Source organism: Robertkochia solimangrovi (assembly GCF_007279655.1).
GTDB lineage: Bacteria > Bacteroidota > Bacteroidia > Flavobacteriales > Flavobacteriaceae > Robertkochia > Robertkochia solimangrovi.
Genome location: NZ_QKWN01000013.1, coordinates 1 through 57,671 on the forward strand (window position 1 = coordinate 1; position 57,671 = coordinate 57,671).

Genomic DNA, 57,671 nt, shown 5'->3' on the forward strand with positions numbered 1-57,671 from the left:
CCTCGTTTCCTCGGCCGACCCTCGTGGCGTCTTTCGTTCTGAAAGCGGCTGCAAAACTACAACCTTTTTTCATTCCTGCAAATCTTTTTTTGAATTTTTTTTCAACCTCCAATTCGCATCTCAAAACCTCTTCAGAACTTCGCCGCCGCCGTAACTTTCGTTTCAGTAGCGGGGTGCAAAACTACAACCATTTTTTGATCTCGCAAGAACTTTTTGGAAAAAATTTTCAATCCCTTCTCAACCTCTCTGCACCACTCTGTAAATGAACGTCTTTCCTCGTAAATACCGCTCTTAACAAGCGACCTTCAACCCGAAAGCGGCTGCAAATATAGAACTATTTTTTCCATACTTCCAACCCTTTTATCCATCTTTTTTTAAAATAATTCCTAAGCCCTTTATTCCATGCGATTTACCTTTTGAGAAAAATTCAAAACAGGAAACGGAATACAGAAAACAGTGAACGGAATACAGTTTACTGTTTTACTGCTTCACTGCATTACTACGTTACTACTATCACTAAAACCCCTTCCTCGTTTTACCCCGACCCTAAAGGGAGACGAGGATTAGCAGTATGATTACTCAATAGATAGTAGCACCCCATACATTAAAACTCAATTTTCAATTCTCAATTCTCAATGAGATCGACGCCAGAAGTTCGAATACAGTGAACGGAATACAGTTTACTGTATTACTGCATAACTGCTTTACTATATTACCGCGTTATTACTATCACTAAACACCCCTTCCTCGTTTTACCCCGACCCTAAAGGGAGACGAGGAAAAGCAGTATGATTACTCAATATATAGTAGCACCCCACACATTATAGCTCAATTTTCAATTCTCAATTCTCAATTAGATCAACGCCAGAAGTTAGAATACAGTGAACGGAATACGGAATACAGAAAACGGAAAACAGTTTACTGCATTACTGTGTTACTGTGTTACTGCTTCACACTATATTAATATAATACTATTGTACGCATCACTACTTCCTCTTATCTTTGCAATCCTTAAATACATTTAAAATGATAAAGATTACATTACCCGACGGTTCTGTCAGGGAGTATGAAGACAACAGCACTCCAATGGACGTGGCTAACAGTATTAGTGCCGGACTCGCCCGTAACGTTATTTCAGCAAATTTTAACGGAACAAAGGTTGAAACCACCACCCCACTGACCACCGACGGTAATCTTACATTATATACATGGAATGATGATGAAGGGAAAAAGGCTTTCTGGCATTCCACATCTCACATCATGGCTCAGGCTATCGAAGAGCTCTACCCGGGAGTTAAGTTAACTATTGGTCCGGCTATCGACAACGGATTCTATTACGATGTTGATTTCGGAGACCAATCTATCTCGGAGAAAGACTTCCCTGCCATCGAAGCAAAAATGCTGGAGATCGCCCGAGGGAAGCATGATTTCAAAATGAGATCTGTAAGCAAAAGTGATGCTTTAAAATTCTATAAAGATCAGAATAACCCTTTCAAGGTTGAACTTATCGAGAATCTGGAAGATGGAACCATCACCTTTTGTGATCATGATACCTTTACCGACCTTTGCCGAGGCGGACATATCCCGAACACCAGTATTGTTAAGGCGGTAAAACTATTATCCGCTGCCGGTGCTTACTGGCGTGGTGATGAGAATAAGCCACAGCTTACCCGTATTTATGGTATCTCCTTCCCAAAACAAAAGGATCTTAAGGAGTATCTTGAACTTCTTGAAGAAGCCAAGAAACGCGATCACCGTAAACTCGGAAAGGAACTTGAACTCTTTACCTTCTCCCCAAAAGTAGGTCAAGGTTTACCGTTATGGCTGCCTAAAGGTGCTGCCCTTCGTGAACGCCTGGAGTCTTTCCTGAAGAAAGCTCAGAAGAAAGCAGGATACGAACAAGTAGTAACTCCCCATATCGGACAGAAAGAACTCTATGTTACCTCCGGGCACTATGCTAAATATGGAGAAGACAGTTTTAAACCGATTCATACGCCTAAGGAAGATGAAGAATTCCTTTTGAAACCTATGAACTGTCCGCACCACTGTGAAATCTACAATTCACGGCCATGGAGTTATAAGGAACTACCGAAACGTTATGCCGAATTCGGTACTGTATACCGTTATGAGCAAAGTGGAGAATTACATGGACTTACCAGAGTTCGTGGATTTACTCAAGATGATGCACACATATTCTGTACTCCGGATCAGCTTGATGAGGAATTTAAAAATGTAATCGATCTGGTACTCTATGTATTCGGTTCGCTGGGTTTTGAAAACTTCACAACACAGGTTTCACTCAGAGACCCTGAAAATCCGGATAAATACATAGGAAGTGATGACGTTTGGGAAAAAGCCGAAGCCGCGATCCTGAAAGCAACACAGGAAAAAGGACTTGATTATGTTATCGAAACCGGCGAAGCTGCCTTCTACGGCCCTAAACTGGACTTTATGGTTAAGGATGCACTGGGAAGAAGCTGGCAGTTAGGTACCATCCAGGTAGACTATAACCTACCCGAGCGTTTTGACCTATATTATAAAGGAAGTGATGATAAATTACACCGTCCGGTAATGATCCACCGTGCACCATTCGGAAGTATGGAACGATTTGTTGCGATCCTTCTGGAGCACACCGGGGGTAACTTCCCGCTGTGGTTGATGCCAGATCAGGCTATCATATTGTCTATCAGTGAGAAATATGAAAAATATGCCGAAAAAGTTTTAAATTTATTAGAAAATAACGAAATTCGCGCCCTCGTTGACAACAGAAATGAGACGATCGGTAAAAAAATCCGTGATGCGGAGATGAAAAAGATCCCTTATATGTTGATTGTAGGGGAGAATGAAGAGCAAGAAAGTACCATTTCAGTTCGTCAGCACGGCAAGGGTGATATCGGAACCATAACCGTCGAAGAATTCAGCGATTTGATAAATTCAGAAATCAATCGTACATTAAAGACGTTTTAAAAGAAAGTATAATTAAAATCGAATAGCCATAGCAATTAAAAGATTTAACAGAAACGTTCAAAGAAGAGAGAACAAGAACCCACATCGAATCAATTCAGAAATCCGTGTACCGGAAGTCCGTTTAGTGGGGGATAATGTAGAAATGGGAGTTTATCCTACAAGAACAGCTCTAACTAAAGCTGAAGAACTAAACTTAGATTTAGTTGAGATTTCACCCAACGCTGCACCTCCTGTTTGTAAGATTATGGACTATAAAAAGTTCCTTTACGAACAGAAGAAAAGAGACAAAGCCCTAAAGGCTAAAGCCTCAAAAGTTACCGTGAAGGAAATTCGTTTCGGTCCTAACACGGATGATCACGATTACGATTTTAAAAAGAAACATGCAGAGAAGTTCCTTAAAGAAGGAGCGAAATTAAAAGCATATGTTTTCTTCAAAGGTCGTTCGATCGTCTATAAAGATAAAGGTGAGATCCTGCTTCTTAAACTTGCTTCAGAACTGGAAGATCTGGGGAAAGTGGAGCAAATGCCGAAACTTGAAGGTAAGCGTATGACCATGTTCATCGCTCCTAAGAAAACAAAATAAGACTGCAAAGCAGTTAAAAATACTAAGCGAGATAATTATAAATATTAGGAACTATGCCTAAAATGAAAACCAAATCCAGTGCTAAAAAGCGTTTTAAGCTTACAGGTACCGGTAAAATTAAAAGAAAGCACGCTTATAAGAGTCACATTCTTACTAAGAAATCTAAAAAGCGTAAGCTAGCGCTGACTCATGCCACTCTTGTTGACAAGGCGGATGAGAACAGCATCAAAGAACAATTACGACTTAAGTAATCGTTCGACGGTTAAAACAATTGTATAACCCTGGAGACAGGCTCAACAAAAGTGGCCTTTAATGGTCCGCCTGCTACAAAACATTTAAAATTATGCCAAGATCAGTAAATTCAGTAGCTTCAAGAGCACGTAGAAAAAAAGTGTTGAAGCAAGCTAAAGGCTACTACGGTAGACGTAAAAACGTTTGGACAGTTGCCAAGAATGCGGTTGATAAAGCAATGCTTTATTCTTACAGAGACCGTAGAAATAAGAAAAGAACTTTCAGAGCACTTTGGATCACCCGTATTAACGCTGGTGCCAGACTGCACGGAATGTCTTACTCTCAATTCATGGGACAAATCAAAGCAAATGATATCGAATTGAACCGTAAGGTTCTTGCCGACCTTGCTATGAACCACCCTGAAGCATTCAAAGCAATCGTTGAGAAAATAAAGTAAACGTTTAACAATATATTATCCGCTTAGAAAAGCCTGACCTAAACGTCAGGCTTTTGTTTTTCCTTAAATAACAAACCATTAACTTAAAACTCACGGTTAAATCTTAAATTTGCCTCTTATTTCATTTATATGGATCTATCTAAAGTAAAACTGGTGGTCTCCGATATGGACGGCACCCTTCTAAATACAAACGGCAAAGTAAGTGATGATTTCTTTGAACTCTTTGAATCACTGAAATCCCATAACATTCATTTCGTAGCGGCAAGTGGAAGACAATACGATAGTATTACCAATAAACTGGCACGTATAAAAGATGAAATCACCATTATCGCAGAAAATGGTGGCGTCGCAAAACAAGGTGAAAAGGAACTTCTGTTTACGAAACTTCCCGAAAATTATATCATAAGCATTATCGAACAACTCCGTAAACTGGATCATGTTCACACCGTACTTTGTGGCAAGGATGAAGCGTATATCGAATCAACCGATCCGGATTTTATCAAAATGTTCAGCGAATATTATAAGAGCTTTCAATCTGTTGAAGACCTGACTAAGGTTGACTTCAGTAACCTTTTAAAGATCGCCGTTTTTCATCCGGAAAGTTCGGAGGAATTTATCTACCCTACAGTGAAACATCTGGAATCAGAATTACAGGTTAAGGTATCCGGAAAAAACTGGCTGGACCTTTCTCACCCAAATGCAAACAAAGGTTATGCGCTGAAATTGCTTCAGGAACAACTCGGAATCCAAAGGGAAGAAACCATGGTTTTTGGTGATTATAATAATGACCTGGAAATGCTTGACCTCGCCTATTTCAGTTATGCCATGGAAAACGCACATCCTAATGTCGTTAAGGCTGCGAAATTTCAAACAAGAAGTAATGATAATGGAGGGGTAGAATACATCCTGAACCAATTGTTAGCCGCTAAAAAGGTTTGATCCCTGATGAAACCTGACTGATCGTAAGCTTTGCTTAAACTCCGTATAGCGTCAACACAATCTTACGGCTACCTCCATGGTCTCTGTGTTCACACAAATAGACCCCCTGCCAGATACCGAGGTTCAGTCGGCCATTGGTAACGGGAACCTGAACTGAAGCACCCAATAAAGAAGACTTAATATGGGCCGGCATATCATCCGGCCCTTCATAAGTATGAATAAAATACGGTGTATCCTCCGGCACCAGTTCATTAAAATGACTTTCAAAATCAACTCTCACCGTGGGATCTGCATTTTCATTTATAGTAAGTGATGCTGAAGTATGTTTAATAAAGATCTGAAGCAATCCGGCCTGTATCCCACGAATCTCCGGAATTTCCCGCATCACTTCTTCAGTGATCAGATGAAATCCTCTTTTACGCGGTCTCAGACTAAATTCCTTTTGTATAATCTTCATTTAAGAACTTTAACTTTTATTCTGCTTCCGTTTGTGCTGCGTCGGTGGCCACATCCTCTGAACGTACCGGATAATCGGCATAATTATACCCTTTTCTCTTCAGCAATTCAAAGAAATCCGGCAGACGTTCTGTAAAATTCTGATAGTCTCTGTCGGCTTCCTTACTCCATACAACTTCCGACAAAGCTGACATTCTTGGCAAAACCATATATTCTACATACGATTCCTCAGTCATATATTCCGTCCATACATTTCCTTGTGCTCCCAGAATATATGCATCCTTATCTTGTTCAAGGGCATCAGGAGTAGGTTGTAACCCGTATACTTTCTCAGCCGTCAGCAAACCTCCGATATTTTTAACACCGCTTAAACCCTCTTCCTGATGATAATCAAAATAACAATGAGAAGTAGGAGTCATAATCACATCATGATCCTGGTTCGCAGCGGTGATTCCACCTTCCATACCACGCCAGGACATAACGGTAGCATTCGGAGCAAGTCCTCCTTCCAGGATCTCATCCCAACCAATGATCTTTTTTCCTTTTGTATTCAGGTATTTTTCGATTCGCTGAACGAAATAACTCTGCAATTCATGCTCATCAGCAAGTCCTTCCTCCTTCATACGTTGCTGGCAAAGCGGACACCGCTTCCAGTTTCCTTTCGGACATTCATCTCCTCCTATATGGATATATTCAGAAGGAAACAGTTCAACTACTTCATCCAGTACGGTTTCTAAAAAGGTAAATGTCTCTTCTTTTCCTCCACAATAAACATCATCCATGACTCCCCATACTTCCTGAACGACCTTAGGGTGCCCTTCAGCCTGCTGAATCTGACTTTGCTGTGAAAAAACACCGCCATACGTCAGTGAAGGTTCTTCTGGAAAACAACTCAGGTTAGGGTAAGCCGCGATCGCTGCACTGCTATGTCCCGGTAATTCGATCTCCGGAATTACTGTTATATGTCTTGAAGCAGCATAAGCCACCACATCTTTTATCTCTTCCTGTGTATAAAATCCACCATGTTTGGTGTTATCATTCTCGGCCCAGGGTCTTGTTCCGACTACGGTTCCATTTCGGTAAGCTCCAACTTTTGTAAGCTCAGGCAATGCTTTAATCTCGATTCTCCATCCCTGGTCCTCGGTTAAATGCCAATGAAAAGTATTCATCTTATGAAGTGCGATAAGATCGATATATTTCTTCACGAAAGAGACCGGAAAGAAATGACGTGCCACATCCAGATGCATTCCCCGGTATGTATATCTGGGATAATCTTCAAGATTGACCGCAGGAATAGTTGTACCTGATAGTTGATTTTCAGGATCTCCTTCGAATTTCAACAGTTGCTGTAATGACTGAATGCCATAAAAAACACCTTTAGCGGATTTTGCACTAATCTTAATCTGCTGACGGTCGACAAGCAGACGATAACCTTCATCATTTTTAACGCCTTCATCATTCACTAAAAATATAACATTGGAACTGGCAGAGGCCGCAGGATCGAATTCTACCTGTAAACCACTGAATTCATTTAGCAGATCACGAAGATAGACGGCTTCATTTTCAAAGTTGGCTTCTGCTATGATAACGGTATTTTCATCCAGTTTAAAACGTCCCGTTTCTTTATTCAATGTAACGGGTTGGGGAATTATTGCATAGTCATCTGCAGAATTCTGATAATCGCTGAGCGGATCATTGCAGGATACTCCTAATGCAACAAGAAACAAATAACAAAGTTTTCTTATCATGGTTGGTTAAAATATTGGTGTTTGTAAAGTTTAATGGTGTTTGATAAATATAGAAAGTATTTAAGTTTTTTGCTTTTTCTTCCTGGCAGCCGGAAACAGGACATTATTGAGAATCAGACGATATCCCGGAGAGGTGGGATGCAATTCTAATTCGGTTTTCGGATCTCCTACCCTGTGCTGATAATCTTCCGGGTCATGCCCTCCATAGAATGTAAAAAAACCTTTCCCTTTAATACCATGGATATAACGCGCTTCCCCATTTACCTTATTCGTTGCCATTATGAGTACTGTTGGCTTGATGGTATTCGGATCATAAGCTGTTGTTTGTCCCATGAACCCTTTGATAATCGCCGTATGGTTTTGACAAAGCATCGTGGGAACCGGATCCCATTTAGCGGAGAATTCCATAAGTGTAAAGTAATCTGTATCTCTGGACACTACAGATCTTTTGGAAGTCATATCGATACTGGAGAATTCATAGATCATCGGATTTCTTTCCAACATATAATCGGTAAAGGCAAAGGTGTTACTAAAGTCGATCCGTGATTGATAGGCTGCATCGGAAGGGTCTCCATCAAACATCGGCTCACAAATATCTACACCATCAGCAGAAAGAGCGATATCGAAACTATCGGTAGCGGAGCACATAGCGAACATAAAACCACCACCAACTACGTAATCCCGTATCTTTCTGGCTACGGCCAGTTTTTCCTGAGACACTTTCTCATATCCGAGTTTCGCAGCCATCGCCTCAGCGTCCTGTTTTTCACGAATATACCAGGGCGTTGCCCGGTAAGCACCATAGAACTTACCATACTGACCGGTAAAATCTTCATGATGAAGATGAAGCCAATCGTACAGCAAGAGTTCATCACTGAGAACTTCTTCATCATAAACAGTTTCATAAGGAATTTCAGCATAGGTAAGCACCATGGTCACTGCATCATCCCAGGGTTGATTTCCCTTTGGAGAATAAACGGCAATCTTAGGTGCTTTTTCTAGTATGACCGCATCCTGATTTCTTGAAGGACTTTCGATTTCCGCCAGGATACTTTCGCTCTTTGCATCGGATAAAACTTCAAATGAAACGCCTCTGATCTGGCATTCTCTTCGTACCTCCTCAGTATCGGGCATTAAAAATGCTCCTCCCCTGTAATTCAACAACCATTTAACCTTTAATTCCTTTTCGAGAACCCAGTAGGTCAACCCATATGCTTTGAGATGATTTTCCTGAGTTTCTGCATCCATCGGGATCAGAATATAAGAGGCCATACAAAAATTAAGGCTGAGCAGCACAAGGAAAGTTGTGACTGTCAGCCTTAATTTTACGGTACTAATTTTATATTTAGAACGGTACGTCGTCGTCATCTGGGTTAAAATCGTTGTTCAGCGAACTGCCGAAAGCTTCATCGGCACTTGGCAGATCACGCGTGATAAATGGATTATCATCACCTGAATTCATCTTCGATTGGAATTCAAAAGGTGAATCGAAATCATCTAAGTTATCAAATTTACCGAGCTGACCAATGAATTTTAACCTAATATTTTCAAGTCCACCGTTACGGTGTTTCGCAACGATGAATTCTGCCTGTCCCTGAGTCGGACTTCTCTCTTCATCATCCCATTCTTCGATTTTATAATATTCGGGACGGTAGATGAAGGAAACAATATCCGCATCCTGCTCGATCGCTCCCGATTCCCTAAGGTCGGAAAGCAATGGTCGTTTACTTCCACCACGGGTTTCTACCGCACGGGATAACTGTGAAAGTGCGATCACCGGTACATCGAGTTCCTTAGCCAGTGCCTTAAGGTTTCGTGAGATCGTCGAGATCTCCTGTTCACGGTTTCCTCCTCCTTTTTGAGTACCTCCCGCCGTCATCAACTGAAGGTAGTCAATGATAATCATACGGATTCCGTGCTGAGAAGCGAGTCGTCTCGCCTTTGCCCTAAGGTCAAAAATTGAAAGCGACGGTGTATCATCTATGAATAAAGGTGCAGATTCAAGGTTCTTGACCTTAACATTCAACTGTTCCCATTCATGTTTTTCCAGTTTTCCGGTTCTAAGTTTCTCTGATGACAAACCTGTTTCAGATGAAATAAGACGCGTAATAAGCTGTACAGAAGACATCTCCAGTGAGAAGAACGCTACCGGAATATTAGAGTTAACCGCAATGTTTCTCGCCATCGATAAGGTAAGAGCCGTCTTACCCATACCCGGACGTGCTGCAACGATGATAAGGTCACTGGGTTGCCAACCAGAGGTTAGTTTATCGAGCTTATCGAATCCGGAAGGAATACCTGACAGACCTTCTTTGTTAGAGATCTCTTCAATCTTTTTCTTCGCCTGCATCACAAGACTTTGAGCAGATTCGGAAGATTTCTTGATATTCCCCTGGGTTACTTCATATAATTTGGCTTCGGCACTGTCCAGCAGATCGAAAACATCCGTTGTTTCATCATAGGCCTCTTCGATGATCTCACTGGAAATCTTGATAAGGCTTCGCTGGATGAATTTCTGAAGTATGATTCGTGCATGGAACTCAATATGCGCTGAAGACGATATTTTTTTTGTGAGTTGGATCAAATAAAAGTCACCTCCCACCTGATCCAATCTTCCGTTCTTGCGGAGCTGAGAGGAAACTGTTAATAAATCTATCGGTTCTGAAGATTCGAATAACTGTACAACTGCCTCAAAAATCGATTTATGTGCTTCTTTATAGAAGGCATCCGGGTGTAAAATATCGATCACCTCATCCACACCCTTCTTGTCGATCATCATCGCACCAAGCACAGCCTCCTCTAAATCAAGGGCCTGCGGCGGCACTTTGCCTTTTTCAAGCTGTATAATATTCGATTTATCGATTCTTACTCCGGGTATTGGATTGACTTTCTCCATAACTGCGAATGTAATTAAATAAGCAGAACAACCTAAAAATTATAACCCTTCGGTTGTTCACCTGTCATCAACAATATAACTGTTAATAACTTGATTTTGTTGTTAATAAAGGTAAAAAAAACCGAAGCGCGAACTTCGGTCTTAACAATAAGGTAACAAATACAAGGTCTTAGCCGTTGAAGACACCCATATTTGAATATTTATCCATTCTTTGCTTTACAAGATCCTCTGGGGATAACTTTTTCAAGGCATTATATGCTTTGGTAATTTCCTTTTCCACAGTCTTAAAAGTGGTTTCTCTGTCAGAATGTGCTCCTCCAAGAGGCTCCTTGATGATATCATCAACAAGGTGTAGTTTTTTCATATCCTTAGCGGTAAGCTTTAAGGCTTCTGCCGCTTGTTCTTTATATTCCCAACTTCTCCAGAGAATAGAAGAACATGATTCTGGTGAGATCACCGAATACCAGGTATTTTCCAGCATCATTACTCTATCGCCCACTCCTATTCCAAGCGCACCTCCAGAAGCTCCTTCACCAATGATAATCACGATGATCGGTACCTTAAGCCTGGTCATTTCCAGGATATTTCTTGCGATCGCTTCTCCTTGTCCGCGTTCTTCAGCTTCGATACCCGGATAGGCTCCCGGAGTATCGATCAGGGAAACAACGGGTAACCCGAACTTCTCGGCCATTTTCATAAGACGAAGTGCCTTACGGTATCCTTCAGGATTAGCCATACCGAAGTTGCGATACTGCCTGGTCTTGGTATTATAACCTTTTTGTTGTCCGATGAACATAAAAGACTGATTTCCGACTTTCCCAAGTCCGCCGATCATGGCTTTATCATCTTTGACGTTACGGTCTCCGTGGAGCTCGAGAAAAGTATCTCCGCAAATCGCTTTTATATAATCGAGAGTATATGGTCTTGAAGGATGTCTTGACAACTGAACGCGTTGCCAGTCGGTAAGATTCTTGTAAATCTCCTTTTTAGTCTTCTCAAGTTTCTGCTCGATCTGTGTACAAGTATCGGTAACATCAACGTCACTTTCCTTTCCAAGTACTTTACACTTACCTAATTGCTCTTCCAGCTCTTTAATCGGTAACTCAAAATCTAAATACTCCATGAGTCTAAATTAGTTTTTTGTAAGGCTACAAATATAAAACATTCTGTTATTCGACCCTTTTAATCGGGACTTTTCTTTTAAGTGTATTCTTCAATACGCCATTTGCTACAACAGTGGCTAAAATAATCAGTGCTCCAAAATAAAATGCAGGGCGCATTTTCTCGCTGTCTCCCAGTATCATAAAGGCCAGCATGGTACCATAAACAGGTTCCAGATTAATTGTCAGCATTACGGTATATGGACTTATGAAACGCATAACTTTAACCGAGGCGAAGAACGCATACGCGGTACAGATGCTGGCAAGTATCAATAAATACATCCAGTCTGTTGGCGACAATCTGAAAAACTCTGCTGTAAATGAACCATTGAATAATAGGTATAGTGTTATAAAGCCAACTCCACTTCCCAACTCATAGAAAGAGATCACACCAGCCTCATGATTTTGAGCCAGTTTACCGTTGATCAAAGAGAATAGTGCTGAAAGCAAAGCAGAGATGAGCGCTATGATGATTCCTTCCTTATATTGAACTTCCACATTGAAGATCACCAGAAGACCTCCGATCACAATCAGGCCAAACATGATCTCATACCAGATCACCTTTCTGCGGTAAAACAATGGCTCCAGCAGTGCTGTAAAGAAAGCACCGGTGGAAATCGTCGCAAGTGTCACCGAAACATTGGAAACCTTGATCGCCTTAAAAAAAGTAATCCAGTGCAAGGCGATCACCAGTCCGGCAAAGACCATGGCCAATAGCGTCTTTCGCTGCACACGCAGATCGAACTTTCTATAACGCACATAACCATAAACAAAGATCACAGCGATCAACATTCTGTACCATACCAGCGGGATTGCATCGATCTTGATCAAGGCACCCAAAACAGCAGTAAACCCCCAAATGAACACTATCAGGTGCAGATGGAGATAGTTCTTTAATTTATCGTTTAGCATTTCTCAACAGGAAGAACGCGATGAAGGCGAAAATAATGTTAGGTAAAGCTACGGCGAGTAGCGGAGAAAAGTCGGACTGTTCAGCCAGGATTGCAAAAACCTTATCAAAGAAGATAAAGATAAATGCCAGGGATATTCCCAATGCCAGGTTTACTCCCATCCCTCCGCGTCGTTTCATAGAAGATACGGCTACCGCGATCAAAGTCAGGATAAAAGCTGATACCGGTAAACTCCAGCGTTTGTATTTCACCACCAGATAACGGCTGACATTCGGAGATCCTTTTTTACGCTCTTTCTCTATGAACTCATTGAGTTCGAAAAGATTTTTGGTTTCCGCAACATAGGATACCGGCGTAAGGTCATCCAGATTAAAATTAAAAAGTGTATCATGTCTTCGTTTGGTCTCCACGATATCACCATTCTTGCCTATGATTCTTTTCTCATAGGAAGCGAGACGGAAAGTACTATCGGCCTTGACCCATCTGATATTTCCGGCAGTTATCTTATGTTTTAGTTCTGTACCTTCAAAATGCTCCAGCGTGAAATTGAATCCCGTCTGGGTGGAAGGCGTAAAACTACTCACATATACGATCTCATTATCATTGATCTGATTAAAAATATTATTCGTTTCCCGGTGTTTATCATGACCGGCTTTCAGATATTTAATTCTGAAATCGTTATAACCCTCACTCGCATCCGGCACAATGAACATTCCCATAACAAAGGAAAAGATCGCGATGATACTCGCACCGATCAGATACGGTCTTAAGAATCTCCAGAAGGAAATACCAGAACTCAGAATTGCGATCACCTCGGTATTGTTGGCTAATTTGGAAGTAAACCAGATAATGGACAGGAACAGAAATATCGGGAATAAAAGATTCGCGAAATAAAAGGTAAAATCTACATAATATTGAAGAATAGCAGCAGTACCCGCCTGATTCTCTATCATTTTATCAACCTTTTCCGATAGATCGACCATGATCCCGATAGGAACAAAAAGGATGATCATCGTAAAGAAGGTAATCAAATACTTCTTTAGTATATAGCGATCTATTATTTTCAAATTACAAGCGCTTATCCATTTGTTTTACCATCTGAGTCTTCCACTCACCAAAATCTCCGGCTAATATATGTTTTCTTGCTTCACGAACCAACCAAAGATAGAATCCCAGGTTATGTATCGTAGCAATTTGTTTGCCAAGATATTCATTCGAAGCGAATAAATGTCTCAGATATGCCTTTGTATAATAGGTATCGACATAGGTAATACCCATTTCATCGATGGGAGAAAAATCGTCTTCCCATTTTTTATTCTTTATATTGATGGTGCCATGGGCAGTAAACAACATTCCATTTCTGGCATTCCTGGTAGGCATCACACAATCGAACATATCGATTCCAAGTGCGATATTCTCAAGAATATTAATCGGAGTTCCTACTCCCATAAGATATCGCGGCTTTTCTTCCGGAAGAATTTCGCAAACCACTTCGGTCATGGCATACATCTCCTCCGCAGGCTCCCCAACTGAGAGTCCGCCGATCGCATTTCCAAAAGCACCGGCATTGGCTATATATTCAGCAGACTGTCTTCTTAGATCCTTATATACCGACCCCTGTACAATAGGAAACAATTGCTGCTCATAACCATATTTATCCGGAGTTTCATGGAATCTTTTTATACAACGGTCTAGCCAGCGATGTGTCATATGCATCGAACGTCTCGCATAATTATATTCACACGGATAGGGAGTGCATTCATCGAAAGCCATAATGATATCTGCACCTATGGTTCTCTGAATATCCATAACATTCTCCGGTGTAAAGAAATGGTAGGATCCATCGATATGGCTTTTAAATTTCACTCCTTCTTCCTTGATCTTACGATTTCCGGAAAGGGAATACACCTGATATCCACCACTATCTGTGAGGATGTTTCTGTCCCAGTTGATGAACTTATGGAGGCCTCCTGCTTTTTCAATGATATCCGTCTGCGGACGAAGGTAAAGATGATAGGTATTCCCCAATATGATATCCGGATTGATATCCTCTTTGAGTTCGCGCTGATGAACCCCTTTAACCGTACCCGCTGTACCTACGGGCATGAAGATGGGAGTCTGTATCGCTCCGTGATCGGTGGTAAGGGTTGCGGCCCTGGCTTTGGTGGCCTTATCTTTAGCTTCTAGTGTGAATTTCATGGAAATTATTCTTGGGGGGCAAAGATAAGCAACTATTCTACTCAACCGTAGAAATTTATCCCAAAACACAGCATGAAGAAACCTTAAAAAAAGTAGTTAGGTTTGTTTTGTCAGGGTTTTGTAATGGTTTATTTTTGCCAAAACTTAATTTTATCGTAGACAAATGCCAGACACACAACAATTAAAGGATTTAGCCACCCAGGTGCGAAGAGACATTGTAAGAATGGTACACAAGGTAAATTCCGGACACCCCGGAGGATCGCTTGGGTGTACTGAGTTTTTTGTTGCTCTTTACAATGAGGTTATGGACCTGAAGGAGGGATTTGATATGGACGGTATCGGTGAGGATCTATTCTTCCTTTCCAACGGACATATTTCACCTGTATTCTACAGCGTACTTGCCAGAAAGGGATATTTCCCTGTGGAAGAACTAAACACTTTCAGATTGATCGACTCCAGACTACAAGGCCACCCTACCACCCATGAAGGACTTCCAGGTGTTCGTGTAGCGTCAGGTTCGCTAGGACAAGGAATGTCTGTAGCGATCGGTGCAGCGCTTGCTAAAAAGCTGAACAATGATGATCATCTGATCTACAGCTTACACGGAGACGGTGAGCTTCAGGAAGGACAGAACTGGGAAGCGATCATGTATGCTGCGGGTAATAAAGTAGACAACCTTATCGCTACCATTGACCTTAACGGACAGCAGATCGATGGTTCTACTGATCAGGTATTACCAATGGGAGACCTAAGAGCTAAGTTCGAGGCATTCGGATGGGATGTTATGGAGATCGAAAAAGGAAACGATATCGAGGCAGTGATCGCCGGATTAAAAGAAGCTAAAACAAGAACCGGAAAAGGAAAGCCGGTATGTATTCTTATGCATACGATCATGGGACATGGTGTAGACTTTATGATGTACACCCACGCATGGCACGGAAAAGCTCCTAACGACGAACAGTTGGCAGTAGCGCTTGCTCAGAACCCGGAAACCCTTGGCGATTACTAGTATTTACCTGAATCACGTTCCTTAAACGGATCACCTAAAGTTTACAAAATGAAGAAATACACATACGAAAAGAAAATAGATACACGTAGCGGATTTGGTGCCGGACTGGCAGAACTTGGAAGAACAAACCCTAATGTTGTTGCCCTCTGTGCAGACCTTGTAGGTTCGCTTAAAATGGAAACTTTCATCAAAGAAAATCCGGAAAGGTTTTTCCAGATCGGTATTGCCGAAGCAAATATGATGGGGATTGCGGCAGGACTAACCATCGGTGGTAAAATTCCTTTTACCGGTACTTTCGCGAACTTTTCCACAGGCCGTGTTTATGACCAGATCAGACAATCGATCGCATATTCAGGTAAAAATGTAAAGATCTGTGCTTCTCACGCAGGACTTACGCTAGGAGAAGACGGCGCTACGCACCAGATCCTTGAAGATATCGGATTGATGAAAATGCTTCCGGGTATGACTGTGATCAATCCTTGTGATTACAACCAGACCAAGGCGGCTACTATTGCTATCGCAGAACATGACGGACCTGTATACCTTAGATTCGGACGACCAGCGGTACCGGTATTCACCCCTGAAGATCAAAAATTCGAGATCGGTAAAGCTGTCCAGATCAATGAAGGATCAGATGTAACGATCATCGCAACCGGACATCTTGTATGGGAGGCTATTCTGGCAGGAGAGAAATTAGCAGAACAGGGAATTTCTGCAGATATCCTGGATATGCACACCATCAAACCCCTGGATGATGCAGCTATTCTTAAATCAGTAGCTAAGACCGGATGTGTGGTTACTGCCGAAGAGCATAACTACCTGGGAGGATTAGGAGAAAGTGTTGCTCGTGTACTTGCTGAAAACCATCCTGCACCTCAGGAGTTCATCGCTACCAAAGATACTTTCGGAGAAAGCGGCACCCCTGCTCAATTGATGGACAAGTATGGTCTGAACAGTGAAAGCATTGTTAACGCTGTTATAAAAGTGTTAAAAAGGAAATAATCTTCGGTTTAGAAAGTTTATATTAACGTAAACTTCTAAAACGAATATTTATGAGAAAAGCAATTGTGCTGGTATTTTTACTGGCAGGTTTAACCACCTTTGCCCAATCCGGTTCCGGATTTGGTATTAAAGGTGGTTTAAATTTTAATAGCGGTGGTGATCTAAATATCAACAACATCGAAGACAATGTAAATGCCGATGGTCAGGTCGGTTATCACCTGGGTATCTTTTATAAGTTTGGCGGCGAGAGCCTCTTTTATTTGCGCCCGGAACTCATGTACACGAAAATCAAATCTAAATACGAATATAATACCGTTAAGAGAGATTTCGATATGAGTAAAATCGATCTTCCCGTACTCGTAGGAATAAACATCCTGGGACCTATTCATGCATTTGCAGGTCCGTCGTTTCAGTATATCCTGGACACAGACTTCGACGATATAAGTATTGGTGATGTGGAAAACGATTTTACGATTGGACTACAACTTGGCGCAGGCGTTAATCTTGGAGCTCTTGGAATCGATTTCAGATACGAAAGAGGTCTAAGTGACAACGAGGTAGAATTCACCGGACTCAATGATGGAAGAGTGGATACCAGACCTTCTCAATTCATCTTAGGATTGTCCTACCGACTATAGTCGAACAAACCTACATACAATAAAAAATCCCGGAGCAGAAACTTCGGGATTTTTTTATATAATCTTATTTGTTGCATTACCAATGCTTTAATTTTAGTCCCTTAGAAAGAGGAACTGTTACTTTGAAGCAGTGATTCTGCCAACAGCTTTCTTTAACCCATGGAATTAATTGGATACCGGATAAGTAGGATCGAGATAGTCAGGGATTCCATTTCCATTGGAATCATCCGGAATACCATCTTCATCTTTATCATACTCATAAATCGTATAGATACCATCTCCGTCATCATCGGCATCGAGGTAATTCGGAACTCCATCTCCATCGGTATCATCATTACCCGGCCATCCATCACCGTCAACATCCTCCAGATGTGAAGGAATTCCATCAGGTGAAGAAACGGTAGTAGAACTCACAACGATATAGTCTTCATCAACATCTGAATACTGCAACATCTCAACTTTAAAGATCAGGTTTACATATCGGTAAGCACTTCCTGATGAACTGTAATATCCTAACCCGGCAGGAAGGAAAACCATTCCTATTCCGAAATCCTGATTCCAGCTGATCGTTCCGTCTCCATTCTCAGTATATCCAGTTCCGATCCCCAGACGTGTACAGATCTCACCAAAGCCTCGCACCACACTCAGTGTATTGAAGGTAGCCGGATAATTATAGGTGCGATCGAACACCGTTCCATCGGTAAGGGTACCTTCGTAATTGCAAACCACGCGTTGCCCGAAAGCAGGAATCTGTTCCGTATCACCATCTCTGACAACAAGTGTATACAACTTATAAGTGACATCATCACTCTCCACATAGATCTCATCGGTAACCACCTGATCATATATAGGAGTCTTATCAGCATTCACCCCATCGATAGTATCGATTACGATCTTATAATCAAAATCTGCAGGAGGATTTTCGAATTCCTCGTAATTATAAAAGTGAGTACTCATATATTCCACAAGATCTGCATCATTTTCAGCTTCCACTTCAGCAGGATCTCTGACTTCTATGGCAGTACCAGAGTCATCATCCTTTTTACAGGATGCAAGTATTGCTAAAACGGCAAGGAATGGGAATAATCGCTTCATATACATCGTTCGGAATTTTAGATGCGCAAGATAGTATTTTCTAGTATTTTTGCTTATGCCTTTCACTAATTTTTAAACCTTAACAATGCGAATTGACAAGTTCTTATGGTGTACCCGATATTATAAAACCCGTAACATGGCCACTGAAGCCTGTAAAAAGGGGCATATCAGGGTAAATGAGCAATCGGTCAAACCCTCCAGAGATGTCTATCCGGGTGACAAAATCACCTTGCGAAAGAATCAGATCGACTATAAACTGGAAGTAATTAACATACCTGAAAACCGTGTCGGGGCAAAGATCGTTGATCTGTACAGAAAGGACACCACCCCCAAGGAGGCTTTTGAACATGCCGATCTTTTGAAATACTCCAAGGATTATTACCGAAAAAAAGGAACCGGACGCCCTACGAAAAAAGACCGAAGGGATATCGATGACTATCTTGACGATGAACAAGAAACTGCCGAATGAAAGAAACAACAGCATATTGGGAGACGCGATATCGCAACAACGAAACCGGATGGGATATCGGATACCCCTCCCCTCCTCTTAAAGACTATATCGATCAACTAAAAGATAAGAGCATCCGTATCCTGATCCCCGGTGCGGGAAACGGTTACGAGGCAGAATATCTTTTCAGAAATGGGTTCACAGACATCACTGTTCTGGATGTTGCCGCTGCTCCGCTGAACAATTTAAAGGAAAGAATCCCGGAATTTCCGGCAGATAACCTTATACAGGAGAATTTTTTCGAACACTCAGGGCAATACCAACTGATTATCGAGCAAACCTTTTTTTGCGCCCTCGATCCGAATTTACGTTCTGCGTATGCCGAAAAAATGCATGAATTAATGATGTCCGGAGCTAAACTGGCCGGTTTATTGTTTGATTTTCCGTTAACGGAATCCGGACCACCCTTCGGAGGTTGCAAGGAAGAATATCTGGAATATTTCAGGGATCTATTCAGGATTCTCACTCTTGAAAACTGTTATAATTCGATAAAACCAAGACAGGGAAAAGAACTCTTTTTTATATTTGAAAAAAACTAAGCATGGAAGTTGCAGGCAATAAAATACTGGGGCATGATGAGATCCAGCATAAGATCAGAAGAATCGCCTATCAGATCTATGAAACCTTTGTAGATGAAGAAGAGATCATTCTCGCCGGGATTCCGAGTGGAGGAATGGAACTCGCGAAAAAGATTGAAAAAGTTTTTAATGAGATCTCCGATATTAAAACCGTTTTATGTGAGATCCGGATCGATAAAGAAAACCTGCAGCATCCTGCCGAGACTTCGTTAAAGCCCGAAGAATACACCAACAAATGTCTGATCCTTGTAGATGACGTCTTAAATTCCGGGGGTACCCTTATCTATGGCGTTAAGCACTTTCTTGCGGTGCCACTTAGAAAATTCAAGACCGTGGTATTTGTAGACAGAAACCATAAACGTTATCCGGTAAAGGCCGATTTCAAAGGTATTTCATTATCCACATCGATTCAGGAGCATGTGACCGTGGATCTGAACGGTACCGACGATGCCGTGTACCTAAATTAATGCAGCGATCTCTCCGGCGATCGCTGCCGGTGATTTTCTATCGGTGGTTATAACATTCGGTGAACGCATATAGTAGAAATTCCTTTCAAATAAATGTTTTCTTATAAAATCAGACAGGTCTTGGTCATCGATGGCACTGATCAGCGGTCTGTGTGATTTTTCAGGTAATAAACGTTCCACCAGAAATTCTATTCCTGCCTTCAAATAAAATACGTTATCGGAAGCTTCCAGGATGTTGTCCATATTATTACCAAAACACGGAGTTCCACCTCCGAGGGAGATCACAGCATCGGGAGATTCCTGCAATAAGGTTTGAAGACATGAACTTTCTATCTTTCTGAAGTAAATTTCTCCCTTAGAACTAAAGATCTCCGGAATACTCATTCCTTCACTTTTTTCGATATAATCATCGAAATCCATGAATTCGATCTTCATTTCAGATGCTAGAATTTTACCGACAGTTGATTTCCCACTGCCCATATAGCCTATCAAAATTACCATAGTTAGGGGTTCAAATTATTAATTTTCATTCATTTATAAATCCGCCACAAAAAAAAGACAAATTTATATTAAAAACCGCTTGAAATATAAATAAATGGTTTTATATTTGCACCCGCCTACGGGAAGATGGGCAAGCACTGAAAAGCGCTAATTTTTGACTCGATAGCTCAGTTGGTAGAGCACAACACTTTTAATGTTGGGGTCCTGGGTTCGAGCCCCAGTCGGGTCACTAATCTTCCTTATAATAGCCTCGTGCTATTATTTTTTTCGACTCGATAGCTCAGTTGGTAGAGCACAACACTTTTAATGTTGGGGTCCTGGGTTCGAGCCCCAGTCGGGTCACTGAGTTATGCTTTTTGCTATACTGAATTTTTATGTCACTCGATCACAACCTGATCGATGTCACACCGAGATGCTGGAATTGGTAGACAGGCATGGTTGAGGGCCATGTGTCCATTAGGGCGTGTGGGTTCGACTCCCATTCTCGGTACGATGCAAGCCGATGGTAGTCCCTTCGGCTTTTTTATTTCTCCTATTTTTGACTTACAGTTATCAGTTTACAGAAAACAGTCCACTAATTCCCATTACTTATTATTGATTTATTAGTAGTTGGTATTTACTGACATTCTGTAATTTTACTCCAAAGTCATGGACATATGAAGCAGTCTCTTACGGATAAGCAAACATCCAATATCCACCTGCAACTTTTTATCTCTTTTATCAAAATGGGTTTTTTTATGTTTGGAGGAGGATATGCAATGATCCCCCTTTTGGAAAAAGAACTTATAGAAAGACGAAAATGGATCGATAATGATGATCTCGTCGAGATCATTTCTTTCTCCCAAATGACGCCCGGAACAATCGCTATCAATGCAGCGACACATATCGGAAATACAAAAGGAAAAGTGCTGGGAGGAATCGTAGCCTCTTTAGGCGTAATCTTCCCTTCTCTTCTGGTTATAACAATCATCTTCTATACAGCCGGAGATCACTTCGATACTCCGTACATCCAAAATGCCTTTATCGGTATTAGAGCCTGTCTCGTTGCTATGATCTGCAAATCAGTCTATCTAATGATACGATCTGCGAATGGTAAAGCGATCTTCTATGCGATCTTATTGCTATCAGTCACCGGACTGATGTTTGGACTCAACCCAATCATGATCATTATTATCGGAGGTGCACTGGGGATTTTGATCTGGGGTAATCTTTTCAATAATCATAAAAAAAGCTCATAACCATGCTTAGTAATCTCTGGAAATTATTTCTGGTTTTCTTTAAGATCGGACTTTTTAGTTTTGGAGGCGGACTTGCGATGGTTCCGCTTTTTATCACTGAATTTGAGAAACATGGATGGATGACACGCCATGAATTCTTCAATGTACTCTCACTGGCCCAAATGACTCCCGGTGCCATAGCCATGAATTCTTCAACCTATGTGGGAAACCATGTCGCAGGGGTGATCGGTGGGATTATAGCCACATTTTCACTGGCTGCTCCTTCTGTTATCATCATGCTGTTCATGTCACGATTCCTGATTAAGGTAAAACACCATCCTGCCAAGATCGCTATATTCAAAGGGCTCAACCCTGCTACAATAGGACTTATAGCGTACGCTGGAATACAGATCGCTCATACTACTTTCTTCAAGAATGACTATTCAGTCATTCACTGGAAAGCACTGGTAATCTTTGCCGCAATTTTTATTCTCCAGTTTATGATCAAAAAAGTAAATCCCATTTTCATGATCATCCTGGCAGCAGGTGCCGGTATTTTATTAGGGAGTTGAGAAATACAGCAACAATTTCCCGAAGAATTACAAAAGCTGATACCGTAACGCAACCCAGTAATTTTTTCCGCATCTTAACTTTAAAGCTTAGAAATGATTCGACACTTATTAATCGTATTCGCCTTTGCAGGAATCCTGGCTTGTTCTACTACTGATGATTCACCGCAACTCAACGGTACATGGATCTGGACAAGAACTACCGGTGGAATTGCCGGGCTAGACCAAACACCTGAATCTACCGATAATATCCAAAAATTAGAAATCACGAGCGAAAACATCACCTATTTTGTAAATGGCGAAAAGACCAATACAACCCCATACACCCTTGAAGTCAGAACCTCAGGCATATATCAAAAAGAGGTGCCTATGCTAATATTTGAGAATGGAAATCAATTGATCTATGCATTGAATAAAGATACCCTCACATTAACTGATGACCTGGTTGATGGTTTTATGCATTCCTACACCCGGGAAAGGTAAAATTCTCGGTGACCTCAGGATATAGGTATCAAACCTGTTTTGTCAGATCGTACTGCATCTGAATATTACAGCGTTTATAGGGTGTTTCATAGCCCGTTACTTCCTCAAATCCGAGTTTGCGATATAATTTAATAGCCGGTTCAAGAATAGTATTACTCTCCAGGTACAATACCTTACCCCCCATAGCCTTTGCGGTCTCGATAATCTTCTTTCCTAACCTCCAGCCAATATGTTTGCCTCTGGCCTCGGGTGCCACTGCCATCTTTGCCATTTCAAAATCGAAAGGTCCTTCCTCCTGCCTGATAAGGGCACAAACCCCTACAGGCTCATCATTTATCAAAGCTACCAAAATGCGGCCACCCTTCTCCAGAATATAGGCTTCAGGGGAGTCCAATGCTTTAAAATCGGAAGGCTCCATTTCAAAGTATTGAGAGATCCACGCAACATTCAGGTCACGATATGCTTTTTTATACTGTTGCTCAAAGTCAACAATTCGAACTTCCTTTTCGTAATTTGTATTCGGTTGCTCCATATTTAAACGATAATCACTTCCTATATCAGAGTAGGCACAAATTTAAATGAATTCCGTGAAAAGAAGGGGTTCGACCCGCATGTTGACTCCAGAAATTTCAGGCTATAAAATCTTTCCGGTGGGAATATCCAATTCATTTATCTGTGCTTTATAATCTGAAGGAAGCAGTACGCTTTTAATCGGTTTGTCCATTTTCAGGTACTTACATAGTTTATAAACCGGTACGGCGGGGATAAGCATGGAATACGATTTGAATCTGAGTAATATAGCAACCTTTTCAGGCACCACTAGTTTTTGTCCTTCGATCAATAACCGGTAGCGAAAATTTCCCAGGTGTTTTTTATACTGCAGAAAAAGATCATCTGTATATTCACTATACGCGAGATCATTCGCGAGATGCTGTTTACGAACTGATAACCAGGATGCATAATTTTCCGGTAACTCCCTGAGTCCCATTCCCAGTCCAACCCGGTAAAAGACGTTGTAAACTTCCTCTTTTTCTTCTGGGTTTAGTTTTCTCTCCAGCAATTCAAAGGCCGCTATTGAATAGTAGATAAGCATGAACAAAACATCCCGATAAGCCCAATCGGGAATAACATCTCCACGATTTGCCTCGACGGATCGATGGATATCCCGCATACGACCGATTGCCCTATTCGCCTCCTCCTCAGGAGCAAATACAATTTTTCTGGCATAACTTACTGTAGAGAAAAGCCGTCCTAAGGGATCAGCGGGTAATTTCCCTGTAAAATACAGCCAGTCAACCGCCTTGTTCAGGGCAAACTCTGCGGCCCCACCTGCGAAAATGAAGAGAACCGTGTCACTCTTTCCCCATATCTTACGTACTACAGAATCATATTTCACAAAGGGTTTCATCGGCTGCAATTAAGTTGTTTATAAAAATATGAATTAAATAAATTGCAAATTAAAGATGGTGTTCCCTCCCACAATTTACATTTATACTGAAAGGCAAGATCAATTCGGTATATTTTTTCGGAAACGCTATTTAGAAAGAAGTATTGACAGCAACATAATTGCAAGTATATCTTTACCGGCCTGCTCCCTTAGAAATGAATAAGCCCGCTTCATCTGCGTCTTAACTGTATTGACTGAAATACCTTCAACTTCCGCAATCTGACTATAGGTAAGTCCTTCCACGACATAGGCTATAAAGATGTTTCTTCTGGATTCAGGCAGTTTATTCAAAAGTTCATTTAATTTAAGAACTTTTGGATTGGAGTCATTTTCAGAGAATTCAACTTCTTCTCCGTTATCCGGAATCACACTATTATCGATCGATATTTTCTTCTTGAGCTTCTCAAGATATTGAATACTTAAATTTTTGACTGCCTTTGCTGCATAGGCCTGGAAAGAAGTCGATATTAGGGTATGCTCTCTGTTCTTCCAGAACGAAGTGAAAAAATCCTGAACAATATCCTTTGCTACATCCTGATCTTTAGTCACCTGAAAAGCCTTTAAACATAAAAATGTGTAATTTTCACGAAACACCTTTTCAAATTGTTGAAGTTCAGAAATCGTTGTCATAAGCTATTAATTCCAGTCAAAAATAGAAATCTAATTTTGATAACGACGGTCTAATATCGCTAAAAGTAGCAGTTTATAAAGCTAAATAACTATAGTTTTTGATAAAAGAATAAATTTTATTTAAAAATTGTCACCCTGTTTTAACCTTTTCCTAACCTATAAGAAACAATCGATTCTAAATGAGTAGAACAATTATCATAAAAGAGGTACTCGAACATATCGGAGAAACCGGAGATATCTCATCCATAGAGAAGATGAATCTATCCGAAGATGAGAAGGAGCTCATAAAAGATATCGTCGATGATCAACTGATCGAAGAGGCGCTCCAAATGTTAAAAGTACTCGATCCTGATGATGTACTGAAATCGATTAGAACTGATCTTCAAATCACTGAAGATCTAAGGCCGAAATGGAGATCCTATCTTAAATATGCAGCTATACTTATACTCATGCTGGCTAGTGGCCTTATGCTATTAAAAACAAGTTTCAGAAGTGATGAAATTCTTCAGATAGAGCATAAAGCGATCACCTTGGAGATGGAAGACGGCACTATAAAAGAGATCGATCTTCAAGACTCTCAATCAATTGCCGATAAACATGGTAACGTTATCGGAAATCAACATACTAATCAAATCACCTACAATTCCAGTTCAGAATATGAAGAATTAGTCTTCAACACTTTGAATGTTCCTTATGGTAAGACCTTTGAATTACAATTGTCAGATGGCACTAAGGTTCATTTAAACTCAGGTAGTTCCTTACGCTATCCTGTACATTTTTTGAAGGAACGAAATCGCAACGTCTATCTCGATGGTGAAGGCTATTTCGAAGTGAGCAAGGATCCGGAACATCCATTTCTAGTGAATACAGGCAACTATAAAGTTGAAGTATTGGGTACTCAGTTTAATGTTATGAATTATAATGATGAACTGGAAACAAAAGTTGTTCTGGTCGAAGGTTCGGTGAAATTCTTCAACCCGGAATATTCCAATGAGGTATTGCTTTCACCTGCTATGATGGCAACAGCCAATAAATTGACCCCGGCTTCAAAAATCGAACTTACCAAAGTCAACACTCAATTATATACTGCCTGGATCGATGGTAGATTTATCTACAGAGATATGCCCTTCAGCCAGATTATAAAAAAGCTCGAAAGGAAATATAATGTTCAGATCGTCAATAACAATAAAGATTTAGAAAATCAACCTTTCAGTGGAAATTTAGGGGATGAATCCATCGAAGATGTTCTCTCTTTCTTTAACGAAGTTCACGGTCTGAACTATGAAATAAAAGACAACACCATTCATATTAACTAACTAAAAACCTATTCTTCTATGACCTAAAAAATATTACCTCAACAAAGAACATAATACAAAAAAACCGGAAAGTAGTGCGAATACAATCCGGTGATTTTAAAGTGATTATAAAAAATTAACCACTAAATTACGATGCATTAAAAGTATGAAAAATAATTTTACGAATTATGTGCGAATAATTCCTTTACCCAATTTTGATTTAAAGATGAAGCTCTTCTTTATGTTTTTATTATGTGCCATGTTTGGCTTACAGGCAAATGAAGGATATGCACAAAAAACCAGGCTTACACTGGATTTTACCAATACTGAGATCAGCAAGATCATCGATGAGATTGAATTAACTACTGAATTTAAATTTTTTTATAAATCTGATGAAATAGATCTGGAACGAAGGATCAACCTGAATGTTCAAAAAGAGAAGATTCAAACAATTCTTGAACGCATGTTCTGGAATACTGATATAACATACAATGTTCACGAGTCGCAAATCATTCTGAAGAGAAACAATACAGAATCGAAGAAGAATCATTTGGAATCCATTAATCAAAACTTCAAAAAAGTATCCGGCAAGATCACGGATTCAGAAGGTATCCCGCTAACTGGAGTCACGATCATGACTATGGATGGTATCTATGGGGTTACTTCTGATTTTGAAGGAATATTTGAAATGAATGTCCCGGTTGATACTAAAGAAATCATTGTTAACTATATCGGATTCAAAACTCAAAAAATTGACCTGACCAATATTCAAGATCTAAGAAATCTGAACATCAGCCTTATAGAAGACATCAATGAACTTGATGAAGTGGTGGTTACCGGTTATCAAACGCTGGCTAAAGAAAGGGCGGTCGGTTCTTTTTCTCAGGTAAATGAGGAGCAAATTCAAATGAGACCGGCAACCGGGAATATTATTGAGCGTATAGAAGGTACCGTTGCAGGCTTAAATATTGACTCAGAAGGGGCCGTAACTATTCGTGGCGGTAGCTCGATCAATTTAAGTAACCAACCTTTAATCGTTGTAGATGGTTTCCCTATTGCAGACAACTCACTTCAAGCGATCAACCCGGAGGATGTTAAATCGATCAACATCTTAAAAGATGCTTCCGCTGCTTCGATTTGGGGAGTACGAGCCAGTAACGGTGTCATTGTAATCACCACCAAAAAAGGTAATAAGGATCAAAAATTAACGATTCGCGCTTCTGCTTTTACCAGTATCACTGAAAAAATTGATTACAGCGACATAGGACTCTTAAGTACCAGTGATCAAATTGATATGGAACTTGAGATTCTGGAAAAGAATTGGTACAATGAAAGCACATTCCGTACATATCTGACTAATTCGAACTCATTCAGTCTTGTCAATGAAGCGATGGTCTATAAATTAGGGATGGCACCCAACGGTGATGTATGGACACAATCTCAATTTGATGATTATATCAATTCCTTACGTACACGTAGTGCGGAAGAAGATTGGCAAAAATACCTACTGAGAAATGCTACTAACGCTACCTATAACATTTCCTTATCAACGGGTAGTGAAAAAAATACCACTTATGCTTCTCTGGTTTATAACTTAAATAAGGAAGCTGCTATCGGAAACGCAGATAACAGAATAATTTTCAACATTAACGATACGTATCATTTTAGTGATAAACTGGAATTTAATGCTGCTTTAATTGCTACGTTAACCAATGCAACCTACAACGGTACTGATTACAGAGCGATCCTTGCAGAAGATGCCTATAATTCCCTGGTTGATGAATATGGTAACACCATACAATACTCTCCGTATTACCATCGTTGGGCCACACAGGAAAGAAGTGATATTACTGGAATCTCTCAGTATTACAATGAATTAGACCAGATACGGGCGAACGATAATAGTAGTCAGGGGGTTAACATTCGTTCCAGATTTGGATTAAAAGCCACTTTGATAGATGGTCTTGATTTCAGATCCAACTTTCAATATGAAAAAGGATTTAGTGAAACCGATGAATTCCAAAGTATGGATCATTATGATCAGCGTGATCGAATTGGAAAATTATATGTAGACGGAGTTTATCAGCTTCCTTTAGGCACAAGATATTTGTACCGGCGAAACACCTTTGATGCCTGGTATTTTCGAAATACACTAAACTTCGATAAAACCTTTGGTAAACATGCAATAACATTATTTGCAGGTACTGATATAACACGAAGAACCAGTGAAGGTATCAAAGACAGAAAATATGGATACGACAAACAAACCAGAATACATGTTCCTGTAGATGAAGCAGCCTTGCAAGGTCGTGAATACCGTGACTGGAGAGGTTTCAGATATTATGAGGGGAATGCCTTCACCAATGCCAATTCCGATGTAAGAGAAATGTCCTGGTATGGAAATGCCGCCTATGAATTCAATAAAAAATACAGCCTTAACGGAAGTTTCCGAATCGATCAAAAGAACCTGTTTGGAAGCGATCCGAAATACCGTTATAAACCCTTATGGTCTGCCGGAGTTGCCTGGAATCTGAACAATGAAGATTTCTTCAATGTTTCCTGGGTGAATCGATTGAGATTTAGAGCTACAATAGGTATTAATGGTAATGCCAGTGAAAGTTCCTCTCCCTATGCACAGGCTGCCCCGTATTTATATGCCTACGGGAGAAGCTACAGCTATCTGGATCTTACAAGTCCGCCAAACCCACAGCTAAGGTGGGAATCAACCAGAGTAACCAATTATGGCCTTGATTTTAATCTGTTCAATAACAGAGTTGGAGGATCCATTGAATATTACATTAAGAACAGTACCGATCTTCTGGGAAACAGAGCTCTGGATCCAACGAATGGTTTCAACAGTGCAGAGGTAAACTATGCCTCTATGACCAACAAAGGGATCGAGGTAACGCTGAATGCTGATATTGTAAGGAGTAAGGATTTTATCTGGAATGTAAATGCGAATATAAGCTACAACAAAAATGAGGTGACCGACCTTGAAATAGGAGAACAATCGGTGAGAGACATTATTCGATATGGAAAATTCGAGGTTGGAGAACCTTTATATAATGTGTGGAGTTATAACTATGCAGGGTTGGACAATGCGGGTAATGTACTTTTACACAATAACGATGGTACTACGAAAAGCTGGCAGGACGGAGCTACAGAAGAAGAGCTCATCAATCAAGGGGTTTTAATCGCACCATGGTATGGTGGTTTAACGAATACTTTTAGATTCAAAGGGTTTGACCTTACTGCCAATTTGGTTTATAAATTCGGAAATGTTTTCAATCACAATTACGGAATTGGTTACGATACCCGGAACACACATATGTTTGATGTTTGGAAAGATCGTTGGATGCAACCCGGGGATGAAGCGACTACTCGTATCCCTAAATTAGCTTACAATGGGGTGAATCCATACAATGGAGAAACTGAAAGAAGTAATTACAGTTCATCTGCCGACCATTTCTGGCAATATTCTCAGGATAATATTCTACCGGGTGGATTCATTCGGGTTAGAGATATCATTCTTGGATACACACTTCCTAAAACGGTAACTGACCTTACATTCTTTAGTGATCTAAGACTAACCTTTCAGGCAAGAAATCCATTTATCTGGACGGAGAATGACCGGGGTCTGGACCCCGATGCAATGTTATATTCACCAGTTGGCGGCGTTGACCTAACTAATGCAAACTATTATACCAATCTCAGATCCTTCACTTTTGGAGTAAGAGCAACATTTTAACACTTAAAAACCATGAAATACAAAATATTAATATTAATCATAATTACGGCAGTATTCGGTGCTTGTAATCCCGATGAGTTTTTAGATGTGTACCCTACCGGAACCACCATTCCCGAAACGATTGAGGATTTTGATATGCTTCTGGAAAATTTCGCTTTTGCCGCTAACCAAACCGGACAGAATATGACCTTCATGGATCCGGATATTCAGATTCCCGACAGTTATTTTGAAGGCTATAATGCCCTGATCCAGGGACAATATATCTGGAGTGAAAACACCTATTTCGATGATTCTTATGTCGATTATGATTGGAACTACAGATATGAAAGCATTATGGTTTTCAACACCATATTACAGGACATCGATAAGGCCGATACCGGAAACCGTACCGAAGCCGACAGATCACGGGTGAAAGGTGAAGCATTAGCTCAAAGAGCTTATGAGCTATTTCTTTTGGTTACTGAGTATGGAACTGCCTACCAATCGGGTAATCTGGATGCCCCGGGTATTCCTATGCCTCTGGAAGTGGATCTAACCGCACAATTATCCCGAAGCACCGTAGGTGAAGTTTATGCACAGATCGAAAAGGATCTTGCACTGGCAGAAAACTTGTTATCCGGCACTAGTGCTATAAATATAGAGGCTAATTTCAGACCTGGGATTGCCTCAGTATATGGGCTGCAATCTTTAGTAGCATTAACCAAAGGTGATTTTGTGACCGCCGGTACTTATGCAGACAGGGCATTGAATTTATATGACTTCCTGTATGACCTGACTTCAGTTACCAATAATACGGAAGGCAATGCATGGAGTGGACTACCCTTCGAAGATCTGGATTACTCGACAACCACTGAAAATGTTGTCTGGAATCGGGAAAACCGCGATAATTACCAACAAATAAATATTTTTTATAGCGATGAATTGTTAAACATATTCGATCAGGAGAACGACCAGCGTTATGTTTTATTCCAAAGTGATGAATCCTATAATGGAGTATCTGTAAGTCCGTATACCGTTTATGCCAGTTACAGACGGACGGTTCAAACCGGACTTACCGTACCGGATCTCTACCTGATCAGTGCTGAAGCTAAAATACGCAACAGTGATGCCAATGGGGCCATTGATAGATTGAATACCCTTTTGGAAAAACGGCTATTGAATTTCACACCCTATTCTGCTTCATCCTTCAGTGATAACAATGAAATTCTAGCACTTGTAAAAGACGAAAGGCGAAAGGAATTTGCTGCTACCGGTAAAAACTTCCTGGATCTTAAACGCTATATCGCTTACGGAGATCAGGTACCGACATTCCAAAGGATCGTTTACGGACAAACCTATAATCTTTCTCCAAATACGGATGGTTATGTTGTTCCGATATCGATGCAGATCAAATCATTAAATCCGAATCTTTAATTTAAACAAGACCCACTATGAAAATTATAATTTATGTTCAAAGAGTAATATTCGTTTGCGTTTTGGCTTTTATGGTTCAGGCCTGTAATAATGACGGATTTGAAGACCCAGTAAACGAAGCCCCGACATCAGAAGATATGCCATGGCAGGCAAACACAATGCTAAAGGTAACAGCTGACTCGTTACAATACGCATTCATTTGGGAAAGAGACCTGTTGACCTATAATGAATATTGGAAAAATGAAGAGGTAATCCTACATATGAAACTGGAGTCTGTTTTGACTTCAAAGCAATTGGATAAAGTTGAATTTTATATCAATGCTGAAGAAAAGGATGGGTATAATGCGCAAGCACCCTACGACAAGGCTAACTTTTTAATCGAAACTATAACTGATTTTAATGATGAGCGTTCATTTGACCTTGTTATTCCTGCTCCTACTGTATATGATCTATTTAAAAATAAATTTGAATACAATCGCAATACCCAATTAGCAAGAGAAGGCGACATCTTTGAAATCAAATGGGTGATCTATGCCAAAGATGGTTCTGTAATAGACACCAGAGAATCTTCATCCATAGACAATCGCTTTGGATTTGCAACCATATTTCAGGATTTTGCCCCACCAGTTTGGGCAGGGGACTTTGCATACGAATGGATCGATATGGGATGGGGAATCTCCTATTATGATCCTTCCATAGTCATTGGAACCACTGGAATTATGACTATTCAACAAGTAGATGCCAGTAATTATACGATATCCAACATTCATTTTGGACATAGTTCAGGAAGAGCCGGGACCCTCTATTATGAATTCGATACCGGATTGGTTGAATCTGAAAGCACGCTAAACGACACATGGGTGATATCCAATATAGATGGTGCTTCTCTAGACATTGCATTCACCAATAACTGGTCCAGTGGATACGGGTATTGGGGTACTGTGAGACTTACCCGAACTGACGGAGCCAACTGGCCTTCAAATATTCATACCGCAGAGTAATTAATTGAGTTAGCATATTAGTAAAATCAGAAGGGAGGGGAATACATCTTCCCTTCTGTTCTCAATTGGAACTTGCCAACATGGCAACCTTCTATCTCTGCCTATATCCAAACAAATTTTAATACTAAAAAATATATTGTAATGCGTTTAATCCGAATTTCACGAATGCTGATGAACTTGATGCTGCTGAGCATATTATTTATAACTGGAAAAACGCTCCATGCACAAATTGATCCATTAGCATTAGATTCCACAATAACAACTGGAGCACTTAGAAATGGTATGACCTATTTTATCAAGCATAATCAGGAGCCAAAAAACAGGGTGTCTTTTTATTTTGCTCAAAATGTAGGTTCTGTTCTTGAAAATGATAACCAAAGAGGCCTTGCACATTTTCTGGAACATATGGCATTCAACGGAACTGAGAACTTTCGGGATAAAGGGATGTTGAACTACCTCGAAAAATATGGGATCAAATTCGGTTCAGAAATCAATGCTTTCACCTCCTTTGACCGCACTGTATACAACATTAATGATGTACCTACTTCCAACGAAAGGCTTATTGATTCTGTGTTACTGATCCTTCATGACTGGTCTGGATCACTGCTGCTGCTCGACGAGGAGATCGACAAGGAAAGAGGAGTTGTAAATGAAGAATGGCGAATGCGAAACACCCCCTTACAAAGAGCCGGTGAGATAATCTTTTCTGAAGGGTTGGTGAAAGGTTCGATCTACGAAAAAAGATTACCGATCGGATCGATGGAGGTCATCAATAATTTCAAATATGATGAACTAAGAGATTATTATAAAAAATGGTATCGTCCGGATCAGCAATCTGTTATTATAGTTGGTGATATCGATCCAGCCGAAATTGAAAAAAAAATAATCAATACCTTTTCCTCTATTCCCCTTTCTGAGAACAAAGTGGAACGACCGGTTTTCAATACACCTATAAACGAAGAACTTGTTTTCATAGAATCTTTGGATGATGAATTAAGAAGTCCAACGATTCACTATTATATAAAATCTGCTAAGGAAAATATCCCATTAGAAGATTATCTGAATAATAAGACGATCTCCGGTTTAGCAATCGGTATTTTCAATAACCGAATGTCCGAACTATTAAATGAAGAGGATAGTCCGGCATACTCGATAAAACTGGATTTCGAAAATCAGGTAAGACCTTTGGATGCGCTGAGTCTTACGATTACACCGAAAAAAGACCAAACCAAAGAGGCATTTGAATTTGCCTTAACTGAGCTCGCCAGATATGCCAAATTCGGTGCTACATCAGGTGAATTGGAAAGAGCCAAGAAGAAACGGCTTAGCAGTTATGATATGAGTCTGAACAATCTGAATAAAATTAGTAGTAAATCGTATGCTAAGAAAATTTACGAATATGCGCTTGAAGGCACCCCTTTCCCAAATTATGAATGGTTTGGCAAAGAAGTATTAAAACGCTTGTCCGACTATACCAATGAAGAGATTCTCAAGTTCATCAATAACAAATTCAAGTACAAAAATCAAATGTTCGGATTAACGGGCTCAACCGATAAAACCTATATCACCAAAATAGAGGTACTTGATATAATCGAAAAGGTTAAAACCAGTAGCCCCGAACCATTTGAAGACAAATTCAAGGATGAACCACTCATTACATCAGCGCTCAAAGGAGGACAAATAACTTCAACCTTTAAAATAGACGGCGTATCTGCCAAAGGTTTTGTACTTGAAAATGGGGCCAGATTGATTCTCTACCCTACAGAATTCGCGAATAGTAATATTCAATTTAAAGTATATAGTCCGGGAGGTATATCGATGCTGGATAATGATCTGTTAAGTGCTTCCGGGATGACCACACAATTGATCTCCGAATCCGGAGTAGGAAACTTCGATGAAATGTCACTAGCGAAGAAATTGGCAGGGGTTAATCAAAGCTATTATATGTACCTGCATGAAACCGATGAAGGTATTATGGGACGTACCGCTAAAAATGATCTCGAAACTTTATTTAAAAGATTCTACTTAAGCTTCACAGCTCCCCGGTTCGACGAAACCACTTTTGAAGCAAAAATTAAAAGCTGGAAACAGGGGGTAAAAACGAAATATAAAAATAAGAGCACGCGGTTCAATGAAGCCGTACGACTGGCTAAGACCGATTCAAATAAGCGTACCCTGATCTTCGATGATTCACTTCTGAATACGATAACGATCCAGAATGTTAAGAATATCTATCACCAACGATTCGATAACCCAGGAGACTTTACATTCCTAATGGTAGGTGATATCGATGAGCAGCAAATAGTGGATCTATTTAAAGAATATATCGGAAGTATACCTTCAACAGGTAAGAAGGAAAAATTCAGAAATCATAACTTGAATCCTGCAAAGGGAAAGACCGAAGTACACCTGCAGGAGGAAATGGAAACACCTCAGACTACCGTACAGATTTTCCTGGAAGATCAAATGGACTATACTCAGAAGAATTATTTAAAGATGAAAGTCGCCGGACAACTCCTTATGAAGAGATATATGGAGGAAATAAGAGAAAAAGAGGGTGGAAGTTATAGTGTGGGTGCTTATGGTTATATGCGCCCAACTCCGGAAAACAGATATTATTTACAGGTTAAATTTAATTGTAATCCTGAAATGACTGAAAAACTGGTAGGTATCGTTTATGCAGAATTCAAAAGACTTGAAACAAAAGTGAATGAGGATCAATTGAATGAGATTAAAAATCACCTTATCAAAAAACACAACGAAGAAATAGAAGGAAATACTTTTTGGCTCGATGCGATCTATGACTTTGACATGAATGGACTGGAAATACTATCGCCGAAAGAATATGAAGCATTGGTAAATTCAATTACCGCAGGGGATATCAAAGTTTTAATGAAGGAAATAAACAAGAATGCGGATCTCATTGAAGGAATTCTTGAACCCCAAAAACCATTATAATATTTTGATTTGTTAGTTTAGTCAAAAGGAGCAGGCGTCAAAAGCCCTGCTCCTTTTTTATTCAAGATTAAATCTGTTTACATCCGCTTTATCCATCCATATCACGAAAAATTACTCCGTGTTAAAATCGCAATTAATTCAGAAAATACAACGATAACGAGGTCTTCTCTTACGATATTCGTCATCGTTATTTACAAGCTTCCAAAGAATCGTTAAAGTAAAAAAAATTAACTAAATTAATACTTTTAATTACTTGTTAAACAGTACTTTAAAGCAATAATACTCCTAACCTATCGTTATTGATATTGCCTCCATATACTTATGTCTTCTCCGCAATGCTTTTTGATATTTCACGGTGTATAAACTTTGAGCTTATTTCGATTTATGAGGTGTTTTTCAATCAGAACTTTTGGCAATTTACTGATAGTACTACTAATGCTTACCGGATGCGACAGACTCAGGTCGGCGAAAGATGTATCCCAAGCCACTGGCTGGACGATCAATGACAGAGATGGTGGTTTTCAATACAATACCCGCTACAAGGAACAGGAAACCCCACCAGGTATGGTATTTATCGAAGGGGGCACTTTTATCAAAGGTAAAGTTCAGGACGATGTGATGCACGACTGGAACAATACACCTACCCAAATGCACGTACAATCCTTCTACATGGATGAAACGGAGGTCACCAACATTATGTATCTCGAATACCTGAGCTGGTTAAAGAGCGTGTATCCCCCCGAGGAACCGGCTTACAGAAACATTTATACAGGGGCATTACCCGACACACTGGTATGGAGAAATCCCCTTGAAAACAATGAGGTCTTAGTGAATAACTATCTGCGTCACCCGGCCTATGCCGAATATCCCGTAGTCGGAGTGAACTGGCTTCAGGCCGTACAATTCTGTGAATGGCGAACCGATCGGGTAAACGAGAATATCCTGGAACGTGAAGGATATCTGGCGAAGAACACTAAATATGCAGTAACCAGCAGAGAAGTCGATGGTGCTTTTAATACAGAAACCTACCTGATGAGTCCTTCCTCTACTTTTGACGGCAGAATCGATTCGCTTCAGGGAAAGTTTAAAAGAGATTCGGTGAACGTATTCGCCAAAAGAACCAGTGGAATCATTCTCCCTGATTACAGACTCCCAACGGAAGCAGAATGGGAATATGCCGCACAGGCCATGGTCAGCAACCGGGAATACAACAACTACCGGGGAAGAAAAAAATATCCATGGGAAAGTAACTATACCCGATATGGTCGAGGACGTACCCGGGGTGATCAACGGGCCAATTTTAAACTTGCAAAAGGAGATTACGGCGGAATCGCCGGATGGTCAGATGATGGAGGTGATATAACGGTAAAGGTAAAAACCTATGAACCCAATGCATTCGGACTCTATAATATGGCCGGAAATGTAGCTGAATGGGTGGCTGATGTCTACAGACCTATTGTCGATGATGAATTCAATGACTTTAATTACTATCGTGGTAATGTCTATATGAAAACAGCCATCAATAAAGATGGTTCGGTTGAAATGATCAATAGACAGAACATCGCCTTCGACACCTTGCCTAACGGGAAACTGATCCCTAAGAATCTACCTGGTAAACTTTCTATGGTTCCTGTCGACGATAATGATACTTTTCTCAGGCCAAATTTTACGAGAAGCGACAACCGGGATTACAGGGATGGTGACAAAAGCTCCAGCAGAAACTATTATGATAAGTTCAGTGAAGACAATGAAGAAGGTCGCTACAATGCACCTCAACATAAAGTTAAAGCAGATTCTCTGGGCAACCTTATTCTGGAATACGATAAATCAAACGAACGCACAACCCTGATAAATAATGAGGTTCGCGTATTCAAAGGCGGATCCTGGCGCGACCGCGCTTATTGGCTTGACCCGGCGCAGAGAAGATATTATCCTCAATATCTCGCTACCGATTACATCGGATTCAGATGTGCAATGTCAAGAGTAGGCTCCAAATCAAAGAATCGCAAAAGCAAAACGCATTGAAGAAAGTAACCAATTCTATCGGTCATAAAACCAGTTGATTTTAGTAATTTTGCTCCCCGAAAGCATTTCTGAAAACGCTTCCCGGAAGCAGTGCAGAATGCCCTAAATGCAACACTCATGCAACAACCTATAGCTAGTTTAGAAGATATCAAGAACCTGGTCGATAATTTTTATGGCCGTGTTCAAAAGGATGAATTGATCGGCCCTGTTTTCAATAAAGTGATCGGAGATCGCTGGCCCGAGCACTTGTCGAAGATGTATACTTTCTGGCAAACCGTTCTGTTGCAAGAGCACACCTATTCGGGCTCTCCTTTCCCTCCCCATGTAAAATTACCGGTATCTAAGGATCACTTTGATCGATGGATGATGCTCTTCGAACAAACCGTCGATGAACAATTCATCGGTGAGAAGGCGGAAGAAGCCAAATGGAGAGCTGGAAAAATGGCTGAAATGTTCCAATATAAGATCGAATATTTCCGAAATAACGGAGTAAAACCACTTATCTGATTCACAGGTGCTGTCACAATGTTACTTGTTACATTGTTACATTGTTACTTGTTACATTGTGACATTGTGACGCTAGAAGTGATACTGTAGGCTGTTTTTCTCACTTTAACTAAAACTAATAGCCTACAATTTTCAACTCACCAAATACCACTTATCCGCTACATCTCCCCCGCTGTAAACTATTCAGACAAAAGCTCTACTAACGGATAGTGTCGGCTTGAAATTATCGATCAATTATATATACTCACGTAAATTCACAAAGAAATTAATAAATGATAATTTCACACTTATTTTTTTAATAATACTTCAAATATGAAATCTTATGCTTATATTTTCGATCTGACAGAACCAATTGACTAACCAAACACCAAATTCAGGTTGAAATATGACCTACGGAAAATTAAAAGCCAACTTTCCCTCTTCAGTAGTGCTGTTAATTTTACTATTCATTATACAGCATACTGCCTTTGCCCAAAATAAATCAGTTCTAAACTTTGATATATCAAAAGGCCTCGCTCATAATTCCGTACGCAGTATCATACAGGATCATGATGGTTTTATTTGGGTTGGGACCTATGACGGACTCAATAAATTTGATGGATATGAATTTAAGATATACCGAAATTCATTAACCGATTCAACCTCCATCCCCCATAATTATATTTACAAAATTCTTGAAGATGTCCACCAAAACCTCTGGATAGGTACCGGGCAAGGAATCTGTAAACTGGATAAAAGTCGTGCTGTTTTTGAACCTGTCTATTATTTCGATAAAAACGGAAACAAGCTAAAAATCGATGTCCCCATACTCAGTGTTGCCAGCGATAATAAGGGCAAATTATATATAGGCACCTCAGGAAACGGATTTCTGATTCTCAATAGCGGAGATAGTATTGCGAAAAGACATAAGCTTCCCAATATACCTGATTCAGCAAATTTGAGTATCTCCTGTATCGCAAAAGATCCATCAGATGGAAAAATTCTGTTAAGCGACGGTTATAATCTTTTTAAATATGATCCGATCACAGATAAAATAAAATTCGAGATCAAAGTTGACCATTATATAGCTGCCATGGCTTTTAAAGATAATATACTATGGATAGGGACTTCCTATGGCCTGTATAAATATGACCTTTCTGATCATCAAATCCTGAAAAAAATCACTACCGCTAACAGTAAGCTTTCTCAAAACGTGATCGAAACGCTCTTCCTCTCCAGAAATGAAGAATTATGGATCGGTACCCAGGGAAAAGGTTTTGATATTTTGAATCTCCAGACTGAAGAGATCGATCCTGAAAATGAATATACTTCAGATTCTGGATTCAAAGATGATTTTGTTTACGCAATTATCGAAGATGACAAAGACCAAAAATGGATCGGCACAAAAGAAGAGGGCGTTAAACTCATCACCAATAGAAAACATAAATTTCAAACGGTTAGCCACATCCCTTATAAGGCTAATAGTCTGACCAATGATTTTCCTATTACTTTCTATGAAGATGCACAAAGTAAATTATGGATCGGCACAGAAGGCGGGGGGTTTAGCATTTGGGATCGAAAACGTAATAATTTCCAAAATTTTAAAGCCGATGATCCGAAAGGTGCAGGGTTGAGCTATCCTATCGTTAGTGGCATCAAAAAAGATCAATCGGGAAAAATATGGATCTCAACCTATGGAGGAGGTATCAACACTTTTGATGTAAAAAGTAATACTTTCACCAAATATGAATGCAGGAACCCACTTGAAGGAATCATCAATAAAAATGTAAACCAACTCTATATCGATCATAATGGAGATATTTGGGCTTCGACCTATGGTAATGGCCGCTTGTATCAATTCGATAAAAAAAAGGATGAATTTAAGGTTCTGGACCAACAGTTGACGGACCTCAACATTATTCAAGAAGATGAATCCGGTACTCTTTGGGCAGGAAATTCTCATCAATTGATCAGGATTGACAGAACGAATAACAATCATACTTTCTATGAAATAGGAAAACCGGTGAGAGCTGTTTACACCGATGTTGACGGGAAATTTTGGATTGGCTCAGAAGGTGGAGGACTTTTATTATTCGACAGGAAATCCGGACAGATCAAAGCCCGATATTCTACTTCAGACGGTCTTTGCAATAATTCGGCACTCTGCATTCTTGAAGATAATTCAGGCTACCTTTGGTTAAGCACTTTCAATGGACTTTCCCGATTTAACAAAGCAGAAAAGACATTTGAAAACTTCTATCAGGAAAACGGGCTGCAAAGCAATCAATTTCTTTATCGCTCAGCTCTTAAACTGAAGAGTGGTGAACTTGTTTTTGGAGGTGTCAAAGGTTTCAATATCTTTAATCCTGACAGTATTTGTGAAGCCAGCAGCTTTACCCCTCCCCTTTACATTACCGATATTACCATTGATTCTGAAAACATAAACAGTATCCATGATTATGTCATGGAAACATCGGATGAAGGTGCTGTAACAAAATTAAAAGTACCCTATAACAAGGCAAATCTATCCTTTAAATTTGCAGCACTGGAATTCTTCGATCCTTCTTCCATAAAATATGCGTACTTTCTGGAAGGATGGGATCAAAAATGGCAGTACACCGATACCTATCGCTATGCAAACTACTCCAATTTACGAGAAGGTAATTACATTCTTCATATCAAATCATCATTACCCGACGGATCCTGGGCACAGAATGAAGTAACTACAAAAATATCCATTCTCCCCCCATGGTATCGATCCTGGTGGGCTTATACCTTTTATCTTCTGATCCTATTAATTACCATCAAGTTATATAGCGAATACCATAGAAGACAAGACCGTTTGAAACACAGGCTTGAAATCACGGAAATGGAAATGGAAAAGGAAAAAGAACTCAATGAAAAAAAGCTTTCCTTTTTCACCAATATCTCCCATGAATTCCGAACGCCGTTGTCCCTGATCATTGCTCCGATGAAGGATTTCCTTAACAGTAAGGACAGTCATGTAGATATTAAGGAACTGATCATCATATACCGTAATGCCCGAAGATTATTAAGCCTCGTGGATCAATTATTGATTTTCAGAAATTCGGATGCTAATGACCTCAAACGCTCTCAATTTGATATTGTTTCCTTTAGTAAAGAAGTTTTTTCATGCTTCTTACAACAGGCACGTATCAAAAAGATAAAATTTGATTTTGTCACGAAAATTGAAGCACTCTCAGTTGAAGCGGATCGGGAAAAAATAGAAGTGTGTCTTTTTAATTTATTATCCAATGCTTTTAAATATACCGAAGATGAAGGCAAAATCGAACTGCATCTAAAGATCAAGCCTGAAACAGATTTATTAATCGTAGAAGTAAAAGATACCGGCAAAGGTATTGATCCATCGGAAGGTGAAAAGATCTTTGAAAATTTCTATCAGGTCAAAGACACAAATAGTAAACCAAAAGGATTTGGAATCGGACTCCATCTTATCAAAAAGATTGCTGAACAACACAAAGGATCTATTACCTATAAAAGTATTCCTGAAGAAGGAACCACATTCATTCTGGAACTACCGATCATTAAAGATTCATCCGATGTTACCATAGATCAGAAAAATACCGCAATATCATCCGATTTCATAGAAAAGATCGTCAGTACCACCCAAGCAGAGACCATATCAGTTCATAGTGCCGGCGTGAAATCCAAAAGTGAAATGATTACAGACAGACAAACTATAATGATCGTCGATGATAATGTAGAACTTCGTAGTTATATAAAGAGTGTATTTTATGAAAACTATCTGGTGAAGGAGGCTTCAGGTACAGAAGAAGCATCCCAACTCATCAATGAAGAGCTACCCGATATCATTATCACTGACATTGTTATGAGGGATTCCGACAGCGGACTTGTGTTATGTGAAAGGATCAAAAAGGATCCCGACCTTGCTCATATACCAGTAATTTTACTGACTTCTAGTACTTCAGCTGAAGTGAAATTGAAAGGCATTGAAGGCGGGGCAGATGACTTTATCACAAAACCATTTGATAAGGAAATACTTAAAGCCAGAGTAAGCAATCTGCTTAAAAGCAGGAATCATATGCATCGTCATTTTTACAATCAGATCACACTCAAGATCGATGATTATAAGATTTCTGATGATCTTAAGGAATTTCTGGATTCCTGTATTCGTATTACAGAACAGCATATAAAAGATCCGGATTTTAACGTAAAAACCCTGGCGGAGGAACTCGACATGAGTCATTCTGCGCTCTATAGAAAGGTAAAACTGGTTTCTGGAAAATCGGTGAACGAATTTATCAGATTTATCAAATTGCGTAAAGCTGCTCAGTTATTGATCGACACCGAATGTAATATCAGTGAAAGTGCATATATGGCTGGATTCAATGATATAGGTTATTTCAGACAGCAATTTAAAAAGGTATTCGGAATGAACCCTTCCAAGTATGCCCGACAATTCAGAAACGCTGCCCAAAAATCCTATAAGATCAATCAAAATGGAATCTTTATGAATTGATTTGAAGCCTTTGCCAAATTTCGATTACCCGGATAGGTTCATTCCGATTACAATTTTTTAATTGTTTTCCTTTTCCATCATCTCTTTGTAGTAATCCTGTAAGATGTAAAAAGCAAGTTTCTTATTTCCCTTATCATCGATAAGTCCTTTGCGGTTCCAGCCTTCCTGATATTCAGGATTATTTCTTCTCGGCGAACGGAAGTCTGCAAGTATCCATGGGGAAAGTCCGCTGAAATTAGCTGGAAATCGTGTTTTAAACATATTCACCTGTTCCTTATAATACCATTCCTGGAATTCTTCACTGAAACGCATTTCCTTAACATCATGGAAGCCGCCTTTAGCTCCGGCACCGGTTTCACTGATAAAAAAAGGCTTTTTGTATTTAGTTTCCCATTTAGCGGTTTGACAGGCATCTGGTAATGCTCCGTACCAGCCCAGATACTCATTCAGGGAAACGATGTCGGTATATGCTCCCAAGGGGTCATCTACATAATTTACTCCGGCATTATAGCTAACTTCCAGAGCAGCTGAAATCAATCGTGTAGCATCCATACTTCTGGCCTTTTTCACCAGAGTACTCATAAAATTGGTTCTCGTTTCACTAACAGGAGTTTCATTTCCTACGGACCAGATGATCACGGAAGCTCGATTACGGTCGCGGGAGATCATTTCCTCCAGTTGTTTCTCTGCCTTCTTCAATACTTCCTTATTTCCAAAATCAATGGTCCAGTATACCGGGATCTCTGTCCATACGAGAATCCCCAGAGAATCTGCAAGGCGTGGCATATATTCATTATGTGGATAATGTGCCAAACGAACCATATTCGCATTCAATTCCTTCACCCATCCGAATAATTGAGTAGCATCTGCCGCACTGTTAGCACGGCGCACTTCCTGAGGAATTTCCTCATGGATACTGATCCCTCTTAGGAATAGCTGCTTCCCGTTCAACAGGATCTTCTCTCCTTCCACAGCGATCTTACGGAATCCTATCTTATCCTTGATGGTATGATCATTAAAGGTTAGATTTACCTCATAAAGTTTAGGACTCGATGTTGACCAAAGCTTCATTTTTCGGGCTTCAAAAGCCAGAGAAACCGAATCTCCGGTAACCCTCACCTCTTCCTTCAATTTCAATTCCGGTATTTCCAGCGTCACAATACCCTCCGATACCGGGTTATTCAATTTGATCCACCCTTTTATCTGAAATCTTTTTTTACTGGATGCTTTTACGACATCCTGCTCCGGATCCAGTTGTACATGGTATTGACGTATAAAGGTTTCTGGTACAACAACCAGCTTTACATCACGAGTGATTCCTCCAAAATTCCACCAGTCGGTATTTACCGTTGGGATCTCCTCCGGATGCCTTTTGTTATCGACCTTTACCACAAGATAATTTCCTTCTTCCATCAAAACCTCTTTAGGAATCTTAAAATTGAAAGGCGTAAATCCACCTTTATGCATTCCCAGTTTCTTTCCGTTCAGGTAAACATGTGCCTCATAGTTGACCGCTCCGAAATATAAATAGACCGATTCATCGTCTTTTAAAGCAGGAGCATCGAATTCTCGCTGATACCAAACGGTTCCCTCATAATATTCGAAAATACGATCCTGGGAATTCCAGTCTCCCGGTACTTGTATCGTATACGGATCCTTATACCCATGTTCTGTCCAGTCGGTTTTCTTTGTCAATACGGGCCGGTTCCAGTAAGCGCCACCGTCACCCTCGTTTCTTTCTTTAAATCGATAATCATAAAACCCGGTCTCATACGGATCGATAATATAATGCCAGGTTCCGTTCAGGGAGATAGAATTCCTGCCCTGTGTGTTGATAATAATATCTTCCTGGGCATAAAGACATACGCCAGTGATCAGGTAAGTCAGCGCCAGTAATAACTTATTCATAATGCAGTTTTAGTAGTGTTCTTGATTTCTATTTTAAGTTTTTATATCGAAGCATGGCTTCCACGAGATAATAATCTCCATAAGATAAGGGAGTATCGACCTCGGTATTATTCGGCATATTCCCTACTCCGTGCTTTAACAGGAAGCCACCATTCTCCCCTACCTCAGCCAGATATTCCGGTTTCAACAGATTTTTCAGCATGGTTTCAGCAGCCTGTATATATCGTTGGGAATTTTCTCCATCGGTATATGTGGATAATTCCAATAAAGCGGATGCGATGATCGCTGCCGCAGAAGAATCTCTCAAAGCATCCGGAATTCCCGGTGCATTAAAGTCCCAGTAAGGGATCATATCCTCCGGCAGGTTTGGATGTGACAGCAAATAATCGGCGATATGTTTTGCTTGCTCGAGGTATTTGGAATCTCCGGTCGCTCTGTACATTACCGTATACCCATATAATCCCCACGATTGTCCTCTCGCCCATGAGGAAGAATCAGCAGCTCCCTGATTGGTAATATGCATTTTGGCCTCACCTGTTTTTTCATCATAGATCACCTCATGAAAGGAACTATAATCAGGTCTGAAATGATTGTCTATGGTAGTATTCGCATGATTCACCGCAATGTTATAATACGTGCTGTCTTGACTATGTTCAGTGGCCCAGAAAAGCAATTCGAGATTCATCATATTATCGATGATAACCACAAGATCACCATCACCTCCTTTATTCCAGGATGCATTGTCCCAGGAACGAATCGCTTTAACAGTATCATTGTATCGGGTGGAAAGCGATTTGGCACTATTCATCAAAATCGATTCGTATTCGGGATTCGGTTGCAATCTTTCCGCATTTCCAAAACTACAGAACATCATAAATCCGAGATCGTGGGTGGTCGTATTAAACTGTTCTTTGGCCAGGTCTTTTAAAAATGCATCCGTTTCTTCCTTTAAAACTGAAGATGAATTGTTCTCGTTCAGATATAACATCGTTCCCGGATAGAATCCGCTACACCACCATCCGGAATTACTCGTTTCCAGTTTATCTCCCTCTTTGTGATAGGTCTTTGGATACTGACCGGGTTCAACCTTTTCACTGAGATATTCATATTGACGGGTAGCCTGTATCAATACCGAATCAATAGTAGTTTCAAGCGTGTCCTCTGTAACTACTTCCTCTTTCTTTTGCTCTTTGCAGGCAAAAAGAGATAACAGAGATACCGCTACAATCATCTTTACTTTCATATTTAGTCTATTTTAAGGGAATATTTTTTACTTCTATGATCTTAACCGGTTGTGGAGGAATGTCGGTTAAACCCTCCCCATCAACCTGAATAACCTGCTGTGAAAATACGTGTAATTTCCTGTTCTTTTTCCATAATTCCACATCGATGTTGGGTTCCCACTGACCAAGATTCTCTTCTGAAAGATCGATCCTGCTCCATGAATTTCCATTCACCGTCCTTTTAGCGAGTGTTATACGATTATCGTTCTCCTCATCCCGAAACAACAAGCAGATCATGTTTCCCTTAAGAAAGATGACCGGTCTCGAGATAGGGATACGCTTTGTTCCTCCACCTCCAAGATGGAATGGCTCCTTATGAAAATTTGTATCGATCATCTCCCATTGTCCATTCATCCGGAAGATCACCTTGTATTGAGGTATGCCATCGGTTTCCCAATAGGTTGTGATAAAAGGTTCGCTATTCTCTGAAACCGTCATGGAGGTCTGGTTGATCAGGCTTGAATTCTGATTGATCTTCCAGGCAATCTCTGCGGTTTCTGCCTTGATCGGCAACTCATATTTTTCACCATTGGAACGTTCCCATGATTTTCCCCCATCATGAGAAACTGCGAAACACATATCATGATTTGTAGATACATCCCAGGTTTCTCTCCACACCCATGACAGATATAGAGAACCTTCGGGACCTACAGCGGTTTGCCAGTAAGCGCTTCTTTGCTCTTCTCCATCGATGAGATTATCCTGTATTTGCTTCCATTTACCGGTCACCGGATCATAAGAATTAATCACCAGATTACCCCTTCCAGACTCACCGGAACGATACAGAAACAATAACTTCCCGTCAGGAAGGTTCTGGAATTCCGGGTAGGTTACCCTTTCCTCCTGCAAACCTGTCATAGGGAGTTCTTCGGTAAGTTCCAACCCAAAAGGTGCTGTACTTTTTACATAGCGCAAGGGTTCATTATGCTGATCCCAGCTTATATGCAAGTAACCATCCGAATCGACCGCTAAACTAATACTGTTGTGTGCATCTTTCACATTTCCGGAATAAGGAGTCTCCTTTATTTCCCAGTTTTCTGTACCAACTTTTCTTTTTGCCAGCACCATTTTCCCCTTCTCATTATAGTAAGCCGTAAATTGTATATTTTCAAAAGTGGTTACTGCCTTACCTCTGAAAATTACTGTATTCACAGAATTATTGCTCCAACCATTACCCAGTGCAATGTTCGAAATCTTCAACCCTGCACAGGAGGAAAACAGTAAAAAGAAAGTGAAAACTAATGAAAGTGTTCTTGAGTAAAGATTCTTAGTAAACAAACTCATTCTGCATTTAATCGTTTAACAATTACATTTTTTGCCGATAAAGAAGCATGTTCCAGATCCCCGGCCTTACCGGAAGATCCTTCCATCTGCAAGTTAATGATCAGCCAAAAAGCTTTATTTGAAAAATCTGTGTAATGAATTCCGGTTTGCTCGTCATCTATAAAATAAGATATCGTTGTATGTTTTTCATCCTGATATTCCATTCTGATCTTATAGGTGTGCCAGTTATCGGAACCACCGGATACTTCTTTTTGAATGGTCGTTACCTCAGACGGTGTCATAAAAGTATTCTGCCAGTTAATAGTATTGCCTTTGAATTCCATAATATCCGTTTCCGGTGGCCATCCATCAACCGCTGTCATCCAGAAAGCAGGCCAGGTCCCGGAAAGATACGGCACTTTAAATTCTCCTGAGATCTCATATACCGGATTTTGTGCGGATACCGTGATCGTTTGTTGGGCATGGATCGCTCCTGATCGGTAACGAATAGGTAAATAAGGTGAAGATTTACTTTTCCCTTCCGATTTATCCAGTAATTCCGCATGAAGTTCCACTACTCCTTTCTCTAAAATAACATTTGATTTATCCATGCGAGCAGTACCATTATGATCACTTCCCCAAGGGTATAGAGTATTCCAGTAATTTCTGAAAATCCCTTTTTTATCAAAGGAAGTCACCGGAATCAGGGTATCCCATTTCATTTTTTTATTGCTGTAATCTCCAGGATAAAACGCATGATCTGCCTTTGCCATACCCCCGCTCCAAATTTGTTTTTGGGTCCAGGGTCTGCCGGGAGCCGACCAGTATGGAGTTTGTTGTGGTAGTCCGAGTACCAGAAAAGCGGTAGAACAGAGGTACAGACTCCCTGTTGAGATATAGGGTTCTGCAATCTCGCGCTGATGACCATAGAAACCGATAGTCAACCAGCCATTTTCATCAAAAGTTCCAGGCACACTCATCTGGTTTTTAATAACTGCAAAAAGTCCTTCTCTAACCTGGGCGGGTGCGATCTGATGGGGAAGTTTTTGAAAAAAGGCTATCTGTGAAAGCATCTGGAATGCCCCGCATCTGTAGGCAAGTGATCTTCCAATCGGAGGAAATGTACCTTCCGGAGAAATGAGCCGTTCCTGTATGGCTGCATAGCGTTGAGCCCTTTCCAGAAAGACACCGGCATCATCGATAAATTTATTCCGGTATCGGTAATTCGATAAAGATTCTTTTTTATCTCCAAGAACATTGACAATATCCAGGATCATCGGTTGAATAACATAGCTGTTATAATAATCCCAATGGAAATCAGGACCATCTCCATATATACCATCGCCGAGGTACCACTCATCATGTTTCAGAAGTGCATATTCGATACGCATCATATCCGCATCTCCTGTAAATTTCAGCAGTGCGGCCTCTACCATTCCGCTAAATAGCAACCAGTTCATATAAGGAGGGGATATACTTCTTGTACTTTTAAGCTCGCGTATTACATTCTCTCTGGTAGTTTCATCAAGATTACCCCATAATTGCTCAGGAGCTCTGATCAGTGCCTCCGCCAGAAATGCTGCATCCACCAAGGGTTGCCCTCCCTCTGTGAAATTCATGTAATCTGCTGCATTAGGGTCTGTTGCATTTTCAATACCCTTCACTGCAAGTGTAATGTATCTTTCGCGAAGCTTCCCTTCTTCGGTATCATCTGGACCAAGTTCCAGCCAGGGTGCCATCCCTGCAAGTAATCTGCCAAAAGCTTCGAGATAGGTTACCTGCTCCCTCCCTCCATAAGGATCGATCGCCTTTTCCACCGGCATTTTATATTTAAGCGAATCATTTGCCAGATTACTCAGTACCGGATCAGCGATCTTTGAGAGCATTTTTACCATCTCCCGGCGTTGTTCCAGCCCATTTTTATCATTTTGAGATCGAGAATAAAAGAAATTTAGTGATAACAGAAGAATAAGTAATATTCGAAAATTCATAATTCTAATTGTCGTTGTTTTCAAAGATAGTCGGAATCCGTTTAATATATCAAACCTGATGCTTCGATGGATGAAATCGAAGATCAGGTTTGGCAAAACACATAACCAACTAACTGTGTGTTTATATATTAATATCCGGGATTCTGTTCCAGTTCTGCATCCTTATTTAATTGGATTTCGGTTATTGGAATGGGGAATAAAAGGTTCTTTTCAGAAATACCTTCTATTTTCATATTTTCGGGTGCGTCATCATTTAAATATACCCGATCCAATAAGGTTCCGGTTCGCATCAATTCCAAACGTCTGTTTTCCTCGCCGAGTAGTTCTCGTACCCTTTCATCAAGAATAAAATCCATATCGATATCGGAAGCATCCACCAGCGGTGCATTTGCTCTTGTTCTCAAGGCATTGATCGATGCTGCAGCACCCTCAAGATCTCCCTGCATAAACTGGGCTTCAGCTTTTAACAGGTAAGTTTCTCCTAATCGCATCAGGATAAAATCCTTCCACATCCCATATCCAAAAACATCTCTGGGATCAAACTGCCCCCATTTTAAGGTATACGGATTAATAATGAAAAGTGTATCCGGGCCTTCGTAAGGAACATCCTGGCCATAAAGATCCGGTGTATTCGGGTTGTTATATTTGAATCTTCTATGGATGCTATACTTGGAATTTCTCATATCAGAATTATCATAAAGATCATAGAGAACCCAATTATTCAGGCGCATTCTGGATAACCCTCTTCCTCCCAAAGAATCTGCGGGTATCATACCATTTCTGTTGTGGTAGGCACCCCCCCAAACCCTTCTTTGCTGGGGACTTCCACTACTTCCGCCTCTTACGTCACTCGGATTCTCATTTTCAAGAACCCAGATCGCCTCAGAATTTCCCTGAGATCTTCTTTGGTTACCCACCAAAAACATATCTGAAAAAGCATCACCCTCTTCACCTGCCTTAACTCCGTAACGGTTAGATACCAGAGCGATCGAAGGATTATCGATCAGGATATCACATTGCGCTTCCGCCTGTGCATAATCTCCCATTCTTAGATAAACTTTTGCTAACAACTGACTCGCTGCAGCACTACTCACTCTTTGTTCCTCAACGGTTTGTCCGATCGCAGGTAAATTGGAAATCGCAAATAGAAGGTCAGATTCTATCAGCGCATTGATCTCCTGTAGACTTGCTCTCACGAAATCAGTTCTCGGTTCTTTAATAGGTTCGGTAACCAACGGTACTCCACCAAATAAGGTTGCCATTTCATTATAAGCCCGGGCTCTGAAGAATTTTGCTTCAGCACTGAACTGTAATTTCTCTGCTTCGGTCATATCGGATATTTGATCACCGTTTACATCGATGGCATAGATCACATTGTTCGAATTTTCGATGATATTATAATCCAGCGACCAGATCCTGAGTGCTACTCCGTTATCTGAGGTCAATGTATTATAGCGATAAAAAGGTATTTCAGCTCCCTGGGGTTGTGTCGGCCAGGTGATATCTGTACCAACCTGCCAAACACAAAGCCATCCTTGCTCTCCTGAATAGGTATAATAGTTACTGATCTGTTGATACAAACCGATCAAAGCGGCATTCAAACTTAGTTTGTCAGTCACATTACTTGCCGAATATGCGTCCTGTACTTCCTCATCCAAAAAGGAATCACTACACGAAGTGACAAGGCTCAGCGACCATAAAATTGCTATGAATGTTATATATTTTCTCATCTTTAAGCTTCTTTAAGTTTATAGTGATACATTCAATCCCAGTGATATTGTTCGTACCAAAGGATAGTTATTTGTCCAGTCACCGGATCCTCTGTAGGATTGAGAACTTTCCGGGTCCCATCCGATCCAGTCGGTGAAAGTATACAGGTTTCTTCCCGCTACATATAACATCAGACTCTGAATATTATATTTCTCTAAAACGGCAGCGGGAACATTATAACTCAATCGGATATCTTTAATTCGGGTATAACTTGCATCCTTAGGAAACCAATACCCTTTATTATTCTGATATGCCACGAGTGAAGGCCATTCATTGCTCGCATTTTCAGGAGTCCAGTACTGGAAATCTGCGGGAACATTTCTTCTTCCTACCTCATCTCCGTAGTTGATATCCGGATTTCCTTTAACGATGCCTTGCGCAGTTTGAATAAAAAAGCTGAAGGTAAAGTTCTTATAGCTAAAGGTATTGGTGATACCACCGGTCCAGTCAGGTAATGAATTTCCCTGGATCACCCGGTCATTCTCAGAATCGATCTGACCATCACCATTGATATCTGCAAATTTGATATCTCCCGGACGTGCTGTAGGATCCCAATTGGAAGGATCTTCACCCTCCTGCCAGACCCCTACTTTTTTATAGGTGTACACTGAGTTCAATGACTCTCCAAGAAACCATCCATTGGCTATATCATCTTCTCCATCGCCATAGATCTCTACGAGCTCGTTCTTATAGGTGGAGAAATTGATACCTGTTTCCCATTTGAAATCATTAGCGTTAACATTTACGGTGTTCAGGGTGATTTCCAGACCCTGGTTTTCCATCTTACCGATATTGTCCCAAATTGAAGTGAAACCTGTAATATTTGGAATATTTCTTCTTAGGAGAATATCCTTGGTTTTGCTTTTATATACCTCAACAGTACCAGAAATGCGGTTATCAAAGAATCCGAAATCCACCCCAAGGTTAGCCGATGTGGTTGTTTCCCATTGCAGGTTCGCATTCCCCATCCCATTGATATACGTTCCTACCAGCGCTGAGCCACCGAACGGATATAATACGGTACCTGCAGTACTCTGTGTTTGATTTGGATCGATCGCCTGGTTACCTGTTTCTCCATAGGAAAAACGGAGTTTCAATTGGTTGATTTTTGATGCATTTTCCATAAAACTTTCATTGGCGATATTCCAACCTAAAGCTACAGAAGGGAACAACCCGTATTTATCTGTATTCGCACCAAATGCTGAGTATCCATCCCTACGTGCCGTTAACGTTAACAGGTATCTGCTGTCATAGGAATAATTCAATCTCGCCATTTGTGACAATAAAGTGGTTTTATTACTCGCAGATGCACCACTGATGTTACTTGCTGATTCTATTCCATGGTAGGAAAGCGCATCACTCAAGAAACCAACTCCTGTAATTGATGAATTTTGATAATTCGTCTCTTGTGCACTGTAGAGTAACGTCACATCAAAATGATGCTTTTCAATATCCTTTGTATACGTCAACAGGTTTTCTATGATCCAGTTCTTGGTTTCTGCATTATAGATATAAGCCGTACCATTATTATCGTTTGCCGCACGTCCTTCATAGGTCGCATTAAATCTGGGATTGATATAATAAGAGGCATTGATCCTGTATTGTAGCCCATCGATCCAGGGTTTAACAATTGCATAGGCAGTACCTGAAAAATTACGAATATGGTCAACCCGATCTGTGGTTAGTCCTAACAACGGATTTTCATAAAGCTGTTCGGGTGACATCGGATAAATATCGTATTCTCCATTTTCATCATAAGGTACAGAATAGGGGCTCATCGCTGTTGCATTTAAGAGGTTAGCTCTTCCCCCGTCATAATTATTGTTTGCAAAAAACACAGTTACCCCGGTTGTTAACCAATCTGTAATGTCCAGATCTAGATTTGACCGAAAATTAAAGCGATTGTACTGATACCCTTTTACAACACCTTTTTCATCGAGATAGCTTCCTGAAAGAAAATATTTAGCATTTTCAGTACCTCCTGAAAAACTTATGTTGTGTTCCTGTATCACACCTGTCTGTGTCACCTCATCCAGCCAATTTGCCATTCTGCCTGCGTTATAATTATCTATCTCAGCGGTATTGGGTAAAACGTCGGTTTGTTCCAGTCCTCTTTGTTCCATATAATCTTCATATTTCTGAATATAGGCTTCAGGACCCATCGGTTTCAATTTATGAGGTATGTCTTCAACGCCCGCATACGTACTATAATTGATCGTTGGCTTACCGGTTTTTCCTCGTTTCGTTGTGATCAGAATAACCCCGTTGGAACCTCTTGTACCATAGATCGCAACTGCTGAAGCATCTTTTAAAACCTCTATGGATTTAACATCCCGAGTGTTGATATCATTCAGGGTTCCGTAAAAAGGAGTACCATCAACCACGATAAACGGACTTGTGTTCGCATTGATAGAATTGATTCCACGGATCTGAATACCTCCCTGACTACCGGGTACCGAAGATCCTGTACTAATATTCAATCCGGCCGTAGTACCCTGAATTGCCTGAGTCAGGTTTGTCACCGGCAGGTTTTCCAATCGTTCGGATGGAACTGATGTTACAGATCCCGTCACATCGGAACGCTTTTGAGTACCGTAACCAATCACAACTACCTCATCCAGTTGTGAGGTATCTTCGATCAATTGAATACTGAATTGTGTCTTACCATTTAATGGAACCTCCTGTTGTGTAAAACCGATATAGGTAACGACGAGAACAGAATTAGGACCACTTACTTCCAAAGAAAAATTACCGTCGAAATCGGTAACTGTACCATTATCAGTTCCCTTTTCGATGACGGTTGCACCGTAAAGTGGAACTCCGTCTGACTGCGACGTAACTGTACCTGTAACCCGAAGGTTTTGAACCCAGGGAGATGACTCGGCATAACCGACCGAGACGCAGAAAAAGATAATAAACACGGATACTATTGCTTTAAACTTGTACCGTGTCAGTAACTCATAGTTGATTAAGAAATCCATATAGTTTAATTTAAGTTAGTTTATCGAAATCGATTTCGTTTAAAGGCCGAACGATCGCACTTTTTAAGTTTAGAAACGCTACCGGATAGTGGAAATCTTCTTTCTGACATGACCGATCATATAGTGCTCTATGATTGGTTTGTTAACAAATTAATAACATATGGAAGAGAAAAATCAAGGATAAACTCGTCTAAAAAAAGGGGTAAATTCGTCAAAATCGACGATTCAGAACATCATTTGCGTCAATTATCAAATTCTCTTAATAAACAAACACCAATAACCAAATTCTTAAAAAAAGACTTTTACTTGTGAGAAAAATACAATTTATGCCCGATAAACAGGATATACCCCCTAGGAGAAATCACGCTATTTTCTAAGAAAAACAAGGGTGAATTTCAGTTTGTTTCAACGCTTATTATTTCAACCTAATCTTTATTAATTTTAACAGGAAGTGAGATTGCATTCATACGTTACAACTTCATATTACATCTTTGACAGTCGAATATCATTAGAAAGCTAAAATTTAAGTAACTTGTAGTATTTCAACAACATAGAAATTAATACAAAATGTTTGATTCCTATAAGCACTTTTTGGAAACGCCCGGATATCACAAGATCATCGGTGAGGATTACCTCATCGTTGAATTCAAATGCCCTATCAAGGAAGAACTTTTCAGTGCCTGGTCGGAATGCCATAGTATCGTTTATGTGCTGAACGGTCAGAAAAAATGGATCACTCCTTCCGGAGAATTTTTGGTTAAGGCCAATGAATCGATATTCGTCAGGAAAGGCGCCTTCAAAAATCAACAATATTTTGAAGAGAGTTTCTGTGTTCTGATGTTCTTTATGAAAGATGATTTCATCAGACGTTGTGTTGAGAATGACATCGAAAAGGAGATTCAAATCATGAAAAAGGTGGATCATCCCGAATTCATCTATCGTGTCAACGTTAGTGAAAGTCTTGAAATGCTTTATAATTCCTTTTTCTCCTATCTGAAACAAACGGTAAAGACACCTCAAAAGATCATCGAATTAAAATTCAGGGAGATGTTGATGAACATCTGCCTTGAATCTGAAAATTCAGAAATCAGGGATGTATTGTATACCCTTTCCAAAAATTCAGGAGGTTCGATAGAGCAGGTTATGGAAGAACAATACTTTTACAATCTCAAAGTTGAAGAATATGCACGATTATGCGGTAAAAGCCTGTCATCCTTTAAAAGGGAATTTAAGCATCTCTATGAAACCACCCCGGGAAAATGGCTGCTGAAGAAACGGCTAAACCTCGCACGAGATCTTATGCATACCACCGATTTTACCATTCAGCAGATCTGCTATGATTGCGGCTTTGAAAGCGATTCCCATTTTATACGTAGTTTCCGTTCGGAATTCGGTACTACCCCGAATAAATGGAGGAACCTTGATAGAAGTATGGTATCCCGTTAGCTATGGAACCTAATAAAAATGCTCCACAAGGAAGCATTTTTATACCGTATTGAATATATTCGTTTCTAAACAGGTCAGGAGACCTCAGCCTTTAATTTTTTCCAGGCCGCATGACCTCCCTCCAGATTAAAAACTTGTTGCATTCCACTTTCCTGTGCATGAATGGCTGCCATATATGATATCACTCCTCCGGTACAACAGAACAAAAAGGGTCCGGTGCTGTTTAAGAATGAATCCGGGTTCTCCGACCTTTCATCGATCTTCCTTTTGAGTTCTTCTAACGGTACATTCACCGCGGTTGGTATATTCCCCTGAGATGCTATTCCGCTTGCCGATCGTACATCAATGATCGTATAGGCTTCAGATGCGATAATACCATCGAGTTCGTCAGCAGTTACCTGTGTTATCAGCTCTTTTGAAAAATGAACATTTGATCTTTGAGTTTCCATGATGTTAGGTTTTATGTTGTGTGAATAGTATCAGATCGAAATTGTTTCTGCACCTTCCAGGATCAACTGATGCAATGCTGGTGATCCCACCAGTTCGATAGAATCGATCAGATCTTCGGGCGTATACCCTCTTACGGCAGAGCAAGGCGGACAAACCATAATCCGGCACTTGTTGTTCAGTACGGTTTCGATCATGTCTTTCATCGTTGGGTCTTTTGGATTCAGATGTGCATATTCAAATGCCCCTTTCCTAACCCAGTCCACTCCTGAGCTTACCAAAAAGATACTCACCTCTAAACCGGATTTGATCCCGCCGTTAGCTATGCTCCATGCTACAGATGCTCTTTCGTCATCCAAACCTTTGGTGATCAGTATCACCACTTTTTTCTTTGTTTCCATTTTGATTACCATTTAATTGTTATTGATAATGCAAAGGAAAATCATCTTAAAAAGGATGTGTAGCCTTTAAGGCTCAATAAATTGACTGAGAAGCTCAAACTTTGGATTGCTGCAATATTTCAAAAGAAAACGAGACTTTACCCCATAAAAAAGCCGGGAATATTCCCGGCTTTTCCTATACTATGTATTCAGGTCACTCTAAGATATAGACCACCTTTCTTGCCTGAGAAAGTCTGAAATATCCGTATGCGTAATTTTCCGGATCCGTTTCGTTGATAAAATTACCTCTCACATTGGATGGCGGTGTACCGAAGGGGTTGGCTGAAGCGCTCTGAAGGATCAACTCCATGTAATTAAAGGTTTGTAACGATATTCCTCTGAAATTGATTTCAACCACCTGACCCGGTTCAAGATCTTCATGAGAAAAATGTTCTTCCATTTCATTCCCGTTGAAGAAATCATCATTTGATAACACATATTGAGGAAAGTTCAGAATTCCTGCGTTGAAATCGGTAAGATAGGAATTGACTTCCCCGGCAGCATCATCATAATAGATCGACACTTCCAGATCCTCATTTAAAAAACCACCGTCTGATCGCTGTTCAATACGTTTGATCTCAGGTGAAGGCACCATAATCTCAGTAGCGGTATACGTTTCATCATCCACGATAACTTCCAGATAATATTGAGCGTTCAACACTGGGATAAAATCTGTGCAATGATAGGTCCCGCTTTCAGAAGTTTCTGAAAAAAGAAATTCGTTATCATTTGCATCGGTAACCTTAACGGATGCCCCAGACACTTTAGTGGTCGATTCGTTATAATAATCGGTCAGTCTGCTGATCTTAATGGTCTGTTGACTTCCATCAGTATTGTCGAACCAAAGTATTTCAGCATCGATCACCAGACGCGCATCTCCGCTTTCCAGGTCTGCATCGATCACATCTTCACAGGACGTCATGACCGACATCATAAACAATGCAAAAAATAGATTTCGATATAGGGATTGATATTTCATGTGCTAGAATTTAAAATTATAGGATATACTCGGAAGAATTCCGAAGATCGATAAGCGTCGTGCTTCATTGGCTCCTGTATCGTCATTAGTCGTAAAGCGAATAGAGGCTGCATTTTTTCGGTTATAGATATTATAGATACTGAATACCCAATAGCTCTGCCATCCTTTTTTACGATCCGGTTTTGGGGTATAGGTCGCCGCCAAATCCAGGTGATGATATATCGGAAGCCGGTTTTCATTACGGAGAGCATAATTAGGAACGGGAATACCTCCTATTTCATAATACCCATTTGGAAAGGTTACCGGTTGCCCTGATTGTAATGAAAAATTGGCGCTGAAAGACCATTTATCTGTATAGAAATAATTACCGGTGACGCTTAGGTTATGTAGCTTATCATAAGGAGAAAGGTACCAGTCACCATTAGCGATACCCGGTTCAGAAACATCTCTACCAGTCGTTTTTTGCTCAGCTCTTGACAGTGTATAAGCGATCCATCCGGTAAGATTTCCGGTATTTTTTCTCAATAGGAGTTCCAACCCATAGGCTCGGGCTTTTCCATTCAGTAATACCTGTTCCAGTTCGTTATTCGCTATAAGATCTGCACCATCAATATAGTCGATCCTGTTCTTGATCTTCTTATAAAAAACTTCCGTTTCCAGTGAAAAACGTTTCTCTGCAAAGTTCCTGAAATATCCGATAGCAAACTGATCCAGCAACTGTGGCTCTATGAAAGGACCACTGGGTGCCCAAATATTCACCGGAGTCGGAGACTGACTGTTCGAAATGATATGGAGGTATTGCACCATTCTGTTGTAACTGGCCTTAATCGAGGTCTCTTCGTTCATCACAAAGGATAAGGCAACCCGGGGTTCAAAATTCCTGAAACTGGAGATCACTTCTCCTTTACCATAGGAAATACTTCCGGTTGGCGTTGATTTCTCATAAATATCATAGGTGGGATTATAGGTTACCGGACCATCCTCATAGGTGTTGATATCCTGTGCACCAAACCGATGAAACATA

General features: G+C 40.3%; 47 protein-coding genes and 3 tRNA genes (1 of these 50 running past the window's edge). 27 read left to right on the plus strand and 23 right to left on the minus strand.

Annotation, left to right across the window (positions count from 1 at the left end; genetic code table 11):
* The 6 genes from DMZ48_RS18710 to DMZ48_RS16140 all read left to right on the plus strand — a co-directional run.
* On the plus strand, positions 1 to 266 hold a 266-nt coding region (locus DMZ48_RS18710; RefSeq protein WP_206751708.1), incomplete at its 5' end, for a hypothetical protein.
* Between the two features lie 760 nt (positions 267 to 1,026).
* The gene (thrS, locus tag DMZ48_RS16120; protein ID WP_143956205.1) at positions 1,027 to 2,967 is read left to right on the plus strand and encodes a threonine--tRNA ligase; all 1,941 of its coding nucleotides are present in this window, start codon (positions 1,027 to 1,029) and stop codon (positions 2,965 to 2,967) included.
* Positions 2,968 to 3,001: 34 nt separating this feature from the next.
* Positions 3,002 to 3,550: a translation initiation factor IF-3 gene (infC, locus tag DMZ48_RS16125; protein ID WP_143956206.1), complete on the plus strand. Its 549-nt coding sequence runs from the start codon at positions 3,002 to 3,004 to the stop codon at positions 3,548 to 3,550.
* Between the two features lie 53 nt (positions 3,551 to 3,603).
* Positions 3,604 to 3,801 (plus strand): 50S ribosomal protein L35, encoded by a 198-nt coding sequence (rpmI, locus tag DMZ48_RS16130; protein ID WP_143956207.1) that lies wholly within the window; start codon positions 3,604 to 3,606, stop codon positions 3,799 to 3,801.
* Positions 3,802 to 3,893: 92 nt separating this feature from the next.
* The gene (gene rplT / locus DMZ48_RS16135) at positions 3,894 to 4,238 is read left to right on the plus strand and encodes a 50S ribosomal protein L20 (protein WP_143956208.1); all 345 of its coding nucleotides are present in this window, start codon (positions 3,894 to 3,896) and stop codon (positions 4,236 to 4,238) included.
* A gap of 129 nt (positions 4,239 to 4,367) precedes the next feature.
* Positions 4,368 to 5,177 carry an HAD family hydrolase gene (locus tag DMZ48_RS16140; protein ID WP_143956209.1) on the plus strand — a complete coding sequence of 270 codons (810 nt, stop codon included), beginning with the start codon at positions 4,368 to 4,370 and terminating at the stop codon, positions 5,175 to 5,177.
* A 34-nt stretch (positions 5,178 to 5,211) separates the two neighbouring features.
* Here the strand turns inward: DMZ48_RS16140 and DMZ48_RS16145 are convergent, their stop codons facing one another.
* The 8 genes from DMZ48_RS16145 to tgt all read right to left on the minus strand — a co-directional run bounded on the left by DMZ48_RS16145 (position 5,212) and on the right by tgt (position 14,547).
* Positions 5,212 to 5,634, minus strand: coding sequence for a secondary thiamine-phosphate synthase enzyme YjbQ (locus DMZ48_RS16145; protein WP_143956210.1), 423 nt, complete (start codon positions 5,632 to 5,634; stop codon positions 5,212 to 5,214).
* A 16-nt stretch (positions 5,635 to 5,650) separates the two neighbouring features.
* Positions 5,651 to 7,381, minus strand: a complete 1,731-nt coding sequence (locus tag DMZ48_RS16150; RefSeq protein WP_143956211.1) for a beta-N-acetylhexosaminidase — start codon at positions 7,379 to 7,381, stop codon at positions 5,651 to 5,653.
* 60 nt (positions 7,382 to 7,441) lie between these two features.
* Positions 7,442 to 8,653, minus strand: a complete 1,212-nt coding sequence (locus tag DMZ48_RS16155) for an asparagine synthetase B (RefSeq protein ID WP_242009237.1) — start codon at positions 8,651 to 8,653, stop codon at positions 7,442 to 7,444.
* Between the two features lie 73 nt (positions 8,654 to 8,726).
* The gene (gene dnaB, locus DMZ48_RS16160; RefSeq protein ID WP_143956213.1) at positions 8,727 to 10,277 is read right to left on the minus strand and encodes a replicative DNA helicase; all 1,551 of its coding nucleotides are present in this window, start codon (positions 10,275 to 10,277) and stop codon (positions 8,727 to 8,729) included.
* Positions 10,278 to 10,446: 169 nt separating this feature from the next.
* Entirely contained in the window at positions 10,447 to 11,400 is a 954-nt protein-coding gene (locus DMZ48_RS16165; protein ID WP_143956214.1) for an acetyl-CoA carboxylase carboxyltransferase subunit alpha, read from the minus strand.
* A 46-nt stretch (positions 11,401 to 11,446) separates the two neighbouring features.
* Positions 11,447 to 12,349, minus strand: a complete 903-nt coding sequence (locus tag DMZ48_RS16170; protein WP_143956215.1) for a DMT family transporter — start codon at positions 12,347 to 12,349, stop codon at positions 11,447 to 11,449.
* Complete coding sequence (locus DMZ48_RS16175; RefSeq protein ID WP_143956216.1) at positions 12,336 to 13,415, minus strand: LptF/LptG family permease; 1,080 nt, start codon at positions 13,413 to 13,415, stop codon at positions 12,336 to 12,338. The genes DMZ48_RS16170 and DMZ48_RS16175 overlap by 14 nt, the downstream gene beginning before the upstream one ends.
* A gap of 1 nt (position 13,416) precedes the next feature.
* Complete coding sequence (gene tgt / locus DMZ48_RS16180) at positions 13,417 to 14,547, minus strand: tRNA guanosine(34) transglycosylase Tgt (protein WP_143956217.1); 1,131 nt, start codon at positions 14,545 to 14,547, stop codon at positions 13,417 to 13,419.
* A gap of 163 nt (positions 14,548 to 14,710) precedes the next feature.
* Here tgt and DMZ48_RS16185 point away from each other — a divergent pair, with 163 nt between their 5' ends.
* From DMZ48_RS16185 to DMZ48_RS16195, 3 genes are read left to right on the plus strand one after another with little or no spacing between them, the layout of a single operon-like run.
* Entirely contained in the window at positions 14,711 to 15,556 is an 846-nt protein-coding gene (locus DMZ48_RS16185; RefSeq protein WP_143956218.1) for a transketolase, read from the plus strand.
* A gap of 48 nt (positions 15,557 to 15,604) precedes the next feature.
* Positions 15,605 to 16,558, plus strand: a complete 954-nt coding sequence (locus DMZ48_RS16190) for a transketolase family protein (protein ID WP_143956219.1) — start codon at positions 15,605 to 15,607, stop codon at positions 16,556 to 16,558.
* Between the two features lie 50 nt (positions 16,559 to 16,608).
* Positions 16,609 to 17,196 (plus strand): porin family protein, encoded by a 588-nt coding sequence (locus tag DMZ48_RS16195; protein ID WP_143956220.1) that lies wholly within the window; start codon positions 16,609 to 16,611, stop codon positions 17,194 to 17,196.
* A gap of 165 nt (positions 17,197 to 17,361) precedes the next feature.
* Here DMZ48_RS16195 and DMZ48_RS16200 read toward each other — a convergent pair whose 3' ends face one another.
* A complete protein-coding gene (locus tag DMZ48_RS16200) occupies positions 17,362 to 18,291 on the minus strand; it encodes an FKBP-type peptidyl-prolyl cis-trans isomerase (RefSeq protein ID WP_143956221.1) in 930 nt (309 codons plus the stop codon).
* An 85-nt stretch (positions 18,292 to 18,376) separates the two neighbouring features.
* Here DMZ48_RS16200 and DMZ48_RS16205 point away from each other — a divergent pair, with 85 nt between their 5' ends.
* The 3 genes from DMZ48_RS16205 to DMZ48_RS16215 are packed head-to-tail and all read left to right on the plus strand — an operon-like array spanning position 18,377 to position 19,844.
* Positions 18,377 to 18,760: an RNA-binding S4 domain-containing protein gene (locus tag DMZ48_RS16205; RefSeq protein ID WP_143956222.1), complete on the plus strand. Its 384-nt coding sequence runs from the start codon at positions 18,377 to 18,379 to the stop codon at positions 18,758 to 18,760.
* Positions 18,757 to 19,338, plus strand: a complete 582-nt coding sequence (locus DMZ48_RS16210; protein ID WP_143956223.1) for a class I SAM-dependent methyltransferase — start codon at positions 18,757 to 18,759, stop codon at positions 19,336 to 19,338. The genes DMZ48_RS16205 and DMZ48_RS16210 overlap by 4 nt, the downstream gene beginning before the upstream one ends.
* Before the next feature lie 2 nt (positions 19,339 to 19,340).
* Positions 19,341 to 19,844, plus strand: a complete 504-nt coding sequence (locus tag DMZ48_RS16215) for a phosphoribosyltransferase family protein (RefSeq protein ID WP_143956224.1) — start codon at positions 19,341 to 19,343, stop codon at positions 19,842 to 19,844.
* On the opposite strand, the gene DMZ48_RS16220 is transcribed toward DMZ48_RS16215, so the two are convergent.
* Positions 19,836 to 20,345 carry a shikimate kinase gene (locus DMZ48_RS16220; protein WP_143956225.1) on the minus strand — a complete coding sequence of 170 codons (510 nt, stop codon included), beginning with the start codon at positions 20,343 to 20,345 and terminating at the stop codon, positions 19,836 to 19,838. The genes DMZ48_RS16215 and DMZ48_RS16220 overlap by 9 nt on opposite strands.
* Positions 20,346 to 20,501: 156 nt before the next feature.
* On the opposite strand from DMZ48_RS16220, the gene DMZ48_RS16225 reads away from it, so the two are divergent.
* The 6 genes from DMZ48_RS16225 (at position 20,502) to DMZ48_RS16250 (ending at position 22,614) form a co-directional block, all read left to right on the plus strand.
* Positions 20,502 to 20,574, plus strand: a tRNA-Lys gene (locus DMZ48_RS16225).
* Positions 20,575 to 20,614: 40 nt separating this feature from the next.
* Positions 20,615 to 20,687 (plus strand) — tRNA-Lys (locus DMZ48_RS16230).
* Between the two features lie 64 nt (positions 20,688 to 20,751).
* A tRNA-Leu gene (locus DMZ48_RS16235) sits at positions 20,752 to 20,835 on the plus strand.
* A gap of 166 nt (positions 20,836 to 21,001) precedes the next feature.
* Positions 21,002 to 21,583, plus strand: coding sequence for a chromate transporter (locus tag DMZ48_RS16240; protein ID WP_143956226.1), 582 nt, complete (start codon positions 21,002 to 21,004; stop codon positions 21,581 to 21,583).
* A gap of 2 nt (positions 21,584 to 21,585) precedes the next feature.
* Entirely contained in the window at positions 21,586 to 22,134 is a 549-nt protein-coding gene (locus DMZ48_RS16245) for a chromate transporter (protein ID WP_143956227.1), read from the plus strand.
* Positions 22,135 to 22,227: 93 nt separating this feature from the next.
* On the plus strand, positions 22,228 to 22,614 hold the full coding sequence (locus DMZ48_RS16250) for a hypothetical protein (RefSeq protein WP_143956228.1): 387 nt from the start codon (positions 22,228 to 22,230) through the stop codon (positions 22,612 to 22,614).
* A 28-nt stretch (positions 22,615 to 22,642) separates the two neighbouring features.
* Here DMZ48_RS16250 and DMZ48_RS16255 read toward each other — a convergent pair whose 3' ends face one another.
* The 3 genes from DMZ48_RS16255 to DMZ48_RS16265 form a co-directional block, all read right to left on the minus strand.
* A complete protein-coding gene (locus DMZ48_RS16255; RefSeq protein WP_143956229.1) occupies positions 22,643 to 23,146 on the minus strand; it encodes a GNAT family N-acetyltransferase in 504 nt (167 codons plus the stop codon).
* Between the two features lie 102 nt (positions 23,147 to 23,248).
* A complete protein-coding gene (locus DMZ48_RS16260) occupies positions 23,249 to 24,022 on the minus strand; it encodes an oxygenase MpaB family protein (RefSeq protein WP_143956230.1) in 774 nt (257 codons plus the stop codon).
* 126 nt (positions 24,023 to 24,148) lie between these two features.
* Positions 24,149 to 24,691, minus strand: coding sequence for an RNA polymerase sigma-70 factor (locus tag DMZ48_RS16265; protein WP_143956231.1), 543 nt, complete (start codon positions 24,689 to 24,691; stop codon positions 24,149 to 24,151).
* A gap of 179 nt (positions 24,692 to 24,870) precedes the next feature.
* Here DMZ48_RS16265 and DMZ48_RS16270 point away from each other — a divergent pair, with 179 nt between their 5' ends.
* The 8 genes from DMZ48_RS16270 to DMZ48_RS16305 all read left to right on the plus strand — a co-directional run bounded on the left by DMZ48_RS16270 (position 24,871) and on the right by DMZ48_RS16305 (position 42,139).
* Positions 24,871 to 26,007, plus strand: a complete 1,137-nt coding sequence (locus tag DMZ48_RS16270; RefSeq protein WP_143956232.1) for a FecR family protein — start codon at positions 24,871 to 24,873, stop codon at positions 26,005 to 26,007.
* Positions 26,008 to 26,212: 205 nt separating this feature from the next.
* Positions 26,213 to 29,734 (plus strand): SusC/RagA family TonB-linked outer membrane protein, encoded by a 3,522-nt coding sequence (locus tag DMZ48_RS16275; RefSeq protein ID WP_162558746.1) that lies wholly within the window; start codon positions 26,213 to 26,215, stop codon positions 29,732 to 29,734.
* A gap of 12 nt (positions 29,735 to 29,746) precedes the next feature.
* The gene (locus DMZ48_RS16280) at positions 29,747 to 31,147 is read left to right on the plus strand and encodes a RagB/SusD family nutrient uptake outer membrane protein (protein WP_143956234.1); all 1,401 of its coding nucleotides are present in this window, start codon (positions 29,747 to 29,749) and stop codon (positions 31,145 to 31,147) included.
* A gap of 17 nt (positions 31,148 to 31,164) precedes the next feature.
* Positions 31,165 to 32,148, plus strand: coding sequence for a hypothetical protein (locus tag DMZ48_RS16285; protein WP_143956235.1), 984 nt, complete (start codon positions 31,165 to 31,167; stop codon positions 32,146 to 32,148).
* A gap of 141 nt (positions 32,149 to 32,289) precedes the next feature.
* Positions 32,290 to 35,106 carry a M16 family metallopeptidase gene (locus DMZ48_RS16290; RefSeq protein ID WP_143956236.1) on the plus strand — a complete coding sequence of 939 codons (2,817 nt, stop codon included), beginning with the start codon at positions 32,290 to 32,292 and terminating at the stop codon, positions 35,104 to 35,106.
* 384 nt (positions 35,107 to 35,490) lie between these two features.
* On the plus strand, positions 35,491 to 37,131 hold the full coding sequence (gene gldJ, locus DMZ48_RS16295) for a gliding motility lipoprotein GldJ (RefSeq protein ID WP_143956237.1): 1,641 nt from the start codon (positions 35,491 to 35,493) through the stop codon (positions 37,129 to 37,131).
* A gap of 117 nt (positions 37,132 to 37,248) precedes the next feature.
* Positions 37,249 to 37,638, plus strand: a complete 390-nt coding sequence (locus DMZ48_RS16300) for a group III truncated hemoglobin (protein ID WP_143956238.1) — start codon at positions 37,249 to 37,251, stop codon at positions 37,636 to 37,638.
* Positions 37,639 to 38,023: 385 nt separating this feature from the next.
* The gene (locus DMZ48_RS16305; protein WP_143956239.1) at positions 38,024 to 42,139 is read left to right on the plus strand and encodes a hybrid sensor histidine kinase/response regulator transcription factor; all 4,116 of its coding nucleotides are present in this window, start codon (positions 38,024 to 38,026) and stop codon (positions 42,137 to 42,139) included.
* 57 nt (positions 42,140 to 42,196) lie between these two features.
* On the opposite strand, the gene DMZ48_RS16310 is transcribed toward DMZ48_RS16305, so the two are convergent.
* The 6 genes from DMZ48_RS16310 to DMZ48_RS16335 all read right to left on the minus strand — a co-directional run bounded on the left by DMZ48_RS16310 (position 42,197) and on the right by DMZ48_RS16335 (position 53,335).
* Positions 42,197 to 44,047 (minus strand): glycoside hydrolase family 2 protein, encoded by a 1,851-nt coding sequence (locus tag DMZ48_RS16310; RefSeq protein WP_143956240.1) that lies wholly within the window; start codon positions 44,045 to 44,047, stop codon positions 42,197 to 42,199.
* A 28-nt stretch (positions 44,048 to 44,075) separates the two neighbouring features.
* A complete protein-coding gene (locus DMZ48_RS16315) occupies positions 44,076 to 45,290 on the minus strand; it encodes a glycoside hydrolase family 88 protein (protein ID WP_143956241.1) in 1,215 nt (404 codons plus the stop codon).
* 7 nt (positions 45,291 to 45,297) lie between these two features.
* Complete coding sequence (locus DMZ48_RS16320) at positions 45,298 to 46,614, minus strand: BNR repeat-containing protein (protein WP_143956242.1); 1,317 nt, start codon at positions 46,612 to 46,614, stop codon at positions 45,298 to 45,300.
* The gene (locus DMZ48_RS16325; RefSeq protein ID WP_242009239.1) at positions 46,611 to 48,479 is read right to left on the minus strand and encodes a DUF2264 domain-containing protein; all 1,869 of its coding nucleotides are present in this window, start codon (positions 48,477 to 48,479) and stop codon (positions 46,611 to 46,613) included. Before DMZ48_RS16325 ends, DMZ48_RS16320 begins: the two co-directional genes overlap by 4 nt.
* 233 nt (positions 48,480 to 48,712) lie before the next feature.
* A complete protein-coding gene (locus tag DMZ48_RS16330) occupies positions 48,713 to 50,314 on the minus strand; it encodes a RagB/SusD family nutrient uptake outer membrane protein (RefSeq protein ID WP_143956244.1) in 1,602 nt (533 codons plus the stop codon).
* An 18-nt stretch (positions 50,315 to 50,332) separates the two neighbouring features.
* Positions 50,333 to 53,335 (minus strand): SusC/RagA family TonB-linked outer membrane protein, encoded by a 3,003-nt coding sequence (locus DMZ48_RS16335; protein ID WP_143956245.1) that lies wholly within the window; start codon positions 53,333 to 53,335, stop codon positions 50,333 to 50,335.
* A 567-nt stretch (positions 53,336 to 53,902) separates the two neighbouring features.
* Here DMZ48_RS16335 and DMZ48_RS16340 point away from each other — a divergent pair.
* The gene (locus DMZ48_RS16340) at positions 53,903 to 54,781 is read left to right on the plus strand and encodes a helix-turn-helix domain-containing protein (protein ID WP_143956246.1); all 879 of its coding nucleotides are present in this window, start codon (positions 53,903 to 53,905) and stop codon (positions 54,779 to 54,781) included.
* A gap of 74 nt (positions 54,782 to 54,855) precedes the next feature.
* Here DMZ48_RS16340 and DMZ48_RS16345 read toward each other — a convergent pair whose 3' ends face one another.
* The 4 genes from DMZ48_RS16345 to DMZ48_RS16360 all read right to left on the minus strand — a co-directional run.
* Positions 54,856 to 55,230, minus strand: a complete 375-nt coding sequence (locus DMZ48_RS16345; RefSeq protein WP_143956247.1) for a rhodanese-like domain-containing protein — start codon at positions 55,228 to 55,230, stop codon at positions 54,856 to 54,858.
* A gap of 30 nt (positions 55,231 to 55,260) precedes the next feature.
* Complete coding sequence (locus DMZ48_RS16350) at positions 55,261 to 55,629, minus strand: DsrE family protein (protein ID WP_162558747.1); 369 nt, start codon at positions 55,627 to 55,629, stop codon at positions 55,261 to 55,263.
* 193 nt (positions 55,630 to 55,822) lie between these two features.
* The gene (locus DMZ48_RS16355) at positions 55,823 to 56,647 is read right to left on the minus strand and encodes a DUF4249 family protein (protein WP_143956249.1); all 825 of its coding nucleotides are present in this window, start codon (positions 56,645 to 56,647) and stop codon (positions 55,823 to 55,825) included.
* Between the two features lie 3 nt (positions 56,648 to 56,650).
* Positions 56,651 to 57,671 carry the final stretch of a TonB-dependent receptor gene (locus DMZ48_RS16360; protein WP_143956250.1) on the minus strand. 1,592 nt of this gene lie beyond the right edge of the window, so the window shows 1,021 of its 2,613 coding nt (coding positions 1,593-2,613); its start codon lies beyond the right edge, outside the window; the stop codon is at positions 56,651 to 56,653.

Coding starts and splice junctions, on each gene's coding strand:
- thrS (WP_143956205.1), top strand. CDS start 1,027: ATGATAAAGATTACATTACCCGACGGTTCTGTCAGGGAGTATGAAGAC.
- rpmI (WP_143956207.1), top strand. CDS start 3,604: ATGCCTAAAATGAAAACCAAATCCAGTGCTAAAAAGCGTTTTAAGCTT.
- rplT (WP_143956208.1), top strand. CDS start 3,894: ATGCCAAGATCAGTAAATTCAGTAGCTTCAAGAGCACGTAGAAAAAAA.
- DMZ48_RS16140 (WP_143956209.1), top strand. CDS start 4,368: ATGGATCTATCTAAAGTAAAACTGGTGGTCTCCGATATGGACGGCACC.
- DMZ48_RS16145 (WP_143956210.1), bottom strand. CDS start 5,634: ATGAAGATTATACAAAAGGAATTTAGTCTGAGACCGCGTAAAAGAGGA.
- DMZ48_RS16150 (WP_143956211.1), bottom strand. CDS start 7,381: ATGATAAGAAAACTTTGTTATTTGTTTCTTGTTGCATTAGGAGTATCC.
- DMZ48_RS16155 (WP_242009237.1), bottom strand. CDS start 8,653: ATGGCCTCTTATATTCTGATCCCGATGGATGCAGAAACTCAGGAAAAT.
- dnaB (WP_143956213.1), bottom strand. CDS start 10,277: ATGGAGAAAGTCAATCCAATACCCGGAGTAAGAATCGATAAATCGAAT.
- DMZ48_RS16165 (WP_143956214.1), bottom strand. CDS start 11,400: ATGGAGTATTTAGATTTTGAGTTACCGATTAAAGAGCTGGAAGAGCAA.
- DMZ48_RS16170 (WP_143956215.1), bottom strand. CDS start 12,349: ATGCTAAACGATAAATTAAAGAACTATCTCCATCTGCACCTGATAGTG.
- tgt (WP_143956217.1), bottom strand. CDS start 14,547: ATGAAATTCACACTAGAAGCTAAAGATAAGGCCACCAAAGCCAGGGCC.
- DMZ48_RS16185 (WP_143956218.1), top strand. CDS start 14,711: ATGCCAGACACACAACAATTAAAGGATTTAGCCACCCAGGTGCGAAGA.
- DMZ48_RS16190 (WP_143956219.1), top strand. CDS start 15,605: ATGAAGAAATACACATACGAAAAGAAAATAGATACACGTAGCGGATTT.
- DMZ48_RS16195 (WP_143956220.1), top strand. CDS start 16,609: ATGAGAAAAGCAATTGTGCTGGTATTTTTACTGGCAGGTTTAACCACC.
- DMZ48_RS16200 (WP_143956221.1), bottom strand. CDS start 18,291: ATGAAGCGATTATTCCCATTCCTTGCCGTTTTAGCAATACTTGCATCC.
- DMZ48_RS16205 (WP_143956222.1), top strand. CDS start 18,377: ATGCGAATTGACAAGTTCTTATGGTGTACCCGATATTATAAAACCCGT.
- DMZ48_RS16210 (WP_143956223.1), top strand. CDS start 18,757: ATGAAAGAAACAACAGCATATTGGGAGACGCGATATCGCAACAACGAA.
- DMZ48_RS16215 (WP_143956224.1), top strand. CDS start 19,341: ATGGAAGTTGCAGGCAATAAAATACTGGGGCATGATGAGATCCAGCAT.
- DMZ48_RS16220 (WP_143956225.1), bottom strand. CDS start 20,345: ATGGTAATTTTGATAGGCTATATGGGCAGTGGGAAATCAACTGTCGGT.
- DMZ48_RS16240 (WP_143956226.1), top strand. CDS start 21,002: ATGAAGCAGTCTCTTACGGATAAGCAAACATCCAATATCCACCTGCAA.
- DMZ48_RS16245 (WP_143956227.1), top strand. CDS start 21,586: ATGCTTAGTAATCTCTGGAAATTATTTCTGGTTTTCTTTAAGATCGGA.
- DMZ48_RS16250 (WP_143956228.1), top strand. CDS start 22,228: ATGATTCGACACTTATTAATCGTATTCGCCTTTGCAGGAATCCTGGCT.
- DMZ48_RS16255 (WP_143956229.1), bottom strand. CDS start 23,146: ATGGAGCAACCGAATACAAATTACGAAAAGGAAGTTCGAATTGTTGAC.
- DMZ48_RS16260 (WP_143956230.1), bottom strand. CDS start 24,022: ATGAAACCCTTTGTGAAATATGATTCTGTAGTACGTAAGATATGGGGA.
- DMZ48_RS16265 (WP_143956231.1), bottom strand. CDS start 24,691: ATGACAACGATTTCTGAACTTCAACAATTTGAAAAGGTGTTTCGTGAA.
- DMZ48_RS16270 (WP_143956232.1), top strand. CDS start 24,871: ATGAGTAGAACAATTATCATAAAAGAGGTACTCGAACATATCGGAGAA.
- DMZ48_RS16275 (WP_162558746.1), top strand. CDS start 26,213: ATGAAGCTCTTCTTTATGTTTTTATTATGTGCCATGTTTGGCTTACAG.
- DMZ48_RS16280 (WP_143956234.1), top strand. CDS start 29,747: ATGAAATACAAAATATTAATATTAATCATAATTACGGCAGTATTCGGT.
- DMZ48_RS16285 (WP_143956235.1), top strand. CDS start 31,165: ATGAAAATTATAATTTATGTTCAAAGAGTAATATTCGTTTGCGTTTTG.
- DMZ48_RS16290 (WP_143956236.1), top strand. CDS start 32,290: ATGCGTTTAATCCGAATTTCACGAATGCTGATGAACTTGATGCTGCTG.
- gldJ (WP_143956237.1), top strand. CDS start 35,491: ATGAGGTGTTTTTCAATCAGAACTTTTGGCAATTTACTGATAGTACTA.
- DMZ48_RS16300 (WP_143956238.1), top strand. CDS start 37,249: ATGCAACAACCTATAGCTAGTTTAGAAGATATCAAGAACCTGGTCGAT.
- DMZ48_RS16305 (WP_143956239.1), top strand. CDS start 38,024: ATGACCTACGGAAAATTAAAAGCCAACTTTCCCTCTTCAGTAGTGCTG.
- DMZ48_RS16310 (WP_143956240.1), bottom strand. CDS start 44,047: ATGAATAAGTTATTACTGGCGCTGACTTACCTGATCACTGGCGTATGT.
- DMZ48_RS16315 (WP_143956241.1), bottom strand. CDS start 45,290: ATGAAAGTAAAGATGATTGTAGCGGTATCTCTGTTATCTCTTTTTGCC.
- DMZ48_RS16320 (WP_143956242.1), bottom strand. CDS start 46,614: ATGAGTTTGTTTACTAAGAATCTTTACTCAAGAACACTTTCATTAGTT.
- DMZ48_RS16325 (WP_242009239.1), bottom strand. CDS start 48,479: ATGCTCTCAAAGATCGCTGATCCGGTACTGAGTAATCTGGCAAATGAT.
- DMZ48_RS16330 (WP_143956244.1), bottom strand. CDS start 50,314: ATGAGAAAATATATAACATTCATAGCAATTTTATGGTCGCTGAGCCTT.
- DMZ48_RS16335 (WP_143956245.1), bottom strand. CDS start 53,335: ATGGATTTCTTAATCAACTATGAGTTACTGACACGGTACAAGTTTAAA.
- DMZ48_RS16340 (WP_143956246.1), top strand. CDS start 53,903: ATGTTTGATTCCTATAAGCACTTTTTGGAAACGCCCGGATATCACAAG.
- DMZ48_RS16345 (WP_143956247.1), bottom strand. CDS start 55,230: ATGGAAACTCAAAGATCAAATGTTCATTTTTCAAAAGAGCTGATAACA.
- DMZ48_RS16350 (WP_162558747.1), bottom strand. CDS start 55,629: ATGGAAACAAAGAAAAAAGTGGTGATACTGATCACCAAAGGTTTGGAT.
- DMZ48_RS16355 (WP_143956249.1), bottom strand. CDS start 56,647: ATGAAATATCAATCCCTATATCGAAATCTATTTTTTGCATTGTTTATG.